General features: G+C 68.1%; 58 protein-coding genes, 1 tRNA gene and 1 riboswitch (2 of these 60 only partly in view). Of the genes, 32 read left to right on the forward strand and 27 right to left on the reverse strand.

Going from position 1 to position 55,326, the window contains the following annotated elements:
* Positions 1-511, reverse strand: the start of a protein-coding gene (locus AB0L70_RS03870; RefSeq protein WP_363679619.1) for an ABC transporter ATP-binding protein. It extends 1,253 nt beyond the left edge of the window; only the first 511 of its 1,764 coding nucleotides appear in the window; it begins with the start codon at positions 509-511; the stop codon falls past the left edge of the window.
* A 154-nt stretch (positions 512-665) separates the two neighbouring features.
* On the opposite strand from AB0L70_RS03870, the gene AB0L70_RS03875 reads away from it, so the two are divergent.
* Entirely contained in the window at positions 666-2,090 is a 1,425-nt protein-coding gene (locus AB0L70_RS03875; RefSeq protein WP_363679621.1) for an MFS transporter, read from the forward strand.
* Here the strand turns inward: AB0L70_RS03875 and AB0L70_RS03880 are convergent.
* The gene (locus tag AB0L70_RS03880; protein WP_363679623.1) at positions 2,052-3,068 is read right to left on the reverse strand and encodes a (p)ppGpp synthetase; all 1,017 of its coding nucleotides are present in this window, start codon (positions 3,066-3,068) and stop codon (positions 2,052-2,054) included. The two genes, AB0L70_RS03875 and AB0L70_RS03880, sit on opposite strands and share 39 nt — an antisense overlap.
* Positions 3,069-3,217: 149 nt before the next feature.
* On the opposite strand from AB0L70_RS03880, the gene AB0L70_RS03885 reads away from it, so the two are divergent.
* From AB0L70_RS03885 to AB0L70_RS03910, 6 genes are all read left to right on the forward strand, one after another.
* A complete protein-coding gene (locus AB0L70_RS03885; protein WP_363679625.1) occupies positions 3,218-4,411 on the forward strand; it encodes an ATP-binding protein in 1,194 nt (397 codons plus the stop codon).
* Between the two features lie 85 nt (positions 4,412-4,496).
* Entirely contained in the window at positions 4,497-5,360 is an 864-nt protein-coding gene (locus AB0L70_RS03890; protein ID WP_363679628.1) for a DUF3152 domain-containing protein, read from the forward strand.
* 58 nt (positions 5,361-5,418) lie between these two features.
* Positions 5,419-6,237 (forward strand): hypothetical protein, encoded by an 819-nt coding sequence (locus tag AB0L70_RS03895; protein WP_363679630.1) that lies wholly within the window; start codon positions 5,419-5,421, stop codon positions 6,235-6,237.
* Positions 6,234-6,896, forward strand: a complete 663-nt coding sequence (locus tag AB0L70_RS03900) for an alpha/beta hydrolase (protein WP_363679632.1) — start codon at positions 6,234-6,236, stop codon at positions 6,894-6,896. Before AB0L70_RS03895 ends, AB0L70_RS03900 begins: the two co-directional genes overlap by 4 nt.
* A gap of 19 nt (positions 6,897-6,915) precedes the next feature.
* Positions 6,916-7,032: riboswitch (TPP riboswitch) on the forward strand.
* Positions 7,026-8,363 (forward strand): cytosine permease, encoded by a 1,338-nt coding sequence (locus AB0L70_RS03905; protein WP_363679634.1) that lies wholly within the window; start codon positions 7,026-7,028, stop codon positions 8,361-8,363. (Overlaps the previous riboswitch by 7 nt.)
* Before the next feature lie 17 nt (positions 8,364-8,380).
* Positions 8,381-9,061, forward strand: a complete 681-nt coding sequence (locus tag AB0L70_RS03910; RefSeq protein ID WP_363679636.1) for a methyltransferase domain-containing protein — start codon at positions 8,381-8,383, stop codon at positions 9,059-9,061.
* A 145-nt stretch (positions 9,062-9,206) separates the two neighbouring features.
* Here the strand turns inward: AB0L70_RS03910 and AB0L70_RS03915 are convergent, their stop codons facing one another.
* Positions 9,207-9,773, reverse strand: a complete 567-nt coding sequence (locus tag AB0L70_RS03915) for a methylated-DNA--[protein]-cysteine S-methyltransferase (RefSeq protein ID WP_363679639.1) — start codon at positions 9,771-9,773, stop codon at positions 9,207-9,209.
* Positions 9,770-10,261 (reverse strand): sigma-70 family RNA polymerase sigma factor, encoded by a 492-nt coding sequence (locus AB0L70_RS03920; RefSeq protein WP_363679641.1) that lies wholly within the window; start codon positions 10,259-10,261, stop codon positions 9,770-9,772. The genes AB0L70_RS03915 and AB0L70_RS03920 overlap by 4 nt, the downstream gene beginning before the upstream one ends.
* Positions 10,262-10,575: 314 nt before the next feature.
* On the opposite strand from AB0L70_RS03920, the gene AB0L70_RS03925 reads away from it, so the two are divergent.
* Genes AB0L70_RS03925 through AB0L70_RS03945 form a run of 5 tightly spaced genes read left to right on the forward strand, consistent with a single transcriptional unit; the run spans position 10,576 to position 15,034 of the window.
* On the forward strand, positions 10,576-11,130 hold the full coding sequence (locus tag AB0L70_RS03925; protein WP_363679643.1) for a flavin reductase family protein: 555 nt from the start codon (positions 10,576-10,578) through the stop codon (positions 11,128-11,130).
* Positions 11,123-12,172, forward strand: a complete 1,050-nt coding sequence (locus AB0L70_RS03930) for an ABC transporter substrate-binding protein (RefSeq protein ID WP_363679645.1) — start codon at positions 11,123-11,125, stop codon at positions 12,170-12,172. The genes AB0L70_RS03925 and AB0L70_RS03930 overlap by 8 nt, the downstream gene beginning before the upstream one ends.
* Positions 12,169-13,008: an ABC transporter permease gene (locus AB0L70_RS03935; protein WP_363679647.1), complete on the forward strand. Its 840-nt coding sequence runs from the start codon at positions 12,169-12,171 to the stop codon at positions 13,006-13,008. The genes AB0L70_RS03930 and AB0L70_RS03935 overlap by 4 nt, the downstream gene beginning before the upstream one ends.
* Positions 12,984-13,700, forward strand: a complete 717-nt coding sequence (locus tag AB0L70_RS03940) for an ABC transporter ATP-binding protein (protein ID WP_363679649.1) — start codon at positions 12,984-12,986, stop codon at positions 13,698-13,700. Before AB0L70_RS03935 ends, AB0L70_RS03940 begins: the two co-directional genes overlap by 25 nt.
* Entirely contained in the window at positions 13,697-15,034 is a 1,338-nt protein-coding gene (locus tag AB0L70_RS03945) for an LLM class flavin-dependent oxidoreductase (protein WP_363679651.1), read from the forward strand. Before AB0L70_RS03940 ends, AB0L70_RS03945 begins: the two co-directional genes overlap by 4 nt.
* A gap of 16 nt (positions 15,035-15,050) precedes the next feature.
* On the opposite strand, the gene AB0L70_RS03950 is transcribed toward AB0L70_RS03945, so the two are convergent.
* Entirely contained in the window at positions 15,051-16,043 is a 993-nt protein-coding gene (locus AB0L70_RS03950; RefSeq protein ID WP_363679653.1) for a zinc-binding alcohol dehydrogenase family protein, read from the reverse strand.
* Between the two features lie 99 nt (positions 16,044-16,142).
* Here AB0L70_RS03950 and AB0L70_RS03955 point away from each other — a divergent pair, with 99 nt between their 5' ends.
* From AB0L70_RS03955 to AB0L70_RS03965, 3 genes are all read left to right on the forward strand, one after another.
* On the forward strand, positions 16,143-16,958 hold the full coding sequence (locus AB0L70_RS03955) for a glycerophosphodiester phosphodiesterase family protein (RefSeq protein ID WP_363679655.1): 816 nt from the start codon (positions 16,143-16,145) through the stop codon (positions 16,956-16,958).
* A gap of 253 nt (positions 16,959-17,211) precedes the next feature.
* Positions 17,212-17,628 carry an ATP-binding protein gene (locus AB0L70_RS03960; protein WP_363679657.1) on the forward strand — a complete coding sequence of 139 codons (417 nt, stop codon included), beginning with the start codon at positions 17,212-17,214 and terminating at the stop codon, positions 17,626-17,628.
* A gap of 109 nt (positions 17,629-17,737) precedes the next feature.
* A complete protein-coding gene (locus tag AB0L70_RS03965; RefSeq protein WP_363679659.1) occupies positions 17,738-18,712 on the forward strand; it encodes a DUF5926 family protein in 975 nt (324 codons plus the stop codon).
* Positions 18,713-18,932: 220 nt separating this feature from the next.
* Here the strand turns inward: AB0L70_RS03965 and AB0L70_RS03970 are convergent, their stop codons facing one another.
* Complete coding sequence (locus AB0L70_RS03970; protein ID WP_363679661.1) at positions 18,933-20,132, reverse strand: arginine deiminase; 1,200 nt, start codon at positions 20,130-20,132, stop codon at positions 18,933-18,935.
* Positions 20,133-20,326: 194 nt separating this feature from the next.
* Between AB0L70_RS03970 and AB0L70_RS03975 the strand changes: the two genes are divergently transcribed.
* Both AB0L70_RS03975 and AB0L70_RS03980 read left to right on the forward strand, forming a co-directional pair.
* Complete coding sequence (locus AB0L70_RS03975; protein WP_363679663.1) at positions 20,327-21,118, forward strand: glycosyltransferase; 792 nt, start codon at positions 20,327-20,329, stop codon at positions 21,116-21,118.
* Positions 21,115-22,671, forward strand: a complete 1,557-nt coding sequence (locus AB0L70_RS03980; protein ID WP_363679665.1) for a DUF2029 domain-containing protein — start codon at positions 21,115-21,117, stop codon at positions 22,669-22,671. Before AB0L70_RS03975 ends, AB0L70_RS03980 begins: the two co-directional genes overlap by 4 nt.
* Here the strand turns inward: AB0L70_RS03980 and larC are convergent.
* Both larC and larB read right to left on the reverse strand, forming a co-directional pair.
* Positions 22,668-24,017 (reverse strand): nickel pincer cofactor biosynthesis protein LarC, encoded by a 1,350-nt coding sequence (gene larC / locus AB0L70_RS03985; RefSeq protein ID WP_363679667.1) that lies wholly within the window; start codon positions 24,015-24,017, stop codon positions 22,668-22,670. The two genes, AB0L70_RS03980 and larC, sit on opposite strands and share 4 nt — an antisense overlap.
* Positions 24,014-24,733 (reverse strand): nickel pincer cofactor biosynthesis protein LarB, encoded by a 720-nt coding sequence (gene larB / locus AB0L70_RS03990; protein WP_363679669.1) that lies wholly within the window; start codon positions 24,731-24,733, stop codon positions 24,014-24,016. Before larB ends, larC begins: the two co-directional genes overlap by 4 nt.
* A gap of 111 nt (positions 24,734-24,844) precedes the next feature.
* On the opposite strand from larB, the gene AB0L70_RS03995 reads away from it, so the two are divergent.
* On the forward strand, positions 24,845-25,330 hold the full coding sequence (locus AB0L70_RS03995; protein ID WP_363679671.1) for a DUF4446 family protein: 486 nt from the start codon (positions 24,845-24,847) through the stop codon (positions 25,328-25,330).
* Here AB0L70_RS03995 and AB0L70_RS04000 read toward each other — a convergent pair.
* Positions 25,327-26,919: a diacylglycerol kinase family protein gene (locus AB0L70_RS04000; RefSeq protein WP_363679673.1), complete on the reverse strand. Its 1,593-nt coding sequence runs from the start codon at positions 26,917-26,919 to the stop codon at positions 25,327-25,329. The two genes, AB0L70_RS03995 and AB0L70_RS04000, sit on opposite strands and share 4 nt — an antisense overlap.
* 94 nt (positions 26,920-27,013) lie before the next feature.
* Between AB0L70_RS04000 and serS the strand changes: the two genes are divergently transcribed.
* Both serS and AB0L70_RS04010 read left to right on the forward strand, forming a co-directional pair.
* A complete protein-coding gene (gene serS, locus AB0L70_RS04005) occupies positions 27,014-28,288 on the forward strand; it encodes a serine--tRNA ligase (protein WP_363679675.1) in 1,275 nt (424 codons plus the stop codon).
* On the forward strand, positions 28,285-29,079 hold the full coding sequence (locus tag AB0L70_RS04010) for an HAD family hydrolase (protein ID WP_363679677.1): 795 nt from the start codon (positions 28,285-28,287) through the stop codon (positions 29,077-29,079). The genes serS and AB0L70_RS04010 overlap by 4 nt, the downstream gene beginning before the upstream one ends.
* A gap of 166 nt (positions 29,080-29,245) precedes the next feature.
* Here AB0L70_RS04010 and AB0L70_RS04015 read toward each other — a convergent pair whose 3' ends face one another.
* On the reverse strand, positions 29,246-29,797 hold the full coding sequence (locus AB0L70_RS04015) for a WhiB family transcriptional regulator (protein WP_363679679.1): 552 nt from the start codon (positions 29,795-29,797) through the stop codon (positions 29,246-29,248).
* A gap of 569 nt (positions 29,798-30,366) precedes the next feature.
* Between AB0L70_RS04015 and AB0L70_RS04020 the strand changes: the two genes are divergently transcribed.
* The gene (locus AB0L70_RS04020; protein ID WP_363679681.1) at positions 30,367-31,170 is read left to right on the forward strand and encodes an HAD family hydrolase; all 804 of its coding nucleotides are present in this window, start codon (positions 30,367-30,369) and stop codon (positions 31,168-31,170) included.
* 29 nt (positions 31,171-31,199) lie between these two features.
* Here the strand turns inward: AB0L70_RS04020 and AB0L70_RS04025 are convergent, their stop codons facing one another.
* From AB0L70_RS04025 to AB0L70_RS04050, 6 genes are all read right to left on the reverse strand, one after another.
* Positions 31,200-31,808: a bacterial proteasome activator family protein gene (locus AB0L70_RS04025; protein ID WP_363679683.1), complete on the reverse strand. Its 609-nt coding sequence runs from the start codon at positions 31,806-31,808 to the stop codon at positions 31,200-31,202.
* Between the two features lie 49 nt (positions 31,809-31,857).
* Positions 31,858-32,385: a CGNR zinc finger domain-containing protein gene (locus AB0L70_RS04030; protein WP_363679685.1), complete on the reverse strand. Its 528-nt coding sequence runs from the start codon at positions 32,383-32,385 to the stop codon at positions 31,858-31,860.
* 215 nt (positions 32,386-32,600) lie between these two features.
* Positions 32,601-35,249: an FtsX-like permease family protein gene (locus AB0L70_RS04035; protein WP_363679687.1), complete on the reverse strand. Its 2,649-nt coding sequence runs from the start codon at positions 35,247-35,249 to the stop codon at positions 32,601-32,603.
* Positions 35,249-35,971 (reverse strand): ABC transporter ATP-binding protein, encoded by a 723-nt coding sequence (locus AB0L70_RS04040; RefSeq protein ID WP_363679689.1) that lies wholly within the window; start codon positions 35,969-35,971, stop codon positions 35,249-35,251. The genes AB0L70_RS04035 and AB0L70_RS04040 overlap by 1 nt, the downstream gene beginning before the upstream one ends.
* The gene (locus AB0L70_RS04045) at positions 35,968-36,543 is read right to left on the reverse strand and encodes a helix-turn-helix transcriptional regulator (protein WP_363679691.1); all 576 of its coding nucleotides are present in this window, start codon (positions 36,541-36,543) and stop codon (positions 35,968-35,970) included. The genes AB0L70_RS04040 and AB0L70_RS04045 overlap by 4 nt, the downstream gene beginning before the upstream one ends.
* A gap of 33 nt (positions 36,544-36,576) precedes the next feature.
* The gene (locus AB0L70_RS04050) at positions 36,577-37,152 is read right to left on the reverse strand and encodes a TetR family transcriptional regulator (RefSeq protein WP_363679693.1); all 576 of its coding nucleotides are present in this window, start codon (positions 37,150-37,152) and stop codon (positions 36,577-36,579) included.
* A gap of 80 nt (positions 37,153-37,232) precedes the next feature.
* On the opposite strand from AB0L70_RS04050, the gene AB0L70_RS04055 reads away from it, so the two are divergent.
* Entirely contained in the window at positions 37,233-37,649 is a 417-nt protein-coding gene (locus AB0L70_RS04055; RefSeq protein ID WP_363679695.1) for a VOC family protein, read from the forward strand.
* Position 37,650: 1 nt separating this feature from the next.
* On the opposite strand, the gene AB0L70_RS04060 is transcribed toward AB0L70_RS04055, so the two are convergent.
* From AB0L70_RS04060 to AB0L70_RS04075, 4 genes are read right to left on the reverse strand one after another with little or no spacing between them, the layout of a single operon-like run.
* The gene (locus tag AB0L70_RS04060) at positions 37,651-38,628 is read right to left on the reverse strand and encodes an NAD(P)H-quinone oxidoreductase (protein WP_363679697.1); all 978 of its coding nucleotides are present in this window, start codon (positions 38,626-38,628) and stop codon (positions 37,651-37,653) included.
* 15 nt (positions 38,629-38,643) lie between these two features.
* Positions 38,644-39,528, reverse strand: a complete 885-nt coding sequence (locus tag AB0L70_RS04065) for an aminoglycoside phosphotransferase family protein (protein WP_363679699.1) — start codon at positions 39,526-39,528, stop codon at positions 38,644-38,646.
* 41 nt (positions 39,529-39,569) lie between these two features.
* Positions 39,570-40,109, reverse strand: coding sequence for a molybdenum cofactor guanylyltransferase (locus AB0L70_RS04070; RefSeq protein ID WP_363679701.1), 540 nt, complete (start codon positions 40,107-40,109; stop codon positions 39,570-39,572).
* Between the two features lie 18 nt (positions 40,110-40,127).
* Positions 40,128-40,715, reverse strand: coding sequence for a MerR family transcriptional regulator (locus AB0L70_RS04075; protein WP_363679703.1), 588 nt, complete (start codon positions 40,713-40,715; stop codon positions 40,128-40,130).
* A gap of 60 nt (positions 40,716-40,775) precedes the next feature.
* Here AB0L70_RS04075 and AB0L70_RS04080 point away from each other — a divergent pair, with 60 nt between their 5' ends.
* From AB0L70_RS04080 to AB0L70_RS04105, 6 genes are all read left to right on the forward strand, one after another.
* Entirely contained in the window at positions 40,776-41,567 is a 792-nt protein-coding gene (locus AB0L70_RS04080) for a carbon-nitrogen hydrolase family protein (protein WP_363679705.1), read from the forward strand.
* Positions 41,568-41,616: 49 nt separating this feature from the next.
* Positions 41,617-42,636 carry an Rv2231c family pyridoxal phosphate-dependent protein CobC gene (gene cobC, locus AB0L70_RS04085; protein WP_363679707.1) on the forward strand — a complete coding sequence of 340 codons (1,020 nt, stop codon included), beginning with the start codon at positions 41,617-41,619 and terminating at the stop codon, positions 42,634-42,636.
* 195 nt (positions 42,637-42,831) lie between these two features.
* Positions 42,832-43,191 carry a hypothetical protein gene (locus AB0L70_RS04090; protein WP_363679709.1) on the forward strand — a complete coding sequence of 120 codons (360 nt, stop codon included), beginning with the start codon at positions 42,832-42,834 and terminating at the stop codon, positions 43,189-43,191.
* A gap of 3 nt (positions 43,192-43,194) precedes the next feature.
* Positions 43,195-43,356, forward strand: a complete 162-nt coding sequence (locus AB0L70_RS04095; RefSeq protein WP_363679711.1) for a hypothetical protein — start codon at positions 43,195-43,197, stop codon at positions 43,354-43,356.
* Complete coding sequence (locus tag AB0L70_RS04100) at positions 43,328-44,566, forward strand: cupin domain-containing protein (protein ID WP_363679713.1); 1,239 nt, start codon at positions 43,328-43,330, stop codon at positions 44,564-44,566. The genes AB0L70_RS04095 and AB0L70_RS04100 overlap by 29 nt, the downstream gene beginning before the upstream one ends.
* A 132-nt stretch (positions 44,567-44,698) precedes the next feature.
* Entirely contained in the window at positions 44,699-45,730 is a 1,032-nt protein-coding gene (locus tag AB0L70_RS04105; RefSeq protein WP_363679715.1) for a sucrase ferredoxin, read from the forward strand.
* 15 nt (positions 45,731-45,745) lie between these two features.
* Here the strand turns inward: AB0L70_RS04105 and AB0L70_RS04110 are convergent, their stop codons facing one another.
* The 4 genes from AB0L70_RS04110 to AB0L70_RS04125 form a co-directional block, all read right to left on the reverse strand.
* Entirely contained in the window at positions 45,746-45,937 is a 192-nt protein-coding gene (locus tag AB0L70_RS04110) for a hypothetical protein (RefSeq protein ID WP_363679717.1), read from the reverse strand.
* A gap of 14 nt (positions 45,938-45,951) precedes the next feature.
* Positions 45,952-46,554, reverse strand: a complete 603-nt coding sequence (locus tag AB0L70_RS04115) for a gamma carbonic anhydrase family protein (protein WP_363679719.1) — start codon at positions 46,552-46,554, stop codon at positions 45,952-45,954.
* Positions 46,555-46,827: 273 nt separating this feature from the next.
* Entirely contained in the window at positions 46,828-48,045 is a 1,218-nt protein-coding gene (locus tag AB0L70_RS04120; RefSeq protein ID WP_363679721.1) for an MFS transporter, read from the reverse strand.
* A 96-nt stretch (positions 48,046-48,141) separates the two neighbouring features.
* Positions 48,142-49,377, reverse strand: a complete 1,236-nt coding sequence (locus AB0L70_RS04125; RefSeq protein ID WP_363679723.1) for an MFS transporter — start codon at positions 49,375-49,377, stop codon at positions 48,142-48,144.
* A 310-nt stretch (positions 49,378-49,687) separates the two neighbouring features.
* Here AB0L70_RS04125 and AB0L70_RS04130 point away from each other — a divergent pair.
* A tRNA-Ser gene (locus tag AB0L70_RS04130) sits at positions 49,688-49,776 on the forward strand.
* A gap of 37 nt (positions 49,777-49,813) precedes the next feature.
* Here AB0L70_RS04130 and AB0L70_RS04135 read toward each other — a convergent pair.
* A complete protein-coding gene (locus tag AB0L70_RS04135; protein WP_363679725.1) occupies positions 49,814-51,454 on the reverse strand; it encodes a carboxylesterase family protein in 1,641 nt (546 codons plus the stop codon).
* Positions 51,455-51,549: 95 nt separating this feature from the next.
* Between AB0L70_RS04135 and AB0L70_RS04140 the strand changes: the two genes are divergently transcribed.
* The gene (locus tag AB0L70_RS04140) at positions 51,550-52,317 is read left to right on the forward strand and encodes a helix-turn-helix domain-containing protein (RefSeq protein ID WP_363679727.1); all 768 of its coding nucleotides are present in this window, start codon (positions 51,550-51,552) and stop codon (positions 52,315-52,317) included.
* Here the strand turns inward: AB0L70_RS04140 and AB0L70_RS04145 are convergent.
* A complete protein-coding gene (locus AB0L70_RS04145) occupies positions 52,307-52,954 on the reverse strand; it encodes an alpha/beta hydrolase-fold protein (RefSeq protein ID WP_363679729.1) in 648 nt (215 codons plus the stop codon). The two genes, AB0L70_RS04140 and AB0L70_RS04145, sit on opposite strands and share 11 nt — an antisense overlap.
* A gap of 30 nt (positions 52,955-52,984) precedes the next feature.
* Complete coding sequence (locus AB0L70_RS04150; protein WP_363679731.1) at positions 52,985-53,785, reverse strand: nucleotidyltransferase domain-containing protein; 801 nt, start codon at positions 53,783-53,785, stop codon at positions 52,985-52,987.
* A gap of 107 nt (positions 53,786-53,892) precedes the next feature.
* Between AB0L70_RS04150 and AB0L70_RS04155 the strand changes: the two genes are divergently transcribed.
* Both AB0L70_RS04155 and AB0L70_RS04160 read left to right on the forward strand, forming a co-directional pair.
* Positions 53,893-54,894 carry an acyltransferase domain-containing protein gene (locus AB0L70_RS04155; RefSeq protein ID WP_363679733.1) on the forward strand — a complete coding sequence of 334 codons (1,002 nt, stop codon included), beginning with the start codon at positions 53,893-53,895 and terminating at the stop codon, positions 54,892-54,894.
* Positions 54,885-55,326 carry the 5' portion of a DUF3626 domain-containing protein gene (locus tag AB0L70_RS04160; protein WP_363679735.1) on the forward strand. It continues 341 nt past the right edge of the window, so only the first 442 of its 783 coding nucleotides appear in the window; its start codon is at positions 54,885-54,887; its stop codon lies off the right edge, out of view. Before AB0L70_RS04155 ends, AB0L70_RS04160 begins: the two co-directional genes overlap by 10 nt.

Raw genomic sequence — 55,326 nt, forward strand, 5'->3', positions numbered from 1 at the left:
GCGGCTCGTAGAACATCAGCCCGATCACGACGGCGAAGCAGGTCAGCAGTGCGGCCGCGAACCGGCCGAGCACCTCGACGAACCAGCCGATCTTCTCGACGTCGCCGCTGCTCACCGCGACCACCTCGCCGGCGGCGATCCGGCGGGTGAGCAGCGAGCCGAGCTCCGCGGCCTTGCGGAAGAGCAGTTGCTGCAGGCGGGCCGCCGTACCGATCCAGTTGGTCACGACGGCGCGGTGGAAGTACGAGTCGGCGCCGGCCTTGGCCGCGCCGAACGCGAGTAGCAGGACGCCGGACAGGATCAGCTTCGGCCAGGACTTGTCGATCACGGCCTGGACGGCGAGACCGACGGCGACCGGAGCGGCGGCGATCCCGCCGAAGAAGAGCATCCCCCAGAAGATCGCGACAGCTTGGCCGCGCAGCTGCTGATGCTCCAGCCAGAGGATGAGTCGGAGACCGGAACGGGTGTCGGGCACACCCGGATCGGCGAAGGGGACAAGGCGCAAAGACATGACGTCTCACAAGAGGCGTAGAAGGGGTGAAGAGGGGCACCTGACCAGGCGAATACATCAAGCCTAGGCGGCCCCGCCGACAGTCCGTCAAGCCGTTTTAGACCGGTAGTACAGTCTTCAAGCAGACGATTGAGGACAGCACCGAAGGAGCCGGGTGGATCAGCTGACGCGGGGGCGGCGGTTGCTGGTTCTGGGCATCTGCTGCTCCAGCCTGTTCATCGTCGGGCTCGACTCGACGATCGTGAACCTGGCGCTGCCGGCGATCCGGTCCGAGCTCGGGGCGTCGGTGTCCAAGCTGCAGTGGACGATCGACGCCTACACGCTGGTCCTGGCCAGCCTGTTGATGGTGTCCGGGTCGACCGCGGACCGGGTCGGTCGGCGGCGGACGTTCCAGGCCGGGCTGGTGTTGTTCGGGATCGGGTCGCTGCTGTGTGGCGTCGCGCCGACGATCGACCTGCTGATCGTGTTCCGGATGCTGCAGGCGATCGGTGGGTCGATGCTGAACCCGGTCGCCATGTCGATCATCACCAATACGTTCACCAATCCCCGTGAGCGCGCACAGGCGATCGGGGTCTGGGGCGGCGTGGTCGGGCTGAGCATGGCGGTCGGCCCGGTCGTCGGTGGTGCGCTGGTCGACACGGTCGGGTGGCGGTCCATTTTCTGGATCAACGTGCCGGTGACGCTGGCCGCCGTACTGATGACCGCGTTGTTCGTGCCGGAGTCGCGGGCCGCGATCCCGCGGCGGATCGACCCGGTCGGGCAGGTGCTCGTCGTACTGCTGCTCGGTGGACTGACGTACGGGATCATCGAGGGCCGGTCGGCCGGGTGGGGCTCGCCGCTGATCATCGGGTGCTTCGTGCTGTTCGCCGGGGCGCTGGTGTCGCTGGTGCTGTACGAGCGGCAACGAGACGAGCCACTCCTTGAGCCACGGTTCTTCCGCAGTGCGCCGTTCTCAGGGGCCACGCTGATTGCGGTGTGTGGGTTCTCGGCGTTGTCGGGGTTCCTGTTTCTGAATTCGCTGTACCTGCAGTCGGTGCGTGGTTTCACTGCGTTGCACGCGGGCCTGCTGACGTTGCCGATGGCCGCGATGACGGTGGTGTTTGCGCCGATCTCGGGCTGGCTGGTCGGGCATCGCGGACCACGCCTGCCGCTGGTCGTTGCGGGGAGCATGCTCACCGTCGCAGGGCTCGTACTGTCGCGCTTGGACAACTCCACGTCCACCGTGATGCTGCTGATCGGCTATCTGGTCTTCGGGCTCGGTTTCGGCATGCTGAACGCCCCCATCACCAACGCCGCGGTCTCCGGGATGCCCCGCGCCCAGGCCGGCGTCGCAGCCGCCATCGCCTCCACCAGTCGCCAGGTCGGCGCGTCCCTTGGCGTCGCAATCGCCGGCACCGTCCTGACCGCCCGCCTGGTCGGGCCTTTGGAGACAGGCTTCGTCGCTGCGGCCCGCCTGTGCTGGTTCATCATCGCGGGCTGTGGCGTACTGGTCCTGACCCTTGGTCTCATCACGACCGGCGCTTGGGCCCGCCGTACCGCCTCACAGCTCCGTGATGCCGGCGCGGCCGAGAGCTTTTAGGCGGCCGCGGAGGATCTTCTGGCGGCGTTCCTCGTCGGGGAAGAGGTCGATGTACGCCGTGCCTCTCGCGGCCAGCAGGTCGTCGTCGAGACGTCGTACGTCGCCGGCCGGGAAGCGGTGAGTCATCGCGGCCTGGACGGCGGAGCTGTCGATACCGGCCAGGAGCTCGGTGAGCTGCTCCTCGGTGGTGATATCGAGGCGGGCGAGGACGCCGAGGATCCAGGTGTAGTGGTTGGTCTTGGCGTGCGGCGCGTCCGGGTAGCGGCGGGTCAGGTACGTCGTGAGGGTCGGCGTGGTGAGGTCCCGCGGGGTCTTGTCCGGCTCGGCGGCCGCGAGCTCACGGTAGAGACGGTCGATCTCGGTGAACTCGTTGTCGGCCAGTTCCATCAACGCGGCCGCGAGCAGGAACCGCCGGTCGAACTCCGGCTTGCGGTCCGGCGGGATGTCCAGCTTGTACCGGATGTCGTGCTCGAACTCCGCCCACGCGTGCTGGACCGCCGTCCGGACCTGGATCTCCATCGTGAGGTTCTTCAGTACGGCGTACTCCGGAAGCTCGCGGCGGTGGGAGTTGAGCCGGACCAGGTAGTGCTTGCTCGCGTACCCGAAGACGCCCTGCGCGCGGGTGTGCGCGCCCATGTCGGTGTGCTCGACGATGTCGAACTCGGCCTCGATCACCTCGCAGACCCGGTCCACGGCCTCGACCAGGAACGTGATCACCCGGGCCGCGACCAGGTCGGTGATCTGGTTCAACGGGTCGTCGTACTTCGGTTTGCCGGGGTCGTCGGGGTTCGGCTTGGCCGCCTTCGCGAGGAACGACTCCGGGTCCTTGGCCCGGGCGGTCGCACTCAGGTAGTTGATGCCTTCCTCTTCGCCGATCAGCTCATCGATCAGCGCCTCCAGCTTGCGGGCACCGCCGACGTACTGCTGATGCACGCGCTCGTACAACGCGCCGGCCTGCACAGCCCAGTCCACCCGCATGGCGGAACCATAGTGCGCTAGCGCTCGCTCGTGGTGTCTATCGTTTTCTACTGTTTTCACTAGAAAGATGTAGACACCACTCGCGACACGCTCTCGCGGTGGCTAGGTCAATCTAAGGAAAACGCTAGACGGGCTCATACAGTGGCAGCATGGATCCGATCCGGAATCCCTATGCGCCCGGCGCCGGTCAGCGGCCGCCTGAGCTGGCCGGACGCGACACCGAGGTGCGGCAGTTCGAGGTAGTGCTCGAACGGGTCGCGGCAGGCAGACCGGAGCGGAGCCTTGTGCTCAGTGGGCTCCGGGGCGTGGGTAAGACCGTGCTGCTCAACACGTTGCGCAGCCAGGCGATCAAGCGTGCCTGGGGTACGGGGAAGATCGAGGCCCGGCCGGAGCAGAGCATCCGGCTGCCGATCGCGCAGGCGCTGCACACCGCGATGCGGGAGTTGGGGCATCGGCATCGCGATGACGATCGGGTCGACCAGTTCAGCGCCGTACTGAAGGCTTTCGCGCTGCGGACCGGGGCAGAGGACCGGAAGGGGATCCGCTGGCATCCGCCGGTGGACGTGGCTGCGGCCAAGGGCCGGGCCGACTCCGGTGATCTCGAGATGGATCTGATCGAGCTCTTCACCGATGCGGCCGATCTGGCCGGCGATCTGTCGGTCGGGGTCGGACTGTTCATCGACGAGATGCAGGACATCAGTGCGGACGACCTGTCCGCGTTGTGCGCCGCATGTCACGAGATCTCGCAGCAGAGCGCGCCACTGGTCGTTGTGGGTGCGGGGCTGCCGCATCTGCCCGCCGTACTGTCCGCCAGCAAGTCCTACTCGGAGCGGCTCTTCCGCTACATCCGTGTGGACCGGCTGGCGCGAGAGGCGTGCGACCGCGCGCTGATGGTCCCGGCGGAGAGCGAGGGCGTTGCGTACGACGAGGAGGCGCTGGACGAGCTGTACGCCCAGACGGACGGGTACCCGTACTTCGTCCAGGCGTTCGCCCACTCCACCTGGGACCACGCCCCGACGTCCCCCATCACCATCAAGGACGTCGCTGTCGCCGCTCCGGAGGCTTCGGCCGAGTTGACCGTCGGCTTCTTCGGCTCCCGGTACGAACGTGCCACGCCGGCAGAACGTGAGTACATGCGCGCCATGGCCGAGCTAGGCATCGGCGTCGACGACGGGTCCGTCCAGACCGCCGAAGTGGCCAACACCCTCAGCCGCAAACCCCAGTCCCTCTCCCCAGCCCGAGACGGCCTGATCAAGAAAGGCCTCGTCTTCTCCGCCGAACGCGGAACCGTAGCCTTCACAGTCCCCCACTTCGGTAAATTCCTCCGCACCCGCACAGCCTGACGCCCCGGTCCCTTAGAATCGTTGCCCTAGGTCTAACGAAACTGCTCTTTCGTCCGGGACGGTTGAGTCGGTAGGGTCGATTGCTATGACCACCGGGCGGACTGGCCAGCGTGAGGCCGCGGCTGTCCGGAAGCGGCGGGGTGGGCGGCACAGTCGGCGGAAGTCCTATAAAGGGCAGTGGTTCGGGGTTACTGCGCTGGCTGTGTTGGGGACCGTAGTGGTGGCGCAGCCCGATGTCGGGCAGCGGCGGAGCTTGGCTCAGGAAGTGGTGGCTGGGCAGGCAGTAGCCAGCCCGTCGATCGAGACACCCAGTACCGCACCGACGCCGGTGGTGGTGCCTACGCCGACGCAGCGGTTCACGACTCCGTTGCGGCCGGCACCGACTTTGACGCGGAAGCCCAAGGGCTCGAAGCCCAACGTGACCGTGTCCAGCGGGAAGCTCGCCATCGTGCCTGGGTTCGACAAGGCCAACGGGGTGCGGGACAAGCTGACCTACCGGGTGGAGATCGAGCAAGGTGTGTCGATCAACGGGGCCGCCGCGGCGAAGATCATTCACGAGACGTTGACGGACCCGCGCGGCTGGCAGGCGATCCACCCGGTCAGCTTCGAGCGGTCCGACAAGGCCGATGTGGACCTGCGGATCATCCTGGCCACGCCGGAGCTGACCGACAAGCTGTGCCTGCCGCTCGACACGGGTGGTGAGGTGTCCTGCCGGGTCGAGGACCGCGTCGTACTGAACGCCAAGCGGTGGATGTACGCGATCCCGGCGTACAACGGCGACGTGTCGCTCTACCGGAGCTACCTGGTCAACCACGAGGTCGGGCACGCGCTCGGCCATGGTCACTCGACCTGCACCACCGCGAAGACCCCCGCGCCGGTGATGATGCAGCAGACCAAGGGGCTGGCCGGTTGCCTTCCGAACGCGTGGCCGACCGTCAAAGCAACCTGAGGCCGTCCGGGAACTCCCGGACGCCCTCTAAGCTGAGACCGGACGGGAGGGAGTAGCGATGTCGTCACAGGATTTCCCGACGTACGGCCGGGGCGACGAGCCCGAGCAGTCCGGCGAGGAGCAGCACTACGCCCCGCCCACGCCGTACGGCGGTGGCACGTACGGAACCGGCCCGCACCCCAACCCGCAGCCGGGACCGTACGCCGACCCCCAGCCCTACGGCTCTCAGCCAGGACCGCCGCAAGCGCCTCCGCAAGGCCCGACCTATACGCAGCCGCCCAACTACCGTCCTGGCACCCCATACGGTCCCGCGACGCATCCACAGCAGCACGAGCTCCCGACATACGGGCGGGAAGAGCTAGTCGCGCCCCGCGACCCCCGCGCCGCCCGCGTAGTCGGTCTGGCCGCGCTGGTCGCCGGCATCTACGGTCTGCTCGTCGTGTCCGTCCAGCGCGTCGCACTCCGGGAGATCTCCCAAGCGCCCGGCTCACCGCTCAACCACCCGTTGCGTACGGACGTCCTCGACGCGATCGGCCAGCTCCTGCTGATCGTGGTCGGCGCGGCCGCACTGGTGATGTGGATCCGGGACGTCCTCGCCCGGCGCAAGGCAGGCCGTCAGCCCGACCCGGCCGAGTTCGGTGGGCTACTGCTGGTCGGAGTCTCGATCATCCCGATCCTGATCTGGATCATCATGGTCCTGTCCACCGGACTGGGTGCGATCGACGACTCGGTCGACCGGCTGCCGACGGCGTACGGCTGGGGCGGGATCGGCCTGCTGACCCTCGCGGCCGGACTGGCGCTGGGGTACCGCGAGCTGAAGCCCGAGGTCCGTAACCCGGTCGTCCAAGGTCCACCGGCCAAAGCGCCCTGGGAGTGAGCACACCTGTCGTTCTGGTCCCCGGCCTCGGACTCGGGCCGGAGTCCTACGCCAAAACGGTCGAGCACCTGACCACGCCGTACCACGTGATCACCCTGCCCGGGTACGGCGAACCCGCCGGAGCCCGCGAGGACCTCCACCCCGAAGCCCTGGGCGCGGCACTCGCGGAGAAGATCCGCGAGCGGTCGGTCCTGGTCGGCCACTCCGCCAGCTGCCAGATCGTGGTCGAGACCGCGGTCAACCACCCAGAGCTGGTGCACGCGCTCGTACTCGCGGCTCCCACCGGAGACATCCGGATGTCGAGCTGGGTGGACCGGACCGTGCGCTGGCTGGGCTCCGCCGTACCCGAGGTGCCCAAGCTGATCCGGGCCGTGACCCCGCAATACGCCCGTACGACGATTCCCGCGATCGCCCGCGCTGCGGAAGCGGCCCGGCACCACGACCTGGCCGCGATCATCACCCGGGTCCGGGTGCCGGTAGTCATCGTGCGCGGCAAGCACGACCTGATCTCCCCGGCCGAGTGGGTTCAGCGGCTCGCCGAGCTGAGCCACGGCGAGGCCCGCACCCTCGAAACCGGCTCCCACATGCCGATCCTGACGAACGGCCCCGAGGTCGCCGCGCTCATCCAGCGAGCAGCCACCATGCCGCCACCCACGTGACGCGCTATCGTTGACGCGCAAACAACCTTGCGGGAGCTCGCACCGAGATGCGCGGGCTGAGAGGGCGACAGCTGGGTCGCCGACCGCCTGAACCTGACCGGGTAATGCCGGCGTAGGGAGCGGGTCATCATGACCAGTACTGCTGTTCGTCCTGCCAGTCAGACCGAGGCGCCGCTCGTCCTCACCACGGATGCGCCCCGAACACTCGGATTCCTGGACCAGTTCACACTCTGGGGCAATTTCGGCATCTCACTGTTCGGCCCGGTCACGGGCGCGCTGGTGGCGGCGTACACGGGCTCGCTGTGGCAGGGACTCCTCGCAGTCGTCGTCGGCTGCGGAATGGGTGCCCTGGTGGTCGGCGGTGCCGCTGTGTTCGGGTCCCAGACCGGAGCGCCGGCGATGGCGAGCCTGCGTGGGATCTTCGGCCGGCGCGGTTCGATCGCGCCGACGGTGCTGAACATCGCGCAGAACGTCGGCTGGGCCACGATGGAGATCATCGTCATCTCCCAGGCCGCGGTGGCCGTGACGAGTGAGCGCTGGCGCTGGCTGTTCGTCGTACTGGCCGGGGTGATCGCCACGACGATGGCGGTCCGGCCGCTGGGCAGTGTGAAGGTGCTGCGGAAGTTCATGGTCTGGCTGGTGCTGATCGCATCGGTGTACCTGTTCGTGCAGGTGCTCAGCAAGCCGGTGCACGATCTGCCGCAGGACAGCGTGTTCGGCTTCTGGCCTGCGGTCGACCTGGCCGCCGCCGGGGTGGTCTCGTTCGCGCCGCTGGCCGCCGACTACACCCGGCACTCACGGACCAACAAGGCCGCGTTCGCGGGATCGTCGCTCGGCTACGGCATCGCCGCGATCGCCTACTACGCCATGGGCGTCTTCGCGGTCGCGACCCTGCAGACCAACAGCGAGGACGTGATCACCGCACTGGTCACTCTCCCGGCCGGCGCGTTCGCGCTGTTCGTTCTGCTCGTGGACGAGGTCGACGAGGCGTACGCGAACGTCTACTCGACCACGATGGCCGCACACAACCTGATCGGTCACGTCGACCGCCGGTGGATCTCGGTCGCGATCGGCGTGATCGCCACCGGTATCGCGCTGATGGTTGACCTGGGCAACTACACCCAGTTCCTCTACCTGATCGGCTCGGTCTTCGTCCCGCTGTTCGCGGTCGCGATCGCCGACTTCTTCCTGGTGAGCAAGATGAACTGGGACGTCTCGAGTACGGCGAGGTTCCGGTGGCAGCCCACAGTCGCCTGGCTGATCGGCTTCGTCGCCTACCAACTCGTCAACCCCGGCACCGTAGCCGGCTGGTCACCGTTCTGGACTGACGTCCAGCAGGCCCTGTTCAACCACCAGCCGGTGCCCGCCTGGCTGGGCGCGACCTACACCTCGATTGTCGTCTCGATGCTGGCCGCGGTGCTCCTCGGACGGGTCGGGCGCCGCCCCCTGGTCACTGACCCGGAGTAACCGGGATACTTTCGACCATGCTGAATTCCGCACTGCGCAGCCGGGCCGAGTACGCGGAACTGGGAGCCGACGGATTGGCCTCGAGGACGACGCCCGAGCGGGACGCGGCGACCGTGAAGGCTGTCGAGGAGCTGCTCGGCGAGCGCGAGTCGGTGCTCGACCTGTGCTGCGGGTACGGCCGGGTCGCCCTGCCGCTGGCCAAGGCCGGCAAGGTCGTCCGCGCACTCGACATCTCGCCGAACCTGATCGAGGCCGGCCGGGCGAAGGCTGCCGAGGAGGAGCTGTCGATCGACTGGGCGGTCGGCTCGATGACGGATCTGCCGTACAAGTGGGACGCGTTCGACGCGGTGATCTGCCTGTGGACGGCGTTCCACGAGCTGTTCGCCGAGGACGAGCAGGTGTCCACGATCTGTGAGATCTCCCGGGTACTGAAGCCGGGCGGTATCGCGATCATCGAGGGCCCGAGCTGGGGCCCGGCGACGGCGGCCGAGATCGCCAACGGGATGCGGCAGGGCCCGGAGCACCGGATCGTCACCACCGAGCACTTCGGCACCAGCAGCGTGCACTTCATCCATGACGAGAAGAGCTACAAGCGGCTCTGCGCGGCCGCCGGGATCGAGAATTTCACGGTCTACAAGCGCGAGTGGGGCGGCCGCCGCCGGCTGATCCTGGAGATCCACCAGCCGACCACTGACTGACCCGGTAGTTCTCGACCTGAATGCTTTTCCGAAACACCTGCACCGGTGCACATTGCACAATGAAAGAAGCAGATCCCCACTCCACATTGGGGACCTGCTCCTTATTCGGACGAGTGTAAATCAATGCCCGCCGGGGTGGGAAAACTCACCCTTTTGCTTCAAGGTTCAGCAGGAATCGTTTCGCCTCCAGGCCGCCCGCGTACCCGGTGAGGGCGCCGCTCGCACCGATCACCCGGTGGCACGGCAGGACGACGCAGACCGGGTTCGCGCCCAGCGCCGTACCGACCGCACGGGCTGCCTTGGGCTTGTGGATCTCGCCGGCGACAGCGCCGTACGTCGTGGTCTTTCCGTAGCTCGTGTGCAGCGGCAGATCGTTGAGGACAAGGCGCTGGAACGGCGTTGCCAGCGAGAGATCCACGTCCAGGTCGAACGCCTGACGCCGCCCGGACAGGAACTCGTCCAACTGCCGTCGTACGTCGTCCAGTGCGCTCGGCTGGCGTAGTACCCGCGGGGACAACGCCCGGGCGAGGCGGTTCGTCATGGTCTCCTCGTCGCCGAAGGAGCTGGCCACGACCCGGCCGTTCGCGACCGCGAGCAGCATTGTGCCGATCGGGGTGTCGTGCAGGGTGTAGGCGACGTCGGCGGCCGGGAATACCGGTGGTTTCGGGTCGGGGATGGTGAACCGGGTCAACCGGCTCTCGAGATCATTCATGCGTTTACTCCGAGTTTGGTGCGCAAGACCGCGAGTGCGTCGCTGACAAGCCGGCGCGAGGCGGCGGGCGTGGTATCGAGGGCGGCGGCCACGCCGTGGTGGTCCAGGTCGCCGATGTATTTCAGCGTGATCGCGAATCGCTGCCGTTCGGGCAGCTCGTTGACCGCTTGCCAGAGGTCGGGATCCGGCCAGTCGGCGGCATCCGGGCCGTCGACCGCGACCGGTGGGGCCTCGTCGAGTGGACGTTGGGGTTTGCGGGCGCGGTGCAGGTCGGTCGCACACCGCGAGGTGATGGTCAGCAGCCAGCTGCGCAGGTTCTTCGCCGAGGTCAGGCCCGGGTACGCCGCGAACGCCTTCTCCCAGGCACGCTGGGCCACGTCGTCGCCGTCCACCGGTCCGGCCAACGCGCGCGCCAGCCGCGCCACGTCCCGCCAGTGTGCGTCGACGAGCGCCTGGAACGGCGGCAGTTCGACCTTCTCCCGAGCCATCACGACAGTAGAACGCACGCACGGCCGGGAGTGTGAGGGCGACCGGCGGTGTGTCGTCCCAGCCCGTGGTCAGTTCTGGACGCCCATCCCGGATCGCGAGATTGTCTAGTTCTCCAGTAGACATTGATGCGAAGATTGCTGACATGACGACGACCTTCCTCACCCGCCGTCGCGTCATCGATCTGCTGCGGACGGCGAGCGCCACCTGTCGGTGACGCGGTTCCCCGTTTCTCCGGCGGAATCCCGCCGTACGAGGCGTGTCTGAGCGCCTCTCACACCATCTTGTGGTCCCTGCCCCAGTTCGAGGGAGAGACATGTCCGTTCCCGCCTTGCACCGCCCTGCCCTCTCGGTGGTCCCCGACCGCCAGGAGGAGCGGATCGTCGACGCCGATGTCTACCGGTCCGTGTTCCGTCGCCACGCCGCCGGCGTCGTGGTGATCACCGCGGACGCCGGCCACGGCCCGGCCGGTTTCACCGCGACCTCACTGGTCTCGGTCAGCCTGCTGCCGCCGCTGGTGTCGTTCGCGATCGCCACCAGCGCGTCCAGCTGGCCGACCGTCAGCAGCACCGAGAGCCTGGTGATCAACTTCCTCTCCGCCGACCAGCACGCCATCGCCGGCCGGTTCGCCACCAGCGGCATCGACCGGTTCGCCGAGCCGACCCGCTGGTCGCGGCTGGCGACCGGCGAACCCGTACTCGACGAGGCCCCGAGCTTTCTCCGCGCGCAGGTCGAGCACCGCTTCGCGGTCGGCGACCACTCGCTGGTCGTCGCCCGCCTCGCCACCCATACCGAACGGCGTGAGCACGAGCCGCTGCTCTACCACGACGGCAACTACGTCACTACACACCCGAAGGCACATCATGCTTAAGACCCCCAAGCTCCTCGCCGCAGCCGTCGCGACCGTCGCCGTGCTGGCAGGCTGTGGTGGTGCCGCGGACGCCGGCAACGCCGCCAAGCTCTCGCTGGACGCCGCCCTGCCGACCACCGTCCCGGACGGCACCAAGATCGTCGTCGGTGATCCCGCCACCGAGGTGGCGCTGAAGCTGTCCGGACAGATCGACAAGGTGTCGAAGTTCGTCCAGTTCGCCAACCTGAGCGGCGGTCCGCAGACCACCGAGGCGTTCCGGGCACACGCCCTCGACGTCGGCTCGGTCGCGGAGATCCCGCCGATCCACGCGACCTGGACCGGGCTGCACGTGAAGATCGTCGCGTCGAAGTTCCGCCAGGACCCGCTGAACCACCCGATCTACAAGCTCGGCATCGCACCAGGCGTCAACGTGAAGTCACTCGGCGACCTACGCGGCAAGAAGATCGCGTACAGCCCCGGGCAGGCGCAGGGCGCCCTGGTTCTCAAGGTGCTGCAGAAGGCCGGGCTGACCAAGGACGACGTCAAGTTCGTCGAGCTCCCGAGCACCGGAGACGTCTACACGAACGCACTGGCCGCGAAGCAGGTCGACGTCGCCCCGATCGGTGGCGTCCAGATCAAGCGCTACCTGGCCAAGTACGGCAAGGACGGGGCCAGCACGATCGACCACGGCCTGCGCGACGACGCCGGCCACCTCTACGTGGTCCAGGAGTCGCTCGAGGACGCGAACAAGGCGGCCGCGATCCGCGCGTACGTCGCCGCCTGGGGCGTCGCGCAGAACTGGATCGACACGCACCCGAAGGAATGGATCCAGGGGTACTACGTGAAGGACCAGGGGCTCACCGAGGCCGACGGGCAATGGCTCGTCGAGAACGCCGGTCACCCGGACATCAGCGCGGACTGGAGTGACGCGATCCAGCGGCACCAGGACACGATCGAGCTGCTCGCCAAGGAGACCGGCAACAAGGTGATCCAGGCCAAGGACCTCTACGACCTGCGGTTCCAGACCGTCGCCGCCGACGCGATCAAGGGAGCCTCGAAATGAGCGCGACCACCCTGCCCGGGCTGAAAGCACGGGAAGCCACCGGCGCGACCGTCGTACGACGACGAAGGCTCGGACCGGGGAAGCCGATCAGGTTCGGTGCCGCGATCGGACCGGTACTGCTGCTCGTGGTGTGGAGCATCGGATCGGCCACCGGCTGGATCGACCAGCGGGTGCTGTCCGCGCCCTGGACCGTGGTGACAACGGCCGGCGACCTGATCGCCGACGGCCGACTGCAGTCGAACCTCTGGACCTCCGCCCAGCGGGCCCTGATCGGACTCGCACTCGGCATCGTCCTGGGCGTCGTACTCGCGCTGCTCTCCGGACTCTCCCGCCTCGGTGAGGCGATCCTGGACGGTCCGATCCAGATCAAGCGCGCGATCCCGTCGCTGGCGTTGCTGCCGCTGCTGATCCTCTGGCTCGGGATCGGTGAGTCGATGAAGATCGTCACCATCCTGCTCGGGGTGTTCGTGCCGATCTACCTGCACACCCACAACGGCCTCCGCACGATCGACAGCCGGTACGTCGAACTCGCGCAGACCGTCGGGTTGTCCCGCTGGGACTTCATCCGCCGGGTCGTCCTTCCGGGCGCGCTGCCCGGGTTCCTGCTCGGCCTGCGGTTCGCGGTCACCGGCGCCTGGCTGTCGCTGGTCGTCGTCGAGCAGATCAACTCCACCAGCGGTATCGGCTACATGATGGAACTGGCCCGGACCTACGGACAGACCGACATCATCATCGTCGGCCTGGTCCTCTACGGCATCCTCGGCCTGCTCTCCGACGGAGCCGTCCGCCTGATCCAGAGGAGGGCCCTCACATGGCGCCGCACGCTGGCCTCTTGACCGCCGCCGTCCAGGTCCGCGACCTGGTCCGCAAGTACGACGATCGCGCTGTCCTCGACGGGCTCGACCTGGACATCGCTCCGGGTGAGTTCGTTGCGCTGCTGGGGAAGAGTGGATCCGGGAAGAGCACGTTGCTCCGGGCCCTGGCCGGGTTGGACGCGGATGTCGCCGGCTCCGGGGAGCTCGTCGTACCGGCGAATGTCTCGGTCGTCTTCCAGGACTCGCGGTTGTTGCCGTGGGCAAGGGTGTTGGACAACGTCGTACTTGGACTGCACGGGGCTGAGGATCGCGGCCGGGAGAGCCTGGCCGAGGTTGGGCTCGAGGGTCGAGAGCAGGCCTGGCCGAACGAGTTGTCCGGTGGTGAGCAGCAGCGGGTCGCATTGGCGCGGTCGCTGGTGCGGGAGCCGGAGTTGCTGCTCGCGGACGAGCCGTTCGGGGCGCTGGATGCCCTGACCCGCTTGAAGATGCACGTGCTGCTGCGGAAGTTGTGCGCGGCGCATCAGCCCGCCGTACTGCTGGTGACGCACGACGTCGACGAGGCGATCGTGCTGGCCGACCGGGTGATCGTGCTCGACGAGGGCCGGCTGGTCGCGACCGAACAGATCGAATTGGCCGCGCCACGGAGTGCGGCCGATCCAGGATTCGCCGCGGTCCGGTCGCGGCTTCTCGACGCTTTGGGAGTTTCGCTATGAGCCGGCAGTTGCATTTGAACGCGTTCTTGATGAGTACGGGCCATCACGAGGCCTCCTGGCGGTTGCCGGAGAGCGATCCGTTCGCCAATACCTCGGTGGCGCATTATCAGGAGCTCGCCCGGACCGCGGAGCGCGGGAAGTTCGACTCGGTGTTCTTCGCGGACTCACCGGTACTGATCGGGGACGTGGGTCGCCGGCCGGCCGGGACGCTGGAGCCGACGGTGCTGCTGACCACGCTGGCCGCGGTGACGTCGCGGATCGGGCTCATCGCGACCGCGTCGACGACGTACAACGACCCGTACAACCTGGCCCGCCGGTTCGCCAGCGTGGACCACGTGAGCGGCGGGCGCGCGGGCTGGAACGTGGTGACCACGGCCGGTCCGGACGCGGCGCTCAACTTCAACCTGGCGGACCAGCCCGCACATGCGGAGCGGTACGACCGGGCCGCGGAGTTCCTCGAGGTCGCGTACAAGCTGTGGGACTCGTGGCAGGACGATGCGGCGATCGCGGACAAGGAAGCCGGCGTATGGGCCGTGAACGACCGCGTGGTGCCGATCGACCACGTCGGGCGGCACTTCCAGGTGCGTGGTCCGCTCAACCTGCCACGGTCGCCCCAGGGGCACCCGCTGATCGTTCAGGCCGGCTCCTCCGAGGACGGCAAGGGACTGGCAGCGCGGTACGCCGAGGCCGTGTTCACGGCCCAGCAGACCCTCGAGGACGCGCAGGACTTCTATCGCGATCTGAAGGCACGGACGGCCGCGCTCGGTCGCGATCCGGAGACGATCAAGATCCTGCCCGGGATCGTGCCGGTGATCGGCAGCACGGTCGAGGAGGCGCAGCGACTGGAACGTGAGCTGGACTCGCTGATCCGGCCCGAGTATGCGCGGCTGCAGCTGGCGAAGACGTTGAAGGTCAAGCCCGAGGACCTGCCGTTCGACGAGCAGTTGCCCGCCGATCTGCCTGACGAGGACGAGATCGAGAGCGCCAAGAGCCGGTACACGCTGATCGTGACGCTCGCCCGCCGGGAGAAGCTGACGGTTCGCGAACTGATCGGCCGGTTGGGCGGCGGCCGCGGTCACCGCACCTTCACCGGTACGCCGGACCAGGTGGCGGACGCGATCCAGAACTGGTTCGAAGCCGACGCCGCCGACGGCTTCAACATCATGCCGCCGGTCCTGCCCTCCGGCCTGACCACGTTCGTGGACGAGGTGATCCCGATCCTGCAGGCCCGCGGCCTGTTCCGCACCGAATACACGGGCACGACCTTGCGCGACCACTACGGTCTCGCCCGCCCGTCCGGTCGCGCCACCGCGTTGCAGGAAGCGACCGCCTGATCCGGTGCTGGGCCTGTCAGGTGGCGGGCCCAGCACCCACTCGCACCACCAGTTTCCCGACGGCCTGGCCATCCTGCATGATGCGGTGAGCCGCGCCGATCTCCTCCATCGCGAAGACCCGGTCGATCCGGATCGGGAGCTTGCCGGCCTCGACAAGATCGACGTACCGCTGGAACGCCGCCGCCGGGAGGTCCGTGCTCTCACCCCCGTACCCGGTCAGGCGGACGCCGTTCGGGAGGTAGCCGATCGGGTAGAAGTCGGGGATCGTCCAGTTGTCGCTGAGCATTCCGGTGAAACACACCGTGCCGTGCAGCGCGGTCGCCTTCAACGTGTCGGGCAGGACATTCGTGCCGACGAGTTCGAGCGCTGCGTTCACCCCGGCCGGCAGGATTTCCCGGACCTTCTCCGCAACGTTGCCATCATCAACGATCGGGTGATCGACGCCGAGTTCGCGCAAGACCTGTGTCCGTTGGGGATTCCGCGTGGTCGAGAACACGGTCAGCCCGTGTTCCTTCGCCAGTACGGCGGCTGCCACCCCGACTGACGACGTACCGCCGCGCACGAGCAGCGTCTGGCCGGGCTCGATCGCCAGCCCGGTGTGCAACGATCCGTGGGCCGTCTGCAGCATCTCCGGCAAGGCCCCGAGCGTCGCCCAGTCGAGACCCGTGGTCACGGGGATGACGCAGTACGCCGGTACTACGGTGTACTCGGCGTACCCACCGTCGAACTCGCGGCCCATCCCGCCCATCATCGCCACCACCTGCTGACCGGGCTCGAACTCGCCACCCGGCGCCGCGTCGACGGTCCCGGCGGCCTCGATCCCGGGGATCACCGGGAAGCGCGCGTTCGTCGCCATCCCGGCCCGGAGGTGGTACTCGGACCGGTTCAGCCCGAACGCCTCCACCTTGATCCGGACCCATCCGGCCGGGGGCTCGGGGACGGCGACCCGCTGTACCCGCATGTCCTCCGGTTCGCCCGGCCCGTCCAGCACGATCGCCCGCATCTCCATGCGGCCAATCCTCGCGCGCCGGCAATGAAAGTAATCGTTTTCCAGCGATCGGCGCGCCTCCGTGACTCGCTCACATCGGTGGATGACAGAGTTCTCCTTATGGGGAAGCTCCCAAAGGTGGTGGCCCACCGTGGCTCAAGTGACGACAGTCCCGAACACACCCTCGCGGCGTACCGCCGGGCGATCGAGGCGGGCGCGGACGGACTCGAATGCGATGTGCGGCTCACCGCCGACGGGCATCTGGTCTGCGTGCACGACCGCAGGATCGAGCGCACGTCCAACGGACACGGCGTCTTGTCCACGATGCGCCTGGCCGAGCTCGAGGCGTTCGACTGGGGCTCGTGGAAGAATCCGTGGGCCGATCTCGACGACGAAGCCGACTTGCCGAGCCCGGATCTGCGCAAGGTCCTCACGCTCGAAACCCTGCTCTCCACCGTCCGTGACGCCGGCCGTCCGGTCGAGCTGGCCATCGAGACCAAGCACCCGACCCGGTACGCCGGACTGGTCGAGCGGCGGCTGATCGAGGCCCTGGATCGCTACGGCTGGGCGCATCCGAAGGTCGGCACGGAGTCTCCGGTCCGGGTGATGAGCTTCTCCTGGCTGTCGCTGCGCCGGCTCCGCGTGCTGGCACCCGGACTGCGGACGGTCCTACTGATGGACCGCGTCCCGCTGCGTTTCCGCGACGGCTCCCTACCGACCGGCGTCTCGTACGCCGGTCCCAGTCTGGAGATCGTCACCGCCCACCCGGAGTACGTCGACCGCGCCCACAAGCACGGGCACCAGGTCCACGTCTGGACCGTCAACGCGGAGGCGGACGTCCGGCACTGCCACGACATCGGCGTCGACGCGATCATCAGCGACCGGCCCGCGGCCACCCTGAAAACCCTCGCTCAAATGAGCGCGTTGAGGGGGTAGGACGTCGTACGAGCAGGTGGAGTTTGTGACACATCGGAGCTGCTTTGTGTGGCATGTGTCACGTGGTGTGGATACGTAGCAGGGTGAATGCGGGCGGTTATTGCAACGTTCAATTCCGTCGATTTCATCTCGGTTTCTTCGGGTTTAGGCGTGATCTGCGCGCGGCCATGTAACGGAATACCCACCGGTGTTTTCCGGGGCCGGAAGCTGGGCAGATGTGATGGTGGCTGTACCGAACTCGAGGAGACCCTGCTTGTCCTCTGCGACCCTGCCTGCCGACGTGAGCGTTGTGGACGTCGTACTGCCGCACGACGTGTCCGCGGTAGCGGACTCCCGTCGCCGTCTAGCCGCCTACCTGAAGCGTTACGGGATTAGCGACACCGCCTGTGACGACGCACAACTCGTGCTCTCCGAGCTGCTCTCGAACGCGATCCGGTATGCGCCGCCGCTGCCGGCCGGCGAGGTGCGCGCGGCCTGGTGGATCGACAAGGCCGGTATCCACGTCGAGGTCACCGACGGTCGCGGCGACACCGAGCCGCGACGGATCAGCGACACCCACCCCGAATCGATCGGCGGCCGCGGTCTCGCCATCGTCGACGTACTCACCTCGCACTGGGACGTGCGCACCGCCACCAGCCATCGAACCGTGCACGCGATCATCCCCAGCTGAATCCGGTCCAGCTGAATCCGGCCTGGCCGAATCCAGGACGGCTGAATCCGGTCCAGCTGAATCCGGCCGGTTGGCCGACGGGTGCCGTCGGCTGCAAGACTGCGGGGTTATGGGAAAGAAGTCGCGGCAGCGCGCCAAGTCCGGCAACACGACGACCGTCACTCTCGATCCGGCCGACCTGGTCGACGTCGGGCCGCGGGAACCCTGCCCCTGTGGTTCGGGCAAGCGGTTCAAGCAGTGTCACGGCAAGGACCGGGCCCAGGCCACCGACACCTTCGTGATGCGGCCGTTCGAGGGGCTGCCGTCGGAGTGTGACCTGATCGCGTTCCGCGAGATCGTCCCCGCGGGTACGGCGGAGGTCGTGCTGACCGGGGACAACGCGGGCAAGGTGGTCAACCTGGTCACCCTGCTGCCGATGGCGATGCCGGGTCTGGTCCGCGACGACGAGACGATCTGGATCGGCCTGCAGACGCACGCGTCGTCGGGTGACCCGAGTCGCGACCTCGGCCACGCGATCAACGCTGCGCTGCACACCGAGCCGGGCAATCCGGTCCAGCTGGGCGACCTGATGAAGGAAGGTCCGCGCCTGCAGGACCTGATCGACACCTCGAAGCCGATCGAGGCCAAGGTGCACGAGGGCTTCGACTTCTGGGTCGGCGAGAACGTCGAGGACCCGACCGGCGAGGTCGCCGCGGGTCTGGAGCGCGCCAATGCGGCCGCGGCCCCGACGAAGCGGTTGGAATCGGTCGAGGCGGCGTACTGGACCGAGATCGGCGACCGCCGCTACCTGCGCTGGGTGCTGCCGCACAGCGAGGACACCCTGCTCGACGCGCTCGCCCGCCTGCACGCGGCCGGCTCGTCCGCGCTGATCGAGGGCAGCCGTCTGATCGGATCCTTCCGCGCCCTCGGCGTCCTGGCCCCGGTCTGGGAGCTCCCCGCCGGCACCGAGGCCGCCGACGTCGAGAAGCCCGCGGCCGACTTCGCGGTCGCGCTGGAGAAGGCGCTCGCGACCGAGGCGACGCTCAGCACCGAAGAGCGCGCCGCCCGGGCCGGCCTCGCCAGCCGCCAGCTCACCATCCGCTGACGCAACGAACCCCCGGGCCTCGGCCCGGGGGTTCGATTACTGACAGTGGTCTAGGCCATGATCGATAAACCTAGAAAACGTGGACGGCCCAAGTCCTGCTGACGGGGGAGCAACAGGGCCTGGGCCTAGGCATGAAGAGTAGTCGGGTTGCCCGGCTGCCACAAGTCCCGATTTAACTGCGCGTGTCGTAGGGCTCACACGGGGGCCCGGACCCCAGGGCTCAGCCGAGCGGAGCGCGGAGCACCGGGCACGACATGCAGCGCGGCCCGCCACGGCCCGAGCCCAGCTCCGAACCCGAGATCCGGATGACCTCGATCCCGGACTCCTCCAGCCGCGCGTTGGTCTCGACAGTGCGCTCGTACGCGATGCACACCCGCGGCGCCAGGGCGAGAGTGTTGTTCCCGTCGTCCCATTGCTCGCGCTCGGCCGTGACCGGGTCCAGTCCGGTATCGATCCGCCGCAGCGTGTCCATCCCGAGCGCCTTGGCGGCCGCCACCAGGAACGGCTCCGGCTCCGCGACATGCAACTGGTCCCCGTCGGTGGTGACCGCGAGCGCCCGCATCTCCTCCGCCATGTTCGGATACATGAGTACGGCGTCAACGTCGACCATCGTGCAGACCGTGTCGAGATGCATCGTCGCCCGCTGCTGCGCGATCGGTACGGCGAGCACGGTGTGCGCCAGGTCCTGCGCGAACACCCGCCGGGCCAACCGCTCCACCCCGGCCGGTGTGGTCCGCTCCCCGACCCCAACCGCGAGTACGCCCGGACCAAGCGCGAGTACGTCGCCACCCTCGACGTGCTCGAGCGTGTGGTCGTAGACCTTGTTCGCACCGGCGAACCGCGGGTGGAACGTGTAGATCAGCTCGGTCAGCTGGGTCTCGCGCGCCCGGGCCGGCATCGCGAGTGAGGTCACCGCGACCGAGTCCCGGATCCAGACGCTGGAGTCCCGCGTGAACAGCAGGTTCGGCAGCGGATCGATCAGGAAGTCCTCGTGCGCCAGGAGTGACGTGACGAGTCCACCCGCTCGAACCTCGTCGTTCCGGACACCGGCCATCAACGCCTCGGCGAGCTGAGCCGGATCGAGATTGCTGAGCGAGGCCTGGAGATAGTCGCGCAGGGTGTCGCCGAGGCGCAGGTCCTCGGTGGTGCCGGCGACCGCGCGGGTGCGTGCTTCCGGGTCCGCGAGTGCCTCGGCGAGCAGCTCGCCGAGATACAGGACCTCGACGTCGCGGTCCCGCAGCGCCTGGGCGAACGCATCGTGCTCGTCCTGCGCGCGACCGACCCACGGGATGCCGTCGAACAGCAGTTTGTCGTTGTTCCGTGGGGTGAGCCGGCGGAGCTCGTTCCCGGGCCGGTGCAGCATCACCGTCCGCAGCGGGCCCACTTCACTGTCGACGCCGTACCCCTGAGCCTCGGTCATCCGTCTGCCCTCTCCCTTGAGTCCGTGCCAACCAAGCTACGGCAGCCGGTCGCGACCGCGCCGGACTATCTTCAATGTGTCTGATTGTCCGACAATATCAAGGTCTCGGGTGAGCTCGTTCGAAAGGACGAGATATCCACAGCGGCGGGCGCTGACGAGGTCGATCGGCTGCCGAGGAACTAGGCTGCGGTGCTGTGTCCGGTCATGATCTGCATTCCGAGCCGTTCGAGCGTGCCGTCGCCTGTGTGATCCCGGCGAAGGACGAGTCGGACCGGATCGCAGCCACTGTGGACGCGGTGCACAAGATCACCGGCGTCGACCTCGTCGTGGTCGTCGACGACGGCTCCACGGACGGCACGGCGGAGGCGGCCGAGCGCGCGGGCGCAGTCGTGGTCCGCCACGAGCGGAACCGGGGGAAGGCCGCAGCGATGGAGACCGGTGCGGCAGCGGTCGCCGAGCGGGATGGTGCCCGGCCGCGACACCTGTTGTTCCTCGACGCCGACCTGACCGACACCGCGGTCGGTGCGGCGCCACTGATCGAGCCGGTGCAGACCGGTCAGGCCGACATGACCATCGGCACCCTGCCGGCGCAGGTGCGTGCCGATGGTTCGAAGGCCGGCGGGCACGGGTTCGTCGTACGACTGGCCCGGGCCGGGGTCGAGGAGGCGACCGGCTGGGCTCCGGAGCAGCCGCTGTCGGGGCAGCGTTGTCTGACCCGGGCCGCGTTCGACTCCGCCGTACCGCTGGCGGCCGGGTTCGGGGTCGAGACCGCGCTGAGCATCGACCTCGGGCGGAAGGGCTTCCGCATCCTGGAGGTGCCGATCGAGGTCCGGCACCGCGCCACCGGGACCGACCTGCGCGGGCAGTTGCATCGCGCGAAGCAGTACCTGCACGTCCGACGCGCCCTGGCCGCACGTAGCGCTCTGCCCGCGGACGGCGGCGGCCCGTCGCTGCGCAGCCTGTTCCCGCGGAAGACCGCGCAATGAGCACTGCCGACCTGTCCGATCCGCAGCTCGCCCAGCGCTACGGACGGCGCGCAGTCGCGCTCTACCTCGCTTGTACGGCGCTCATCGTCGCGGTCGGCCTGCTCGGCCCGTCGGTCGTCGTTCTGACCCTGACCAACCGGCACAAGTGGTTGCCGTCGTACTGGTTCGACACCAAGGCGAACGACTGGCTCGTCACGGTGATGATCTACGTCGCGATCCTGCTCGGCGGGTACGGCGTCTACCTTGCCACCAAGGCCCTCAAGCACGGCTGGGCCCCGCGGATCGACAGATTGATTGCCCTAGGCATCGGTACGACGGCGGCCGTCGCGCTGGTCCCGCCGATGGCGTCCGGCGATGTGCTGATCTACGCGGCGTACGGACGGATCATGTCGCTCGGCGGCAACCCGTACACGCAGGCGCCGGCGGACACGATCCGGCTCGGGTACGACCCGGTGATCGCGGCGACCGAGCGGCCGTGGCAGGGCGCGAAGAGTGTGTACGGGCCGATCGCGACCTGGATCCAGTGGCTGTCGTCACTGATCGGTGGCGACTCGATGCAGCTGACCGTGTGGATGCTGCAGTTGTCGGTCGCGATCAGCCTGATCGTCACCGGACTGCTCCTGGTCAAGCTCGTCGGGCCCAACCTGCCGAACCGCCGCCGCGTGATCATGCTCGGGCTCGCGAACCCACTGATCCTGTGGTGTGTTCTCGCCGGCGCACACAACGACGCGATCGCCGTGATGTTCGCGGTGATGGGGCTCGTGTTGTTCCGGCGGCACGTGTTCTGGGCCGGGATCCTGATCGGGATCGCGGGCTGCACGAAGCTGTCGATCGGGCTGGTCGGCGTGGCAATGCTGTGGTCGCTGCGGGCCGATCGCCGGAAGGCCGCGATCTTCTGTGGTGGTGGCGCGCTCGCAATGGCCGGTTTGTACGCCGTGGTCGGGCTGCAGGCGTTCCAGCAGGCACGGTCGCAGACGTCGTTCATCTCGACGGGTACGCCGCACAAGGTGTTGCTGAGCTTCTTCACGCTGTTCCTGCCGAACGGGCTGGTGCGGACGGTCCTGGCGATCCTCGCGTGGGTCGGGCTGATCGTGGTCGCGATCCTGCTGACCCAGGTGTTCCCGAAGTCGCTGGTCCCGCAGACGCACCCGGACGACCCCACGCCGGCGGCGATCCGGTACACCGCGATCTATGCGATCGCGTGGATCCTGACCGCGATGTACTCACTGCCTTGGTACGACCTGATCGCCTGGGTCGCGCTGGCCGCCGTCGCCGCGTCGAAGGTCGACGGCTTGATGGTCGTGCGTACGACGATGCTCGCGATCGCGTACGTCCCCGGTCGCGACCCCAACGCCCGTCAGGTCGCCGCGAGCCTGTCCGACTCCCTGGAGTTCTTCAGCGCGCGGCTCCGGGACACCATCTGCCCGGCGATCGAGCTGGCGGTCCTGATCGGCCTGATCGTCTGGGCCCGGCGGCGCGGAGCCGAGTGGTGGCCGTACGACTGGCCGCGCCGTAAGCAGAAGGCTGTCCCGGAGAACGCTGAAGCCCACTAGCTCCAGAGGTCGTGGCCGGCGGCTACGGCTTTGGCCAGGACGGTCTTCACGGGCTTCTTGAGGTTGGCGGCCGCGGCCACCACGTCGTCGTACTCGGGTTGGACGTTGACGACCTGGCCGCCGTACCGGGCGATCTTCACGTGGATGCGCTGGCCGTCGACGTCGACGGTGGCGAACTCGCGGTCCGCGGCGTGCTTGCGGATGCTGAACTCGCGCAGGCCGATCGCGGACGTCTCGGACAGGATCACCGAACGGACGACCTCGGCGTTCGCACCGCCGACGAGGACCGAGAGGGTGTGGGCCGGGCGGCCCTTCTTCATCAGGATCGGGGTCAGCCACGCGTCGGCCGCGCCGGCTTCCATCAGGCGCGCCAGTACCTGCGGCCAGATGCGCGGGTCGAGATCGTCGACGTTGGTCTCATAGACGAGCTCGGTGGCGGAGCCCTCGAGCGATTCACCCAGTACGACGCGGACGATGTTCGGCACCTCGATCGGGTCCCGGCCGCCCGCGCCGACGCCGGTCTGCTGGATCCGCATCGGCGGCAGGAGCCCGAAGTCGTTCGCCAATGAAGCGAGCAGGGCTGCTCCGGTCGGCGTCGTCATCTCGTACGGCGCTGTGCCGCCGACAACAGGTGCGTCCGCCTCAGACAGCACATGCAGTACGGCGGGACCCGGCACCGGGATGCCGCCGTGCTGCCCGCGAACCTGCCGTCCACCGCCGAGGCTGATCGGCGACACGATGATCCGATCGATATCCAGCGAGGCCGAGGCCGCCGCGACTCCAACGATGTCCGCGATCGCATCCAGCGCCCCGACTTCATGGAAATGCACCTCGTCCGGCGTCACCCCATGAGCCTTACCCTCGGCTCGAGCGAGTCGAGCGAAGGTGTCGAGGGCCCGCTTCTGCACGGCCTCGGTAAGCCCAGCCCCCTCAATCAACCGCCGAACCTCCGCCCAGGGCCGAGTCGGGCCATGCCCATGCCCTACCGAGGGAGAAGAGGGGGAGGATCCAGCCTCGTCCCCCGGTGCGGCGCCCGTGCCCGGCTCGTGCCCGTCCCCCGGGGCGGCGTCCGTGCCCGGCTCATGTCCATGGCCGTGCCCGTGTCCATGCCCGTGTCCGACGTCGGCGGGGGTGTTTTCTGGATGGGGTGTGCCGTCTACCCGGACTGTGGCTTTGGTGGCGGCGATCTGGTGGCGCATGGTGCGGTCGACGCTGACTGAGAGGGACGGGTCGACCGCGGATACGGCGGCGTTGACTGCGTTGAGGTCGGCGCCGGCATCCAGGAAGGCTCCGAGAAGCATGTCGCCGGAAGCGCCGGCCGAGCAGTCGATCCAGGCGATTCTCACTGGATCTCCTTCGCCTCACGCGGTGCGGATCGACGAGCAACCCGGGCTGCGAACACCCCGGCACCGAACCCGTTGTCGATGTTCACCACGCTGACCCCTGGCGCACACGAGTTCAGCATCGCCAGCAACGCGGCCAGCCCACCGAACGAAGCGCCGTACCCAACCGACGTCGGCACCGCCACCAGCGGGACCCCGACCAGCCCGCCGACCACGGAAGGCAGCGCGCCCTCCATCCCGGCGACCACGACCAGGCAGTCCGCCGCGTCGAGCCGTTCACGAACTGCCATCACTCGGTGCAGCCCAGCCACACCCACGTCGGTGATCAGATCGACCTCGGCCCCGAAAACCTTGGCCGTCGTCGCAGCCTCGGCCGCCACCGGCGCATCCGACGTACCGGCCGCCACCACGGCGACAGTCCCACGCAGTACGGGCGCCTCCCCGAGGACCGCCGTACGCCCGACCGGATCGACCACCGCGCCCGGCAGCGCAGCGGCCACCGCAGCCTGGGCCTCCTCGGTCAATCGCGTCGCAAGAACGGCGTGCCCGGGGTGGGTCGCGTGCAGCGTGCGCAGCAGTTCGACGACCTGCTCGGGCGTCTTGCCGGCGCCGTATACCACCTCGGCGTCGCCGGTGCGCTCCAGCCGGTCGGTGTCGAGCCGTGCATATCCCAGGTCGTGGACACCCGGTTGAGGACCTTGGTCAGGCAAATGAGTCACGCCGAGAATCTACGTGGCCTGGGCGGACAACACCTCTTCCGGTCCGGTCGCGCACTCTCCGCAGTCGCCTGAATACTCAGGTACAACACGTCATGCCTTAGGCTTCCGTGCGTGTCTTCGACGTTAGCCGGCGCTTTCGGGATCGCCGCCCTGTTCGTGGCGGTGCTCGCCCTGGTGTTCGCGATCCAGGCCCTCCGGGCGCAGTCCGGCACGTCCAAGTCGGCCAAGCTCGCGGCGACGCCCGTCCCCGAACCGGAGCAGGAACCCGAACAGCCGGCCGCCAAGCCGGGCACGGTCAGATCCGAGCTCCGCAAGCTGGGCAAGGAGATCGAGGTCACCCGCGGCGAGCTCCGCGAGACCCTGCAGCACCTGGCGATGGTCCGGTACGACGCGTTCGGCGACACCGGCGGGAAGTTGTCGTGGTCGATGGCGCTCCTGGACGACAACGGCGACGGCGTCGTGCTGACGTCGATCAACAGCCGGGCGGACGCACGCACGTACGCCAAGGAGATCAAGGCGTTCACCAGCGAGGCCAAACTCTCCCCCGAAGAGGAAGAGGCCCTCGAAACCCTCCGGAAAGAGTCGGAGCAGGGCTAGCGGCGTTTGGGGACTCGGGCGGTTAGGGCGCCGGGTTCTATTTCGGCGGTCAGGTGGCGGCCGGGGCCGATGGGGTCACCGTCCAGCTGGCGCTGTACGTCGACTGCCGCGGTGATCTCGACCTTTCGGCCGGTGAAGCGCTCCAGGTACATGTCGGTCCGGTTGGTGCGCGTCATCAGGCGCCAGAGCACGATCGGCCACTGCGTCACCCGGCGCGGGGCGATCACCACGACATCGAGCAGACCGTCGTCCGGGCGTGCGTCCGGCAGCAGCGGGATGTTCGCCTGCAGCATCCCGACGTTCCCGATCACGACCGTCCGCACCCGCCGCTCGATCGGCTCCGCGTCGTCCAGCGAGAGCGTCACCCGCACCGACGGGTGGTTGATGTTCTTCGCGGCCGAGACCAGGTACGCCGTCCAGCCGATCTGCTTCTTCAGATGCGGCGGCGCGTCCGAGATGATCGCCGCGTCCAGCCCGAGCCCGGCCATCACCGCGAACCGGTCGGTGTCGAGCTCGTCACCATGGACCCGGACCAGATCGATCCGCCGGTCCCGGCCGTCCAGGATCCGCTCCAGCGCGTCGTCCAGATCGAGCGGGATGTGCAGGTTCCGGGCCAGCAGGTTGCCGGTGCCGGCCGGGATCACTCCGACCGGAATGCCGGTGTGCGCGAGCGCCGAGCAGACCACCCGGACCGTGCCGTCTCCGCCGGCGACCAGGACCAGGTCGGACTCGTTCTCGATCGCCTGTTTGGCCATCGCGTTCCCGGCATCGTCCTGACGCGTCTCCAGCCAGAGCGGATCGTCGTACCCCCGGAACGCCAGCGCCCGGGTCACCTTCCGCCGGAACGCCACCCCGTCGCCGACCTTGATCGGGTTCACGATCACGGCGGCCCGCGGCGGGATCGTCGTACCGTCGCCGTCCGAGGGCGTACGCCGACGCCGTCGACGCAACCCGGGCCGGAGACCGAAGCCGATCGAGGTCGCGGTCAGGATCGCCAGGCCGAGCGCCCACCCGCCGAGTACGTCGGACACATAGTGCACGTTCAGTGCGATCCGGTCGGCGGACGCGATCCACACCACCGCGATCGTCGGCAGCATCACCAGCAGCCGGAACCGGCGCCGCCAACCCCGGACCGACGGCAGGACCACGCCCAGCGCACCGGCCATCACGAAGGCTGCGGCCGCGTGGCCCGACACATACGACCAGCCGTCGTTCTCGACCAGCATCTGGGTCGGTCGCGGCCGCTCGGCGATCGCCTTGACCGCCTGGACCAGCCCGAGCTCGGCCCCGGCCGAGACGAGCAGCCAGACCGTCAGATGCCGGGCCCGGCGCTGCCAGAGGTACGCCGCCACCACCACGAGCACGCCCCGTGAGGTCCACGGGACCACGATCGCGCCGACCACCTGCCAGAAGTCGATCACGGTCTCGTGGGCGGCGCCGTACGTCGCGGCCCGGGCGGCAACCGACTGGTCCCAGCGCTCCAGCGGCGGCCAGTGCTTGAAGACGAGCAGCGTGATCACGGTGAACGGCAGCGCACCCAGGACGACCGTGAGCACACGGCCGACCGGACTGGGTGGGTGATGGTTCATGACCCGCTCGATTCCCCCTCTGTGATCACGTACGACCACCACATCATCCCGAATAGACTTCGCCCCTTCTGACACGCCCCGATACCCTCAGGGTGTGATTGACGCGAAACTGCTCCGTGAGAACCCCGACGTCGTGCGCGCGGCCCTGACCAAGCGCGGTGAGAGTACGGACCTGGTCGACCAGATTCTGGTCGCCGACAGTGAGCGTCGATCGTCCATCTCCGCGTTCGAGGCGCTCCGGGCCGAGCAGAAGACGCTCGGCAAGCAGGTCGCCCAGGCCAAGGGTGACGACCGGACCGCGCTGCTGGAGCGGACCAAGACCCTGGCCGCCGACGTGAAGGCGAACGAGGCCGCCGCGAACGAGGCCGGCAACCGCTTCGACGAACTGGCCAAAGCACTGCCGAACCTGGTCTCGGACGAGGCCCCGGTCGGCGGCGAGGACGACTTCGTCGTGGTCGAGGAGGTCGGCAAGCCGCGCGACTTCGCGGCCGAGGGCTTCGAGCCGCGCGACCACCTCGAGCTGGGCGAGCTGCTCGGCGCGATCGACATGGAACGCGGCGCGAAGATCAGCGGCTCGCGGTTCTACTTCCTCAAGGGCGCCGGCATGCTGCTCCAGCTCGGCATGCTCCAACTGGCCGTCCAGCAGGCGGTCGAGAACGGCTTCACCCCGATGATCACGCCCACGCTGGTCAAGCCCGAGGTGATGGGCGGCACCGGCTACCTGAGCGCCCACGACGACGTCTACCGGCTCGACGAGCCCGAGCTCTACCTGACCGGTACGTCGGAGGTCGCCCTGGCCGGGTACCACATGGACGAGATCATTGACCTGTCCAACGGTCCCGTCCGCTACGCCGGCTGGTCGTCCTGCTACCGCAAGGAAGCCGGGTCGCACGGGAAGGACACCCGCGGGATCATCCGTGTCCACCAGTTCGACAAGGTCGAGATGTTCTCCTACTGCAGCCTGGACGAGGCCGCCGCCGAGCACCAGCGGCTGCTCGGCTGGGAGAAGGAGATGCTCGACAAGATGGAGCTGTGCTACCGGGTGATCGACACCGCGACCGGCGATCTGGGCATCTCGGCGTACCGGAAGTTCGACTGTGAGGCGTGGGTGCCGACGCAGGGCCGGTACCGCGAGCTGACCTCGACGTCGAACTGCATGGACTTCCAGGCCCGTCGGCTGAACATCCGGCACCGGGACGCCGACGGGAAGACGCAGCCGGTCGCGACGCTGAACGGCACGCTGGCCACGACCCGCTGGATCGTCGCGATTCTGGAGACGCACCAGCTGGCCGACGGCTCGGTCCGGGTTCCGACCGCACTGCGCCCGTTCCTGGGCGGCCGTGAGGTCCTCGAACCGGTGGGCAAATGACAGAGGGCTCACGGCCGACGGCCGTTGCCCTGGACATCGATGGCACGCTGATCGATCACGACGAGGGACTGTCCCCCGCCGTCGTCGACGCGGTACGCCGTACGGCCGCACAGGTGCCCGTGATCCTGGCGACGGGCCGGGCCTGGTCGACCACCAAACCGGTGGCCGAGCGGTTCGGCCTGCCGGCCGGCGGGTTCGTTGTCTGTAGCAACGGTGCGCGGACGATGCGCTTCCCGGACGGCCACGTGGTCGACGAGCGGACGTTCGATCCGTCGACCGTGATCGAGTCCGTCCGCAAGTACGCCCCGAACGCGCGGATGGCGGTCGAGGACTACGACGGCAGCTATCTGGTCACCGCGCCGTTCCCGGCCGGTGATCTCGGCGCCAACGCGAAGATCCGCGTGGTGGCCGACGACGAGCTCGCGCCGGAACCCGTGACCCGGTTGATCATCCGGGACCCGGAACAGTCCGAGGCCGACTTCGTTCGTCTGGCGGAGCGACTCGGTCTGCACGGCGTGAGTTACTTCGTTGGCTGGACCGCGTGGCTCGACATCGCACCCGAGGGCGTGGACAAGTCCACCGGGCTGAAGGTCGCGCTGGCGCAGTACGAACTGGATCCTTCCGGTTTGCTCGCGATCGGTGACGGACGCAACGACATCGAGATGCTGGCCTATGCCGGCCGGGGCGTCGCGATGGGTTCGGCGCCGGACGAGGTCAAGGCCGCGGCCGACGAGGTGACCAAGTCGGTCCAGGACGACGGCGTCGCCGCAGTCCTCAACCGCTGGTTCTGATTCACCGTCCGACCTTCCTCCGCGAGCACGACCGCGGCAACCCTTTCGGTTGTGCCTGAAATGGTTGACAGTTGCATTAGACAACCAAAAGGCCCGGATCCCTGTGGTTACAGAGATCCGGGCCTGAGGCCCAGTTCGATAGTCCGCTGGCGGGCCGAGTATCGGGTCAGGCGACGCGGCTGCTGCCGCTCCGGCGTGGCTGGCACTGGTCGATCACCGTGTCGAACGCGTCCAGTACGGCGGCGACCTCCGGGCGCGGCCGCGGCGTCTTCACGGCCGGGCTCTGCCCACGACGGGCGCGGCGCAGGTGACGCTTCACCGTCGACAGCGAGCATCCCAGCCGCATGGCCAGGGACTCGAGGCTGTCGTTCGGGTACTGCGTGCGCAGCCGCAGCACCTCTTCGTGGCTGACCGGCCGGCGGGTGCCACGGGCCCCGGCGAGCTGGTCGAAGTCGTCGGCCTGGACCTCTACGTCCAGCAGGTTCCGGATCGAACGCCGTTGTACAGCAGTGGTTCCGGCGACGAAGCCGCTCACGTCGTGCTCGGCGACGGCGCTGTACAAGCAGTCGGTGAACAGCGGACACGAAGCGCACAAGGCCTTCGCCTCACGCACGAGCTGTTCGTACCGCTCCCGAGTACGACGGGTGGCGGACGCGGGCGGCGGTTCTTCCATCAGGCGGTGCTGGAAAATGTCCGAACGGGCGATACAGCCGGTCATCGCCCCTTCCCTGATGGAAGATGTGTCGACAGCCGCTCGGGAGCTATTGCCCCCCGGCCCCGCTAGATTGGCGCTGTTGACGGTCATCAAGGCTCCCCAAGTTTTAGGATCCGTGTGAGTGAACAGTGAAAAATGTTCATTCACACAGCTCCACTAGCTGATGGACTGGCGAACTGTTACCGGCCCACCGTGTCGCGTCCCGGGCGCGGGACGCACCGATCCATAACTGTTGACGTCGCTGCCGTGGTTTTGGTTGCAGCCAATTCCACAACGGTTCTTCGACGTTTGTGTGTGCTTCCGGTGGTGGGGCGGCATCAGTCGCGCTGATCCAGAACAGGCTTACGACGCGGCTCAACTGCCCCCGGTTCCCCGCCAGACCACCGCATGAAATCATGCGTGCTCAACACTGCGCAGGGGAACTTGCTGCCTTTGCAGCATCCTGCCGTAACGGTCTGATGACGTTGTCAAAAGCTCAATCAGATAAGTCAGAAACATCTGAAACCGATGTCCGGATGCTTGCGTCGGACGGGCCGGGAGGAGTAATGAACTCCTCCAGATACGGTGGCCCGGTGACCGCCACCGTACCTCCTCGCCTGATCGCCACGGACCTCGACGGGACCCTGGTCCGCACCGATGGAACCGTTTCGGACCGAACCCGCGCGGCCGTTCTCGCGGTACAGCACGCCGGAAGTGTTTTCGTGATGGTCACCGCGCGGCCACCTCGCTGGCTGCACGACCTGTCCGACCTCGTCGGCGATCACGGAATCGCAATAGTTGCCAACGGCGCCATTCTGTACGACGTCCTGCAGCGTAAGGCGATCCGGACCCGGTTGATCGATCCAGCGGTGGGTCTGGAGGTGGCCCGCGCGATCCGCGCGGAGATTCCCGACGTCGAGTTCGCCATCGAGCGACCGGACCGTTACGGACAGGAACCCAACTACCTCAATCGCTGGCCGAAGCCTGCCGACACACTCGTCGCGGCGGTCGAGGTGTTGCTCTCCGAACCGGCAGCGAAACTCTTGGTGCGTCATCCGAGCTGGCACTCCGACGACCTGCTGGCCCGTATCGGTCCGGTCGTCGGCGATCGCGTGACCGCGAGTCACAGTGGTGGTCACAGTCTGGTGGAGATCTCGGCGAGTGGAGTCTCGAAGGCCGCGATGCTCGCCGATTTCGCTGCTGGGCTTGGGATTGCGGCCAGTGAGACGATCGCGTTCGGTGACTCCGTCAACGATCTGCCCATGCTCGCCTGGTCAGGGACGTCGTACGGCGTGGCCAACGCGCACGCCGAGGTCCTGGCCGTGGTCGATGTGGTCTGCCCGGCAAACGACGAGGACGGTGTCGCCACCGTCCTCGAGGAATTGTTTCGATCTTGAGTTGTTCCAGCCTTTGAAACAAGGCGATTTCAGAGGTACATGCCCCCGCTGCCGGGACCGTCCGTCGTTCCGGCCTGCGGTGCACCGGGGAAACCGGGCATGTCTTCGCCCGGCATCTGCTGACCGCCGGGCAGCGCGCGGCGCATGTGCTCCAGCTGCTGACGAGCCGCCATCTGCTGCGCGAACAACGCGGTCTGGATGCCGTGGAACAGGCCTTCCAGCCAACCGACCAGCTGGGCCTGTGCGATCCGGAGCTCGGCTTCGGTCGGCGTGCTGTCGTCGGTGAAGTCGAGGCTGAGGCGTTCGAGCTCGTCGACCAGCTCGGGGGCGAGGCCGCTCTCGAGCTCCTTGATGGAGGCTTCGTGGATCGCCTTCAGCCGTTGCCGTGATGCCTCGTCGAGCGGAGCGGACTTCACCTCCTCGAGGAGGTTGCGGATCATGTTCGCGACGCGCATCACCTTGGCCGGCTGTTCGACCAGTTCGGTCACCGAACGCGGTTCGTCGTGCTCATGGTCCTCGTCGGAGCGCGGCGGCCCTTCGACGGCCATGCCGTCAGGCCCGACGATCAGGACCTTGCCGTCCTCGGTCCGTGCCCCGGCCATCGGCATCTCCTGGCCCTCGCTGCTGCTCTCACTCATTTGCCCATCCTAGATCGACCCTGTGCATCGGCCCTGTGCGAGTCGGGCTCTAGTTTCGGGCCCGATGCCGGCGGACGGCGTCCCGGTTGGCGCAGGCGGGGCTGCAGTAGCGCTGACGGCCGGTTCGGGAGAGGTCGGCGTACACGTTGTCGCAGCCGCCCGCCGCGCAGCGCCCGAGCCTGGAGATCCCGCGCCCGGCCAGGTGCAGCGCCGTACCCGTGCTGATCAGGGTTGCGACGAGCCGGCCGACCGGGACCTGGTCGGGGCGGTAGTGCACGTGCCAGCCGTCGCCGGCGTGGTTGGTGAGCCGTGGGTGCTCGGTGTACCTGGCGAGCATCGCGTTGACCAGATCGACCCGGGTCTGCTCGTCCGGCGCATCCACGACCGCGAGCCACTCGTCGAGCGCGACCCGCACGGCCGCCAGATCGGCCGCGGTGACGCGGCGGTCCCGGACCATCCGGCTCTCGACGCCGCTCTCCTCGCAGCGCTCGGCCAGCTCCGCGGCGGTGGTCGCCGGTCGGGTGACCAGGTTGACGGCGAGCAGAACCGCGTCGGCGCCGTAAGGGTTGAGATGCATAATGCCATTACATCATGATGGCCAAATGACAACCGGAATCGTTCCTCATCAGCACCGCTGGAGTGCGGTGTCCTCCCACCAGGTCAGCGAAGGCCTGGTCGTGTACCAGCGGTGTGCTTGTGGCCGATGGAGAGTCACCAGCACACCGCCGTACGCCGTCGCTTATCCGGAGGTAGCCCGGACGCGATGAGCTGTCCCAATGTGTACAGCGTCTCTTAGTCGATCCGGCTGACCATTGGGAGGCGGGACCGCGTCATCAGCCAGGCCAGCAGCCCGGCGAACAGTGGTACGACGATCACGATGCCGCCCAGCTCTGCCCACGGAACCATGAAGTGCGGTGATCCGAAGGCAGCGTGGGCCGTGTAGCCGTAGAGCGCGCCGATGCCGACGCCCAGTACGCAACCGAGCTGACCGAGCACCCAGGCCTGTGCCGCCGCCAGCGACCGCCGCCGGCGTGGTTGTGCACCGATCGCCGCGAGGGTCGCCAGGTCCGCACGTCCCTCGGCGGCCGACAACGACACCGAGATCGCCACACCGAGCAGGGTGACCACGGTCGCGGCCCCCAGGATCCCGATCAGGAACAGCCGCGCCGGACTCTGATACCCCTTCTCCACCTGCAGTACGTCGTCGCCGCCGAGGATCCGTGCGACGGCCGCGAGCTCGGCCTTGGTCGGTTCGCGGGTCAGCTCGTACTGCACCTGGGACACGTTGAGCGTGCCGAGTTTGCGTGCCTCGTCCGGGCTGATCAGTGCGCTGTCACGGAGGAGCGTGATCCGCGGCGGTGTGCCGGCCGGTACGGCGGCGACGGTCCGGACCGCGCGGTCGCCGGATCCCGACGTCTGGTTCTCCAGGGTGATCTTGCCCGCGGTGCCCAACCGGTCCACCGGAACCACGACCTTACCGGCTCGCAGGTCGGCTGCCGCCTGCTCGCCGTACGCACCGAAGCGCGCGATGAACGCGGGATCGGCGACCAGCAGGCTGTACGAGTTCTGCCCCTCGGCATTGTTCGGCCCGTGCGCGTAGAACGTGGGCAACCAGCCGTACTGGTCGACCTTTGCTCCAGGCAACGAAAGGTCGGCCAGCTGGTAGGCCTGCCGGACCGGAAGCTGCGCGGCGACCGCATCGGCGAGGCTCTGCGAGTACGCCGGCGAACCCTGACCCAGGGAGAACTGCACCACCGCGTCCCCGGGCAGGGCAACCAGGACGTACTCCTTGGCGCTCGCGGCGATCGCGTTCGACGCCGCGAACGCGACGGCGGCAGTACCGGCCACAGCCATCATGATCGCGGCCGTCGCGGGACCGGTCCGATGCCGGTGCCGGGCGGCGTCGCGGACCGCCATCCTGGCGCTGAGCGGCAGCACCCGCGCCAGGCCGGCGAACTTCCCGACCAGACTCGGCAGCATCCAGACCAGCGCGGCGATCGCCGCTGTGATCCCGAGCATGACTAGAGCGATCGGCCCGGTCGGTGTCACCGTCGCCTGGTAGTCCCGCGAACCGGGCTGGCCGGCAGCCGATCGCTGCGCCTCCTTCAAAGCGGTGGCGATCAAGCCACTGCCGATGAGCACGCAACCCACCCCGGCGACCAGCAGGATCACCGCCACCCTGCGGATCCGCGCCTTCAGTGCGGTCGTCGTGAAGCGCCCGGCCAGCGCCGCCATCGGGGTCTGCCGCCCCGCGGTGATCGCCGGTACGACGGCCGCCGCGAGACCCGCGAGCAGTCCGATCGCGGCGATCAGTGCGACGGCCGTCCCTGGGATCTGCCAGTCGGTGAACACACTGCCCGTGAACCGTTCCCACAGCGGCTTCCCCACGACCAGAGCCACGCTCGCCAGGGCGAGTCCGCCGATCACCCCGACCAGACCGGCGAACAGGCCCTGCAGCAACACGATCCGGCGGACGTCCCGCGGAGTACCGCCGGCTGCCGTGACCAGACCGAGCTCTCGCGTCTGCCGCCGGGCTCCGACGGCGAATGCCGTACCGGCGAGCAGGACGATCTCGAGGATCCCGAGCCCGATCACCAGTGCCATCGCGGCGTACGGACCGATGTCCTGGCTGCGCATGCCGTACGGATTCGGTGGCGGATCCACGATATTTGCTCGGGGCAACAAATAGAGCCCTTGGTCGAGCAACTGCTTCTCCAGCGTGTCCGGCTGCACGGACGCGGGGAACTTGACCAGGTACCGCACGGTGGTGGTCGGGTCGGCCGTGGACAGCGGCGTGTCCGGCGGGGCGAAGACCGTCCCGGCGCTCCCGCCGGAGATCTGGCGGGCGATGCCGACGACGCTGTAGCTGCTGCCGTCCGCGGCGACCAGCGTGCCTGACGCCGTACCGAGTCCGAGGCGGTCGGCCAGGGACGGCGAGACGGCGACCTCGTTCTTGGCGGTGGGGAGGCGGCCCTCGTCGACCTTCACGGTGCCGTGGGTCAGCGGGCTCGCGCCGTCGCCGGTGACGAGGGTGACCGAGGTGTTCGATCCAGGCGCACGGATCGCCACCATGCCGGTATCGACGAACTGCCGGGCGAACGTACTGCCGGGCGGAAGCAACGGGGCCGGATCGAACGTCGCCGGCGTACGTACCGGACCCTGGTCGTTGTCGGGAGGTGGCGGCTCGTTCAGCTGGATGGACGGCTCGCCGGGCAGGTCCTGGAGCTTCGCGAACTGCGTGACCCCGACCGCGGCATCGGCCTGGCCGAGCGTGATCGTGGCGAGCGTTTCGCCTTGTGGATCGGAGGTTCGGAGGATCACGCCCATCCAGGTCGCTGCCAGCACCGGCAGCCCGATCAGTGCCGCGACGAGGAACGTCCGGCCGAGCGACTTCCGCGTCGTACGGCGGGCGATCCGCAGCGGTGGACTCCAGTGGCCCATCAGTGGCTCTCCTGCAGCAGTGCATCGGCGTCGGGCAGCGGGCCGGACTGGCCTACCAACAGACCATCGCGCAGGTAGACCACGCGGTCGGCCCAGGCTGCGTGCCGGGCGTCGTGGGTGACGAGCACTCCGGCGATGCCGTGCTGGTCGCACCGGTCGCGGAGGAGTTGGAGGACGGCTTCACCGGTGTCGGAGTCGAGGGCGCCGGTCGGTTCGTCGGCGAGCAGCAGCCGGCGCTCGCCGACGATGGCGCGGGCGATCGCGACTCGTTGCCGTTGGCCACCAGACATGTCGTCGGGGAATCGGTCGGCGAGGTCATCGATACCCACTTCCTGCAGTGCGGCGACGGCGTACTTGCGGGCGGTCCGGGTCCGGGTGCCGTCGAGCTCCAGTGGCAGCGCGACGTTCTCGGCCGCGGTGAGGGCGGGGATCAGGTTGAAATCCTGGAAGACGTAGCCGATCCGGCGCCGCCGGAGGGCGGCGACGGCGTTCCGGCTGAGTGTGGTGAGGTCGTTGCCGTCGACAAGGACCTCGCCGCTGGTGGGCCGGTCGAGACCGCCGGCGCAGGTGAGCAGAGTGGACTTGCCGGAGCCGGAGGGACCCATCACGGCGACGAGCTCACCGGCTTCCACCGCGAGGTCGACGCCGCGCAGGGCGTGGACAGCTTGCTCACCCTGGCCGTGCGTCCGGCTCAGGCCGCGGATGTCGAGAATGGTGGTCATCGCTTCGCCTCCACGTCCTGCGGGGCCGGGGTGTTGCTGGTCGTGGTAGCCGATGAGGCACGGCGGTGCCGTAACAGCTTGGCTTCGCAGTGATCGAGCCAGCGGATCTCGGCTTCGGCGGCGAAGATCATCGACTCCACCACGAGCTGCCAGGAGATCTCGCCGTCGCGGCTACCGCGTTTCAGCCGGGTGAGCTCCTGCAGTGATCCCATCGTCGACATCCGCTGCCGCTGTACGACGGCGCTGACATCGACCCCAGGGACCGCCAGGGCCAGTGCGAGCTTGATCGCGAGCTCGTCCCGCGGCCGCGACTCCCGGGTCACCGGCGTCTCGAACCACTTGGTCAGCTCGGCGCGACCGGCGTCGGTGATCTCGTACATCGACCGCCCGTCGCCCTCGGCCGACGCGGCATGCACCAGGTCGTCGCGCTCCAACCGGGTGAGCGTCGTGTACACCTGCCCGATGTTCAGCGGCCAGGTCGCACCCGTCGCCGCCTCGAACTCTCCGCGCAGCTGGTACCCGTACTTCGGCCCCTCTTGGAGCAACGCCAGCAAACCGTGCTTGATCGACATAGATACCGAGTATGCATACTCGGTATGCTCCGGTCAATGTTCGGTCTGTACCAGTCGGTTGACCAGGCGGGTGGTGATCGCAGTGACGTCGTACGGGCGTCCTGTGCCTGGAGTGAGCTGATCCAGCACCAGGCCGTCGATCGCGAAGTGCAGGAGGCGGATCTCCTCGGCACCGCCGGGGAGGCCGGCGTTCGCGTTGAAGGCGACGTCGGCGTCGAAGCCCTGCTTGAGGGTGCGCGACAGGATCTCGTGCAGGCCCGGGCGGCGAGCGGCTTCGAGGCGAAGCTCCAGGAGGGCAAGGGAGAGCTCGGGGCGGCCGAGTAGGCGCTCGACGATGTAGTGGACGTAGTCGGTCATCAGCTCGATTCCCGGCTCGCGCTTCGAGAGGGGTTCGAGGACGGCTTCGTCGGGCGCGAGTCGCTCGAAGATCCGCTCACCGAGGGCGCCGAGCAGGGCATCCCGGGTCTTGAAGTAGTTGGACGCCGTACCCGCGGGGAGGCCGGCCGCGGCGTCGACCGCTCGGTGGGTCAGGCCGCGGGCGCCGGCTTCCGCGAGGACGGCGAGACCGGCGTCGGCGAGTTGGGTACGGCGCTCTGGGTTCCTGGGCACGTTGACAACTCTAGCATCGGTCAACTACAACTGTCGTGGTTAATAACAACAGCTGTAGTAGTTCTTCGTGAGGAGATTAGATGCAACCCGCGGCATTTGGTGCGACCGTCGTCACCGATCGCACGGCGGAGGTCGCCGCCTTCTATCAGCAGCATTTCGATCTGGAGGTCATGCTCGATCTCGGCTGGTTCGTCACCCTGCGCCGGGGTGAGGCGGACTGGGAGCTCGCGATCTGCGAGCGCGGTCACGCGACGGTGCCGGCCGCTGTTTCCGCCGCCGTCGAAAGCACGAACGTGTTCGGCTTCATCGTCGAGGACGTGGACAAGGTCGCGGCCGCTCTCGGCGAAGCGGGCGTGACGCTGGAGACGTCGCCGGTGACCGAGGTCTTCGGTCAGCGGCACTTCTTCGTCCGCGACCCCGCGGGCACGTGGATCGACGTGATCCAGTTGGTCGAGCCGGATCCCGAGTGGCTGGCCGCCAACCTGCCTACAGCATGATCTAGATGGTGAGCAGGATCTTGCCGATGTGGCCCGACTCCTCGAGGTCCTGGTGGGCCCGGGCCACCTCGGCGAGCGGGTAGGTGGTGTGGACGATCGGGCGCACCTTCTTCTCGGCGATCAGCGGCCAGACATGGCCGACCACCTCGGCCAGAATGCGGCCCTTCTCGGCGACCGAGCGGACCCGGAGGCCAGTGCCGGTGATCGAGCCACGGCGGCTCATCAACCGGCCGAGGTCCAGCTCGGCCTTCGTGCCGCCCTGCATCCCGATCACGACCAGGCGGCCGTCGTACGCGAGGGTCTTGACGTTGTCGGCGAGGTACTTCGCGCCGATGATGTCGAGGATCACGTCGGCCCCGGCGTTGCCGGTCGCTTCCTTGACCACCGACGCCCACTCGGCGTCCTTGTAGTTGATCGCGACGTCGGCGCCGAGCCGGGTGCAGAACTCCATCTTGTTCGTGCTGCCGACCGTGGTGAGCACCCGCGCCCCGTGCGCGACCCCGAGCTGGATCGCCATCGTGCCGATGCCCGACGAGCCGCCGTGCACGAGCAGGGTCTCGCCGGACTTGAGGTGCGCGGTCATGAACACGTTCGACCAGACGGTCGCGACCACCTCGGGGAGCGCCGCGGCGCTGACCAGGTCCAGGCCATCGGGCACGGGCATCACCTGCGGCGCCGGTACGACGACCTTCTCGGCGTACCCACCTCCCGCGAGCAGCGCGCAGCACTCGTCGCCGACGGACCAGTCCTCGACCTCGGCGCCGACCGCGGCGATCCGGCCGGAGACCTCGAGCCCGATCGTCCCGGGTGCGCCGGGCGGCGGCGGATAGTGCCCCTGGCGCTGAAGCAGGTCCGCGCGGTTCACGCCCGCGGCGACCACCTCGATGACGACCTCGTCGACGGCCGGCTGCGGATCCTCGATCTCGCCGATCGTCAGTACGTCGATCCCGCCCGCACCCTCACACACGACAGCTCGCATGCGGCCACCGTACCCTCAGCCGTCGACGAGTCCAGCCAGCTCTGTTGCGATGCTCTCGAGGTAAGTGGTCTCGCCTATCGACTTGAACCAGTCCCATAGTTCGAGTGAGTGGTAGACGCGATAGAGATGCACCCGATCCGCCCAGTCGGCGGGCAGTTCGCCGTACCCGGTGGTGAGGCCGGCGAGCTTGTCGGCGTCGCCCTGGACGGAGTACGAGACGGTCTTGGCGAGGTCGATCAGCGGGTCGGCGGCGATGGCGTTCTCGACGTCGATGAAGCCGGTGACCTGCCAGGTCTCGGGGTCGACCAGGATGTTGCCCTCGTGGAAGTCGTTGTGACACAGCACCGGCGCCTGGTTGGCCTTGAACAGCCCGGAGTGCTTGTCCACAAACGCCTGGATGGCTTGGCGCAGGGCTTGGTCGCCGCCCAGCTGGTCGAACTCGCCGAGCTTCTTGCTGAACTGCCGGCGCATGTACTGATCGTTGTCCGGCAACGGATCGAGGATCCGGTCGGTCAGATAGCCGTACTCCGGCTGCGGGATCCGGTGAACCCGGGCAATAAGTTGACCGAGTTGCGTGTACGCCGCTTCCCAGTCGGGCGGGTCGAGCTCCGACAACGGGACGCCGTCGAGCTTGGTGAGGACGGTGAAGGCGTCGTGTTCACCGGCCGGTTCGGCGTGGACGACCTTGGGGATGGAGCCGTCCAGCTCTTCGGCGAGGAGGCCGTAGACGTGGACCTCTTTGGCTTGTTTCCAAGCCCATTCCGGTGCGTAGACCTTGACGATGAGCGGGTCGCCGGAGGTACGGCGTACTTCGACGACCGTGCTCAGTTGGCCGCCGGTGCGTTGGATGATCTCTTCGCTGTCGGGGACTGCTTTGGCCACGATTGCCGCGATATCCACAGCCTCACGCTAGAAGGCGTGTCCATCGGTTTTAGTCGTTGTCAGTCGTCCAGGTCGGCCCAGGTGTCGACGTCGTCGCCGCCGTGCGTGGGTTCGGACCAGACCAGGTCGAGTCCGGCGAGCAGGCGGCGTACGGACTTGTCGCGGGGGTCGCCGATCCGCGTGATCGCTGCGGTGAGCGACGTACGGCGGTAGGCGGCCGCGAGTTGCTGCTCGCGGCCGTCCGTGTCCCGCAGACCGTGGCCGTCGTGGTGATCGAGACCGTTGACCAACTGGGTGACGTCGTCCTTCGTCAGCCAGGGGAGGTCGCAGCTCAGCAGGACGACGATCGGCGCGGTGCCGTGGGTCAGCCCGGCCGCGATGCCTGCCACCGGACCGCCGGAGGGCGGGTCCTCGACGGTCCAGGCGACCTCGCGGCAGGTGGTGCGGACCGGGCCGGCCACGACGGTCGACACCGCGTCATCGGTTGCCGTGAGCACCCGATCGAGCAGCGTCATGCCCTCGAGCACCAGCATCGCCTTGTCGACCCCACCGAATCGGGTCGACCCACCCCCAGCCAGCACCAGCGCGTCGAACTCCACCAGGGCAGTCTGGCATCGTCAGTCCGTCGGCATCATCTCCGCGCGCGCCTTGGCCATCGCCTCCCGCTGCTCCGGCGTCAGCGCCTCGGTTGCCTTCCGGCGCTCCTCGACCAGCGCCGCCAGCTCGGCCTCGGACAGGTTGGCCATCGCCTCCTGCCGGCCCTGCGTCAGCTGCGCGACTTCGTCTCGTGTCAGTACTCGCGACATAGCGGTCATCCCCTCGATGAGTTCAATGAGTCCCTCCGGCGACGGCTCCCGGGCCCGGTCGAGTCCGTCGAGGACACCAAGCAGCATCCGCTTGACCTTGGCTGCCGCGGTGAGCTGCTCCTCGACCAGGTCGAGCTGCGCCCGGAACAGGGCGCCCGGATCCGTCAGCTCGCCGTCGAGGACCTGACCTACCTCGGTCAGCGACAACCCGAACCCACGGACCGCGACGATGAGGTGCAGGCGCCGTACGTCGGCAGCGTCGTACTGCCGATGTCCGGACGTACTGCGGCCGCTGGGTCGCAGCAGGCCGATCTCGTCGTAGTGGTGCAGGGTCCGGACGCTGAGGCCAGTGGCTTCCGCCAGTTCGCCGACCTTCCAGGTCCTGTCGTCGGTGTCCATGACTCCGACGCTAGGTCCTCACGCCGCGTGAGGTTCAAGTCTTTGGGGCACCATGGTGAGGTGAAGATCGCCGTGGTGCAGACCGCCAGCAGCTACGACAAGGCCGCGAACCGCGACCTCGTCCGTCGCGTTGTCGCCGACGCGGCCCAGGACCGGCCGGATCTCGTCGTCGTCCCGGAAGCGATCATGTCCGACTTCGCGATCGAAGGCGGCTCGGTGGCGGACGCCGCGGAACCGCTGGACGGGGAGTTCGTCGCCACGCTGCGCAAGGCGGCGATCGACCACGGCGTCGCGATCGTGGCCGGGATGTTCGAACGCAGTTGCGACCAGGATCGTCCGTACAACACGCTCCTGGCCGTCGGCGCGGACGGCGCGCTGCTCGGCGCCTACCGCAAGATCCATCTGTACGACGCGTTCGGGTACAAGGAGTCGGATCAGCTGACGTCGGGCGATGTGGCGCCGGTGGTGGTCGAGGTCGCGGGGGTGTCGCTGGGGCTGATGACTTGTTATGACCTGCGGTTCCCGGAGTTGTCGCGTGCGTTGGTCGACGCCGGTGCGGAGGCTCTGGTGGTCCCGGCGGCCTGGGTTCGGGGTCCGCTGAAGGAGCATCACTGGACGACGCTGCTGACTGCTCGGGCGGTAGAGAACACTTGTTATGTAGCGGCGGCGGCGCAGAACGGGAAGAAGTACTGCGGGCTGTCGCAGGTGATCGATCCCCAGGGCGTCGCACTGGCGTCGGTGGGTGAGACGGACGGTCATGCCGTCGCGGAGATTTCGGCTGAGCGACTGGCCGACGTACGCAAGCGGAACCCTTCGTTGCAGAACCGGCGCTACTCGGTGATTCCGCGCTGATTTCGGCTGGGTTGGTCCCGAGCGGGCCTCGAGCGGTTAATCTCGCCGTGTGCTGGATGGGTTTGATCTGGAGCATCACGGCGACCTCGAGGTCGGCGACGGGCTGGTCGATCTCGCGGTCAACGTCCGGGCGGGGACACCGCCGGCGTGGCTGATCGAGGCGATCACGAACAGCTTGTGCGACCTGGCGGCGTACCCGCGACAGGACGCGGCGGTGGCCGCGGTCGCCGAGCGGCACCGGCTTGCGCCTGATCGGGTGCTGCTGACCGCGGGGGCCGCGGAAGCGTTCGTGCTGATCGCGCGGGCTTTCCGGCCGCGGCATGCGGTCGTGGTTCATCCCCAGTTCACCGAGCCCGAGGCGGCTTTGCGGTCCGCGGGGCATCTGGTCGACCGGGTGATCCTGCGGCCCGAGGACGGGTTCGTCCTGGATCCGCGGGCTGTTCCGGCCGAGGCTGATCTCGTTGTCATCGGCAATCCGACCAACCCGACCTCGGTCCTGCACCGGGCGGACGACCTGCGTGAACTCGCGCGGCCGGACCGGATCCTGGTCGTCGATGAGGCGTTCATGGACGCCGTACCGGGTGAGCCGGAGTCGCTCGCCGGTGCCTCGATCCCGGGGCTCGTGGTGATCCGGAGCCTGACCAAGACCTGGGGACTCGCCGGCCTGCGCGTCGGCTATGTGCTCGCGGCTCCCGGGTTGATCGAGCAACTGGCCGCCGTTCAGCCGCACTGGCCGGTGTCCACTCCTGCACTCGCAGCGGCAATTGCCTGCAGCAACGAGCGGGCCGTGGCGGAGGCGGCGTACGCCGCGCTGGACATCGACCGGCAGCGGGTCCATCTGCTCGACAGCCTGGCCCCGGTTTCGACGTACGGCGAGCCGCGGGGACCGTTCGTCCTGGTGCACGTCGAGGGTGGCGCCGTACTGCGGGAATCCCTGCGAGAGCGTGGATTCGCGGTCCGTCGCGGGGACACGTTTCCCGGTCTCGGGCCGGACTGGTTGCGGATCGCGGTCCGGCCGGAGGACGTCGTCGACGGGTTCGCGAAGGTGTGGCGGGACCTGACCACCTGACGGTTTCCCGGCTCGTGGGGCTTTCGCCGCCGAACCGAATTGCCGCTGTAACCCCTGAGGGGTTTAGCCGGGCACCAGTTTGCGCACAGGATGGTCGCAGAGTGCCCGCTCCTTGGCCGGCACTCTTTCTGGCCATTCGCGAAGGGAGCAGCACAATGGGTCTGAGCGACGACGACATGACGACATCCTCCGAAGGTGGAGAGGGTCTCGCCGATGGTGGCGCGACGCCTGGTGGCACTGACGGAGGTGCCGATGGTGGCGCGGACGGCGGTGCCGGTTCGACTGAGGGCAACGACACCCAGGCGGGTGGCGAGGGTCCGGCCGACGGTGGCGCTACGCCGGGCGGCACGGACGGTGGTGCGGATGGCGGCGCCGGCGAAGGACCTGCTGATGGTGGTGCCACTGACGGTGGTGCCGACGGTGGGGCTGATGGCGGTGCGGGCGGCGAAGGACCTGCGGATGGCGGTGCGACGCCGGGTGGCACTGACGGCGGAGCGGATGGCGGTGCGGGCGGCTCTGAAGGGCCCGCGGACGGCGGTGCTTCGGCCGGTGTGAGTGATGGCGGTGCTGACGGTGGCGCCGGTGAAGGAACCGCGGATGGCGGTGCGTCGCCGGGTGGTCACGATGGTGGTGCCGATGGCGGCGCAGACGGTGGAGCGGGCGGCCAGGGCTCCGGGAGTTGGTGAGTACGGTGCCGGGAGTCGGGCCGCTGCCGGATGAGCGCCCGGCTCTCCGGCGCTGTGTAGCAGGTGATCTGGACGAGTTCGCGAACTCCTACTGGGGTTCGCGCGCTCTGCTGTCCCACGGGCCTGACCTGCCCGCGCCGTACGACGACCTGTTCACCCTGGAAGCCGCGGACGAACTGTTGTCCCGGCGCGGTCTCCGGTCCCCGTTCTTGCGGATCGCCAAGAACGGGGCGGTGGTTGGGGACGGACAGTTCACCGGATCGGGTGGCGTGGGCGCGGACATCGCGGACCAGGTGCGGGACGACAAGGTGGCGGCGTTGTTCGCCAGCGGGCATACCGTCGTACTGCAGGCTTTGCACCGCACGTGGCCGGCGCTTGTCGACTTTGCGACCGAGCTGTCGGCTGAGGCTGGTCATCCGGTGCAGATCAATGCGTACATCACCCCTGCTGAATCACAGGGGTTTTCGGCGCACTACGACGTACACGATGTGTTTGTGCTGCAGGTGGCGGGCGAGAAGCACTGGACCGTGCATGAGCCGGTACATGTGGATCCGCTGCGTAACCAGCCGTGGACGGATCACTCTCGCGCGGTCGCTGCGGCTGCGCGTGATCAGGCTCCGGTGGTTGATGAGGTGCTGCGGCCGGGGGATGCGCTGTACGTGCCGCGTGGGTTCCTGCACTCGGCGAAGGCGTTGGGTGGGGTCAGTGCGCATCTGACCGTCGGGCTTCATACGTTGACGCGGTATCTGCTCGTGCAGGAGTTGGCTGCTCTTGCGGCCGACCAGGCTGCGCTGCGGTCGGCTTTGCCGCTGGGATTCGATCCGGGTGATCCGGCGCAGCTCGCTGAGGTGTTGCCGGAGGTGGCCGAGCTGTTCGTCCGCTCCATCCAGTCGGCTACGCCGGATGCGGTGGCCGCTCGGCTCAGACGCCGTACGTGGTCCGGCAATCGCCCCGCCCCGCTGCCCCCGTTGGCCCACGCGGCGTCCATCGCGTCCCTCGCAGTCGGTACGACGGTCCGCCTACGCGCCGGCCTCCGCTGCCGGGTAGTCCCCGGCGACCCAGTAGTCCTCCAACTCCCAGACCGCACCATCACGTTCCCGGCCGCGACCGCTCCCGCCCTGGCGGAACTCTGCTCCGGCACAGACTGCAAGGTAGGCAACCTCCCGTCCCTGGACGACGCCGACCAGTTGGTCCTAGTACGCCGCCTCCTAACCGAAGCAGTCCTAACAACCACCACCCCATAACCACCCGGGACACAAGGCCAAGCGCGGGCAGCCGCCACCCGAGGATCCAAGTCAGCTGCGGGGTACCAACCAGCCCGGCTGACGGTCGTCAGGCACGGTGGTTGGGTGGGTAGCTAAGTAAGGTGAGTGGGTGTGGCAGATGATGTCGGTAGGTACCGCCCGGAGACAGGATGCGCAGCGCTCGCATCCCTCCGCGGCGACTCCCTCATAGCCACCGCCCCACCAGCCACCCGCTGGCTCCTCATCGAATCCCACACCCCGTGGCCCCGCAACGCCCTAACCACCCTCCGCAAATCCACCCCTACCCCCACCTCAACCCTCGGCCCGTCGACGCCCTTCGACGCGTCTGCGCCGACCGTGTCCCTCGACCTGGGCGACCGTGGTCCCCAGGCAGGCGGCACCTCTGAGCTGAGCCAGGCGGTGGACGGTGAGCTGGGGGTCGAGGTTGCGCGGGTTTGTCGCCAGTTGGGGATTCGACCGGTGGTGATTCGGCGGTTCGGGCGGGTTGATCGGGGTGCGAGTCGACGCTGGGGCTTGGTGGATTGCCGGCCCGGGCAGGAGTCGGTTCGTTGGGGTGACTTGCCAGCGGACGAGCACGCGCTGGATGTCCTCGCGGGCAAGGATCGCGGCACGCTCAGCCATGAGCCGGTCTACCTCGTCTGCACCCACGGCCGCCACGACGCGTGTTGCGCCGTCCGCGGACGACCCATCGCCGCAGCGTTGGCAGGCGCGTACCCCGACCGCACGTGGGAATGTAGCCACATCGGCGGCGACCGCTTCGCCGCGAACGTCGTCGTACTCCCGCACGGTCTGTTCTACGGGCACGTCCCAGTGACCCGCGCCGTCGAACTCGCCAAGCGGTACGACGAAGGCAACGTCGTGCCTGATCTCCTCCGCGGATCAGGCGCGTTCGCACCACCGGTCCAAGCCGCCCAGCACTTCGCCCGCGCCGCCGGTCATTCAGTTGCCGTCAGCAACCTCCTCCCGCACTCCGTCCGTCAACTCCCCAACAACCGCTGGCAGGTAACCCTCACCTCGACCACCGGCCTCATCACTGCCGAACTCTCAGCCCACCTGGATCCCATCAACGCCCGCCTGACCTGCGCCGGCACAACCCCCTCCCAAATCCGCCGCTTCCAACTCGAGTCCCTAACCGGCCCCTAAGACGCCAACCCCGGATCACCAGCACCCCGGTCGGCAGCACCCGCCGATCACCAGCACCCCGGTCGGCGGCACCCCGGTCTCCAGCACCCCCGGTCTCCAACACCCGCCGGTCACCAGCACCTCTCGGTCACCAGCACGCCCGGTCGCCAGCACCCGCCGGTCACGAGCATCCCCGGTCGTCAGCACCTCGCCGGTCAGCGGGTGCATCGGCGCACTCCGCGTCAGTCGGGGTTGGGTAGTTGGCGGTCGGACTGGTGGGCTCCGTAGTAGGTGGATTGGCGGGACATGATGTCGCGCATGGGGGTACCGCGCGGGACGCCGTAGACGGTGCCGGGGAAGTCCAGGTCGCGTTGGACCTGCCAGAGCTCCTCGTGCCGGTCGGGCGAGAAGAGCTGGGCCGGGTTGCCGGCGGCGATCCATCCGATCGGGAGGACCGTGCCTGGCTCCAGGCGCGAGTTCACGTGCAGCACGCTGTTGATCCGGAGCTCCGCGCCAGCGCCGGCGACAGAACCAGGGAACAATGCGGCGCCCGTGGCGATGAAGACCTCGTCCTCGACCGTGGCGCCGTTCACGTGTGCATGGGGACCTACCAGGACCGCGTCGCCGAGCAGAGCGGGATGATCGGCCCGGCCGCGCACCAGGGCGTTCTCCATCACCACACTGTTCGTACCGAGACGGACCTCGCCGTTCTCCGCCGTGAGTACCGCACCATGCAGAACTCGGCTGCCCTCGGCCAGTACGACGGCTCCGCAGAGCACGGCCGATGGAGCGACATAAGCGGATTCAGGCACGACCGGTCGGCGGCCGCGATGTTCCAGCAGCATGTGCAATGTCCTTCCGTCGAGCAATCACCCCATCTTCCTCAGCAGTGCCCAATGACCAGTGAACGGGTTCTCCACAGCCCGGGTCCTCACAACCCGGGCGGCGGCGCCCGGCGGCCGTCCACATCGCAGGTGGGAGGCTCGGTCGACCGGACGATCCGGGTGGAGAACCGCGAACGAGGCAACATTAGAACAGATGTTCGATCGATTGCAACGCATCCTGACAGGTCAGGAACAGGTCATCGCAAGCCCTCAGGACCGCGCCGTCGAAGCGCCTCAGGTGCGCTGCGCGTCGCTGTTCGGGATGACCCGCGCGAGCGCGTAGATGGTCCCGCTCGCGATCAGCGCCAGCACCGCCAAAGCCAGCCAAGGCAGCTCGTGATGCACCTCGAACAGCTGTGTGAAGAACACCGGAGTCAGCACGCTCGCGAACGTGAAGGAGTACTGCCAGTAGGACAGGTACTTCCCACGCCCGACCACCGGCGCCATCGCCGCCGACAAGGCGTTGTTGATCGCCGCATGCAGTACGTCGGCAAACGCGTAAGTCGCCGTGGCCAGGATCAGCAGCGGCACGATCAACCCGACGTTGATGTGCAGCGTCGACGCCATCAGCAGACCCCAGCAGGCGTACGCCACACCGGAAACGACCATGACGTTCGTACGACGCATCCGCTGGGTGTGCCGTACGACCAAGGTCTGTCCGGTCGCGAGCACGACCGATGTCCCAGCCAGCAGCACACCGACCAGCCACTTGGGCACCGGCAGCGCCTCGGAGATGAACACCGGGACAGCGGTACCAAGCATCATCGTGCAGAGCGCAAGCAGGGTGTTGGCGCCGATCAGCACCAGGAACGGCTTGTCCTTGCGCAGCAGCGGCGCCGGCCCGGTGTCCTGGTTGGTCCGCTGGTGATGAGACGGATGCAAGCGCAGCAGCAGCAGTCCGGCCAGGTAGAACGTCAGCGCGTTCACGGCCATCGCGATCAGGAACGGTGCGTCGCCGCCGATCGCCAGCAGCCCACCCGCGGCCAGTCCGCCGAGTGCGAAGCCGCCTGCCTGCATCATGCCGCCCAGACCAAACCACTTGTCCCGGTCGCCCTCATCCGCGACGTCAGCGAGCAGACTGAAGATCGCGGACCAGAACGCCCGCTGGCCGGTGCTCATCACCAGTGCGCACAGGAATAGCAGCCATGGCGACCGCCCGAGGAAGAATCCGGTGAAAGCCAGACCCTGGGCGATCTGCGCGCCGATCACGATGTTCCGCGGCCCGACCCTGTCGATCACCAGACCTATGGCCGCCGGTGCGGCGATCGAGAACAGGGTCGCGACCGTCAGGATCACTCCGGCCGTCCCGAGTGGGATGTCCGCGACTTTGTTGAAGTAGAGGAGCAGGAGCGGTCCGGCGCAGCCACCGCCGAAGGAGTCGATGGCCAGCGCCGCGAGCAACGGTACGCGCCCACGGACATTGGGCAGACCGAGGGATGTGGCTGTGGGCATAACGGAGGGGCTCCCATCGCATCGACTCGGCAGCCTTGCAGCCTAGCAAGCGCTATCCGACCGGCTCCAACCTTTTTGTTCTCCGAGAAACCCGGGTCAGTCCGCTGCGGGCACCCGGCGTACGGAGACGTGCCGAAGCGGGCGCCAAGCGACGGTCGTCATCAGCACCATGCCTACGAACGCCACGGCGAACGGAGCGGCCAGACCATACTGCTGCGCCAGTACGCCGCCCAGCGCCGAGCCGATCGCGGCGCCGCCGACCGAGGCCAGCAGGTACACGCTGTTGACCCGCCCCATCAGTGGGTCCGGCGTCGCCAACTGTCGCGCAGTGGTCGACACGATGCCCCACACCACCGCGTGCACGCCGAACACGGCCATGGTCGCACCGGCGACCCATGGGCTCCGGGTGAGCGCCAGAATCAAGTGGACCGTTGTCTCGATCACCAGTCCGGCCCGCAGCAGGGTCAGCGAGCCCACGCGTGGCTCGAGCAGGTGGTACGCCGGCATGCCGAGGACGGCTCCGATTGCGCCAACAGAAATGAGCAGCCCGAACTGGGTCTCGTTCAGACCGAGCCGCTCCCGGGCGAAGAGCACCCAGGTCGCGAACGCCGCGCAGAAGGTGATGTTCATGACCAGGATCGAGCACGCCAACGTCCGTACGCCGGCGTGGTGCCACAGCCACCGCACCCCCTCGCGCACTTCGACCCAGAGCGCCGTACCCGATGGCTCTGGCAGTGGCGGCCGTACGGCGACCCGTGCGACCAGCGCGGCCGCTGCGGCGAAGGTGACGGCGTCCAACACCAGCGGCACCCCGGCGCCGACCGCAAAGAGCAGTGCGCCGAGCGGTGGACCGCCAAGTTGCTGCAGAACGGTCCCACTGGCAAAGAGGCGTGCGTTGGCCTGGCCGAGGTGCTCTTTGGGTACGGCGCTCACGAGCAAAGCGCTGGATGCGTTGTCCGCAAGGGTTTCCGCCGTACCGAGTAAGAAGAGCGACACGTAGATCGCCCATAGGGGTGACGTGCCGAGCAGTACGGCGACACCGAGCGCGGCGAGCACGGTCGCGCGAAAGAGGTCGGCAGCAACGACCATGAGCCGACGGTCCAGCCGGTCGACCAGTGCGCCGCTGAACAACGCGAACAGCAGCCAGGGCAACTGCTGAACGAACGCAGCCGCACCGACGGCCGCCGGTTCGCTGGTGATCGATGCGACCAGCAACGGTCCGGCGGCCAGCATGGCGCCGTCGCCGAGGTTGGAGATGATCGAAGCCGGCCAGATCTTGCGGAAATCAGGTCCAAGACCAGGAGGCAGCAGAAACGTACCGAGGGAACGCATGAATGAACTCCAGAGGGCATGCCAAAACAACCGGACACCGACACGACGTCGGCACTGATCCGGCCGCACCACGGCTGCCGGATAGCCCGGTCAGCTGCACTCCAGCCGACCGGATGGCCCGGTCAGCGGCTGGTCAGCGCGCCGACCGGACGGTGTGTGCCATGTCCTCGAACGACCTGGACATTGCTCTCACCTCCGTCCGTACCCAGGCGGCCCCTCCGCCTCAGCCCAGACCCTACCGGCCGCTACCCACCCCCGCACTCCCGTTCCCACCAACGCGCTATCCTCAACGATCGGCGACACGTCGCCTGGAGGGTTCGCATAGTGGCCGAGTGCGCTGGTCTTGAAAACCGGTATGGCGGGTGACCGTCATCGTGGGTTCGAATCCCACACCCTCCGCCTGCTAAGACCCACGACGGGCCCCTGACCGGGTAGGTCAGGAGGTTATTGAGGTCCAGAAGGTGCACTGGTGTTCTTGGGCCAGGTTGGCTGGGGCGATTCGGCCAGGGGCGAGTGACTGGACGTGGGCCTTGTTATGGAAGGGCTGCCAGTGGGGTAGGCCCGGGGCGTTCGGGGTTCCGGTGTGGGCGAACTGGGTCCAGTAGCGGATCATCGTCGCGGAGAGTTGTTTCTGGCCTGGTGTGGTCGGGCCTGGGAGTTGCTCGTCGGTGAACAGGTACTGCAGTTCGGCGCCGTGGAACGCGCCGGTCGGGAAGTTGGGTTTCGGGAGTGTGCTGAACCACGGAGCCGTCTCGTCGGCGAACTCGTACGCATAGAGCGGTGTCTGCGCGGCGAGGGTGCGGTCTCGGTCGAGGACCGGGCAGCCCCATGCCCAGTCGGTGACGACGGCCGACAACGCCTCGCCGGCCGAGTGGAACTGTTCGACGGGATAGCGGGCCAGGATCCGTTCAGCGTCCGACTGGTCGAACAGCGTGTGGACCTCTTCGCTGTAGCCGGCCGGGGTCGTCACCTGACCGGTCGCTGTTTCGATTGCGGCGGTGAAGAGTCGGTGCTCGTCCCGTGTGGTCCCCTGGATGATCGGTACGTGGTTGAAGCGGCCGGTTGCGAAGGCGCGATCCGGGCTGAGCGGCAGCACGCCACCACCAACGGTCGGGCCTGATCCGACCCCGTCGTCAGACCACTTGGTGAGCTCGTCCGTAGGTTTGGCCCGCAGGCAGGCCGCAGCGGTAGCCGGGTCGGAGCAGCCAACCTTGGCCGCGACGTCGAGACCGTGCTGCTCGCGCTCGGACCGGGGCAGCGGAAACCAGGTCGGCGGGCCGGGTGACCACTTCTGCCCGGTGCACTCGGCGCTCTGCAGGATCGCCTTCTCGAACAGTCCTGCGGATCCTGGCGCGACCAGATGGGAACAGACGCTGGTGCCGCCGGCAGACTCACCGAAGATCGTGACATTGCCCGGATCCCCACCGAACGCCGTTGCGTTCCGCTGGACCCATCGCAACGCCGCCTGCTGGTCCTCGAGGCCGAAGTTCCCCGAGAGTTGCCGAGCTCGGCCGTGGTCGAGAGCCGGGTGCGCGAGGAAACCGAAGATCCCCAGCCGGTAGTTGGGGCTGACCACGATGACCTGGCCGCTGTTCGCCAGCCGCTGCGCGTCGTACAGGCTGCCGGCTCCGTTGATGAAGCCGTTGCCGTGGATCCACACCATGACGGGCAGTTTGCGTACGCCGCTGGCCCGTGGCGTGGTGACGTTGAGGTAGAGGCAGTCCTCGGTGGTGCTGGCCTCGTCGATCAGCCCTCCGGCCTGGGCGCAGCGATTCCCGGGCTTGGTGGCGTCCCGGATGCCACGCCATGACGCGGCCCGTTGCGGCGATGCCCAGCGCAGTTGCCCGACCGGCGGAGCGGCGTACGGGATCCCTTGGAAGAGCCTGGCGTCCGGGGTGAGTGTGCCTCGTACGGCGCCTGCGTCCGTCGAGACCACGGTGTTTTCCGGGGCCTGTCCTCCCCAGGCTGTCGCCGAACTCGAGAGCAACGCCGCGGTCAGCAGCACTCCGAGCCGGCGGGCAAGGCCGAACCGTGGGCGCCGACGATCCGGTCCGTCGTGGTGATCCTGCTGTCGCATAGAGCATCCTCAGCTGAATTCGTGTGTGGGTCTCACTAATATAAAGTGTAAGGTACACACGAAGTCAAACCACCGACTTGTGGGGAGCCGACCTGATGCCCTCGACCGACGATGCGCACCTGCCCCCGGGGCTCGTGCTGGCGTGGGGCCTGCCCGCCAAGTCGAACAAGCTCGGCCGGAAGCCGACGCAGAGCGTCGAGCAGATCGTCGACGCGGCCCTCGAGTTGGCCGATACCGACGGGTTCGCCGCGTTGTCGATGCCCAAGATCGCCCAGAAGCTCGGGCTGACGGCCAACGCGATCTACAGGTACGTCAGGTCCCGCGACGAACTGCTGGTCCTGGTCGGTGACGCAGCCTGGGGTCCGGCCCCGGACCGGATCGTCGACGCGCGGGACTGGCGAGCCGCGGCCAGGCTGTGGACGCAGGCGATGGTCGATCGGTGCGACGTCCACCCCTGGCTCTGCGATCTGCCGATTCGCGGAGCGCCGGTGACGCCGAACCTGCTCGGCTGGGCAGAGGCGATCCTGAAGGTGCTGACCGGAGCCGGGCTGAGTCCCACCGAAAGCCTGTCGTGCGCGTTGCTGCTGGACGGTTATGCCCGGCGGATCGCGAGCGCGCGTCGCGATCTGCGCGACAGCGCGACGACGTCCGTCGAGCCGGCCGCGGTGTCACGATTCCTGGAACCTCGGCTGAACGAACTCGGATACTCGGTCCTAGCCGGCCTGATGGCCGGCGATCAGTACACCGACGAGATCCCCGACGGCGACGTGACCTTCGGCCTCGACCGCATCCTGGACGGCATCGACGTCCTGATCGCCCGGAAGCAGTCGACACAGAGGTCCGCGGCCGGCGTCAGTGGGTGAAAGCCCAAGCGGTCATGAGGGGGAGTTCTTCGCGCCAGAAGGGGTCGCCGTGGTTGCCGGGGCGTTCGGTGATGAGTACGTCGGCGCCTGCGTCGCGTAGGGCTTCTGCCCAGCGGGTGGCGTTTTCCTGGAACCAGGGTTCTTCGGTGCCCGCGACCAGGTAGGTGCGGGGTAGGGAGGGCTGCATGTCGCCGGGTGGCTGGTAGCCGCCGCCTGGTGAGGCGCAGAAGATGGCGCCGTAGAGGTCTGGGTGGCGGAGGCCGATGGCCAGGGCCAGTTCGCCGCCGGCCGAGACGCCGAAGACCGCCGTACGTTCGGCCGGGAGCGTGACGTCGAAGCGCGTTCGGGCCCACTCGCGGAGGTCCTCGACGAAGAACTTCTCGTGCGCTGCGAACCGCTCGGCGTCGAAGCCGGGTGAGTACTCGTGGATCCGGGCCGTCTCGTCGTCGACGCGGTGAGCGGCGATGAGCATCGTGGGCGGTACGTCGGGTGCCTCGTTGAGGAACTCGCCCCATCGCGAGATCAGCTGCCCGTCACCGGCGTACACGATCGCCTGCGGCGTCTCCGCCGGGACGTACGCCGTGACCTGCCGGCCGCCGTCGTACGCGAAGGTCTCGGTGACGAGCTCTCCTGGCATGGGCGAAGTCTCTCTCATCGGTGAGTCAACCTACTCCGGTAGATCGACGGAGAGGGTCGTGGAGAGGTGTTGGCGGGCTGCGGTCTCGAGGGATTGCGGCCAGGGTAGGGCGCAGCGGGTGTGTAGGGCCCGGGCCAACGGGAGGAAGGCTGTGGCGCAGGCGACGTGGGCAGCTATGACTGATTCGCGGGTGGCCTGGAGGGGTGGGAGGTTGGTCAGGAGTTGTTGACGGTCGGCGGGGAGTAGGCGGTCGAGATGGAGTGCGCCGCCTCGGTCCTCGACTGCGACGTCCTCGAGCATCAGGTCGATGAGCAGGGCGCGCAGGAGGCCGGCGCCCGACTGACCCACCACGAACTCCGCACGCCCGATGACGACCGGCAGCAACCCGAGTACCCGCAGGAACTCCCGGGTGATTGATTCAACTCGGCCGGCGTCCGGCTGCTTCGGTGCGCCCGGCTCGCCGAGGCCGGCGCTCAAGCCGTTCGGGTCGTACAGCGGCTTCGCGGTGGACCGGGTGCGGTTGCCAATGGCATCCGGTGTGCTGACCGAGACGTCGAAGCGAACCCAGTCCGGCGTGATCTGGTTGAAGATTCGCCGGCCGATCGCCCGTTGGAACACCGTTGGTGCGATCTCGTCCGATGTGTTCGGCCAGTCGTCGCAGAAGCCGTCGACGGCATCCTCGGCGACGACAACCCACAGGTCGACGTCGCTGAACTGGTCCTCGGTACCCCTGCCGTAGCTGCCGACCAACCACACGCCCAGCACCCGATCGTCCTGGCTGAGAACTTGTTTGGCTCGTTCAATCAGGCTGCTTGTCGAACTCTCACGCATAGCCGTCCATGATGCTCCCCGGCTTTCGGGCGACCCGAGTGGCCCATAAGGTGACGTGGGTCACACGAGTCGTGCGTGAGGGATGCGGCCCGTGGTGGGGTCGGGGTGTGGACGTTGATGAGGCAGCGGAGCGGTTGGGGTTTGCCGGGGAGGCTCGGGAGTGGTTCCGGGGGGTGCCGGAGGAGGGCGACGTACGCGCGCCTGATGAGGCGTTGCTGGAGTTCTGTGGGGTGGGTGGTGAGGACCGGCGGGACATGCTGGCGGCGCGGCCGGATCCGGTGAGGGAGCCGGAGTGGTGGGCGATCACAACCGCGCTGGCTCACGGGCTCGAGCGGGACATGGGGAAGGCTGTGCCTTCGGCGGGGTTTCAGGGGTGGCCCGCCGTGCCGGAGTCGGCCGGCGAGGTCGGGATGTTTGCGGGGGCCTGGGCGTTGTTGGCCAACCTGCCGCGTTTGTTGGAGCTGCATGCGCAGCGGGGTGTGCCGCAGGACGTGAGTGTTGCTACGGCGTCTGTGCTGGGCGGAGTGCTTGCGACCCACCGGCAGGTCACCGGGCGGGCGGGTGTTGGGCTGTTCGACCTATGGGGGCCGCCGTTGCGGTTTCGGGGTGCGGACTACGAGATTGGCCGGCATGCCTTTACCCGTACGCAGTTGGGGCTCGGGGATGGTGTCGCCGGGCACGTGTTGATGATGCACATCCCGCCGATCGGTCCGCTCGACGCGGAGTCCTCCGAGCAGTCGGTGCGTACGGCGCTTAACTCGTTCCAGAGGTGGTATCCGGAAGAGCCGCTGACCGCGATCGTGTGCACGTCCTGGCTGCTCGACCCGCAGCTGGGCGAGTACCTGCGGCCCGACTCCAACATCATGCGATTCCAGCAACGCTTCACCATGTTGCCGTTGGTGCCGCCGGACGACCCCAACGAGGGTGACCGGATGTTCATGGGCTTCGGACTGCAACTGGCGATGCCCGATGGCGCGATCGGTGCTCAAGAGCTGGCGCAGGTCCCGCAAGACACCACACTGCAACGTGCGTTCGTCACTCACCTGCGTTCTGGCCGACACTGGCACAAACGCACCGCCATCCTCCGTTCGGACCTGCCTTGGGGCTGACAGAGCAGGCACTGGCCCACGTCACCAAGCTGTCGTCCGGCGGCGCGATCGACCCGGAGCTGCGGATCACGCTGAACTTTCACCCCGATCGCCACGGTGTGCTGGACGGCCTGGCATCAGACGGCGTGTACCTGTCCCAGTTCGTCACCGGCACAAGCAACGGCGGGCTCGGCGGGGAGCGCCGGCGGTGGGAGAGCAGGATCTTCGGCGGCGCGTACGACGAGGCTCCGGCACGTCAGCGTCCGGTGTACGGCGCTCTGAACTTCAGACGCCGCGAGGTCGGTGGTGCACCCCGGTTCGGCTCGGCGCATCTGCGCTTGACCGCCGAAACCCTCAGCAGGGCAACGTTCTGCTACCCCGACAGCTACTTCGAGCCGGAGCACTTCGGCGTCGCGCACCGGATGGACCTGATCGCCTTTGCCGACGCGCGCG

The sequence above is a fragment of the Kribbella sp. NPDC051952 genome, assembly GCF_040680855.1.
In the GTDB taxonomy this organism is placed as follows: domain Bacteria; phylum Actinomycetota; class Actinomycetes; order Propionibacteriales; family Kribbellaceae; genus Kribbella.

Bases quoted from the DNA above. Each gene is read 5' to 3' on its own strand.
- AB0L70_RS03910 (WP_363679636.1), top strand. From the start codon at position 8,381: ATGCTGAATTCCGCACTGCGCAGCCGGGCCGAGTACGCGGAACTGGGA.
- AB0L70_RS03925 (WP_363679643.1), top strand. From the start codon at position 10,576: ATGTCCGTTCCCGCCTTGCACCGCCCTGCCCTCTCGGTGGTCCCCGAC.
- AB0L70_RS04040 (WP_363679689.1), bottom strand. From the start codon at position 35,971: ATGACCACCATTCTCGACATCCGCGGCCTGAGCCGGACGCACGGCCAG.
- AB0L70_RS03940 (WP_363679649.1), top strand. From the start codon at position 12,984: ATGGCGCCGCACGCTGGCCTCTTGACCGCCGCCGTCCAGGTCCGCGAC.
- AB0L70_RS03895 (WP_363679630.1), top strand. From the start codon at position 5,419: ATGTCGTCACAGGATTTCCCGACGTACGGCCGGGGCGACGAGCCCGAG.
- AB0L70_RS03970 (WP_363679661.1), bottom strand. From the start codon at position 20,132: ATGACCGAGGCTCAGGGGTACGGCGTCGACAGTGAAGTGGGCCCGCTG.
- AB0L70_RS04030 (WP_363679685.1), bottom strand. From the start codon at position 32,385: ATGCATCTCAACCCTTACGGCGCCGACGCGGTTCTGCTCGCCGTCAAC.
- AB0L70_RS03935 (WP_363679647.1), top strand. From the start codon at position 12,169: ATGAGCGCGACCACCCTGCCCGGGCTGAAAGCACGGGAAGCCACCGGC.
- AB0L70_RS03965 (WP_363679659.1), top strand. From the start codon at position 17,738: ATGGGAAAGAAGTCGCGGCAGCGCGCCAAGTCCGGCAACACGACGACC.
- AB0L70_RS03930 (WP_363679645.1), top strand. From the start codon at position 11,123: ATGCTTAAGACCCCCAAGCTCCTCGCCGCAGCCGTCGCGACCGTCGCC.
- AB0L70_RS04125 (WP_363679723.1), bottom strand. From the start codon at position 49,377: ATGCGTTCCCTCGGTACGTTTCTGCTGCCTCCTGGTCTTGGACCTGAT.
- AB0L70_RS03945 (WP_363679651.1), top strand. From the start codon at position 13,697: ATGAGCCGGCAGTTGCATTTGAACGCGTTCTTGATGAGTACGGGCCAT.
- AB0L70_RS03880 (WP_363679623.1), bottom strand. From the start codon at position 3,068: ATGCGGGTGGACTGGGCTGTGCAGGCCGGCGCGTTGTACGAGCGCGTG.
- AB0L70_RS04120 (WP_363679721.1), bottom strand. From the start codon at position 48,045: ATGCCCACAGCCACATCCCTCGGTCTGCCCAATGTCCGTGGGCGCGTA.
- AB0L70_RS04060 (WP_363679697.1), bottom strand. From the start codon at position 38,628: ATGCGAGCTGTCGTGTGTGAGGGTGCGGGCGGGATCGACGTACTGACG.
- AB0L70_RS04135 (WP_363679725.1), bottom strand. From the start codon at position 51,454: ATGCGACAGCAGGATCACCACGACGGACCGGATCGTCGGCGCCCACGG.
- AB0L70_RS03980 (WP_363679665.1), top strand. From the start codon at position 21,115: ATGAGCACTGCCGACCTGTCCGATCCGCAGCTCGCCCAGCGCTACGGA.
- AB0L70_RS04110 (WP_363679717.1), bottom strand. From the start codon at position 45,937: ATGCACCCGCTGACCGGCGAGGTGCTGACGACCGGGGATGCTCGTGAC.
- AB0L70_RS04055 (WP_363679695.1), top strand. From the start codon at position 37,233: ATGCAACCCGCGGCATTTGGTGCGACCGTCGTCACCGATCGCACGGCG.
- AB0L70_RS04045 (WP_363679691.1), bottom strand. From the start codon at position 36,543: ATGTCGATCAAGCACGGTTTGCTGGCGTTGCTCCAAGAGGGGCCGAAG.
- AB0L70_RS03890 (WP_363679628.1), top strand. From the start codon at position 4,497: ATGACCACCGGGCGGACTGGCCAGCGTGAGGCCGCGGCTGTCCGGAAG.
- AB0L70_RS03905 (WP_363679634.1), top strand. From the start codon at position 7,026: ATGACCAGTACTGCTGTTCGTCCTGCCAGTCAGACCGAGGCGCCGCTC.
- AB0L70_RS04025 (WP_363679683.1), bottom strand. From the start codon at position 31,808: ATGAGTGAGAGCAGCAGCGAGGGCCAGGAGATGCCGATGGCCGGGGCA.
- AB0L70_RS04075 (WP_363679703.1), bottom strand. From the start codon at position 40,715: ATGGACACCGACGACAGGACCTGGAAGGTCGGCGAACTGGCGGAAGCC.
- AB0L70_RS04000 (WP_363679673.1), bottom strand. From the start codon at position 26,919: ATGAACCATCACCCACCCAGTCCGGTCGGCCGTGTGCTCACGGTCGTC.
- AB0L70_RS04010 (WP_363679677.1), top strand. From the start codon at position 28,285: ATGACAGAGGGCTCACGGCCGACGGCCGTTGCCCTGGACATCGATGGC.
- AB0L70_RS04035 (WP_363679687.1), bottom strand. From the start codon at position 35,249: ATGGGCCACTGGAGTCCACCGCTGCGGATCGCCCGCCGTACGACGCGG.
- AB0L70_RS03920 (WP_363679641.1), bottom strand. From the start codon at position 10,261: ATGGCTCGGGAGAAGGTCGAACTGCCGCCGTTCCAGGCGCTCGTCGAC.
- AB0L70_RS04115 (WP_363679719.1), bottom strand. From the start codon at position 46,554: ATGCTGCTGGAACATCGCGGCCGCCGACCGGTCGTGCCTGAATCCGCT.
- AB0L70_RS04095 (WP_363679711.1), top strand. From the start codon at position 43,195: ATGGCGGTGCTGACGGTGGCGCCGGTGAAGGAACCGCGGATGGCGGTG.
- AB0L70_RS03955 (WP_363679655.1), top strand. From the start codon at position 16,143: ATGGGGAAGCTCCCAAAGGTGGTGGCCCACCGTGGCTCAAGTGACGAC.
- AB0L70_RS03915 (WP_363679639.1), bottom strand. From the start codon at position 9,773: ATGAATGATCTCGAGAGCCGGTTGACCCGGTTCACCATCCCCGACCCG.
- AB0L70_RS04015 (WP_363679679.1), bottom strand. From the start codon at position 29,797: ATGACCGGCTGTATCGCCCGTTCGGACATTTTCCAGCACCGCCTGATG.
- AB0L70_RS03950 (WP_363679653.1), bottom strand. From the start codon at position 16,043: ATGGAGATGCGGGCGATCGTGCTGGACGGGCCGGGCGAACCGGAGGAC.
- AB0L70_RS03885 (WP_363679625.1), top strand. From the start codon at position 3,218: ATGGATCCGATCCGGAATCCCTATGCGCCCGGCGCCGGTCAGCGGCCG.
- AB0L70_RS04150 (WP_363679731.1), bottom strand. From the start codon at position 53,785: ATGCGTGAGAGTTCGACAAGCAGCCTGATTGAACGAGCCAAACAAGTT.
- AB0L70_RS04145 (WP_363679729.1), bottom strand. From the start codon at position 52,954: ATGCCAGGAGAGCTCGTCACCGAGACCTTCGCGTACGACGGCGGCCGG.
- AB0L70_RS04140 (WP_363679727.1), top strand. From the start codon at position 51,550: ATGCCCTCGACCGACGATGCGCACCTGCCCCCGGGGCTCGTGCTGGCG.